Source organism: Salinisphaera sp. RV14 (assembly GCF_052044135.1).
Lineage (GTDB): Bacteria > Pseudomonadota > Gammaproteobacteria > Nevskiales > Salinisphaeraceae > Salinisphaera.
In genome coordinates this window covers 171,245-227,132 of record NZ_JBQDYF010000002.1, presented here as the reverse complement: position 1 = coordinate 227,132, position 55,888 = coordinate 171,245, and the positions used below count along the sequence as shown (strand labels likewise).

The window sequence follows — 55,888 nt, the reverse complement described above, 5'->3', positions numbered from 1 at the left end:
TACCGAAGAATATACCGTGCAGCGCGACATGGCCGGCTTGCGTGAGCTGGCGCGCCATTTCGGCCGCGTCGACCGAGATCGCCCCCACTTCACGCGGTTGCGAGCGCGCCACATCGAACTGGACCGCCAGCCCGGCGTCGTCCGGCGCGATCTGCAGGGCAACGTATTCATCGCCGCTGGCACTGGGCCGCCGCATTGCACGATAAACCTGGCCGGCCAGCGGCCCGTCGAAATGCGCGGGGGCAGCGCGATAACCGGGAGAGACCTTCTGGAAATGGGGCCCGCAGGTCGCGCCGTGGCAGGAAAACAACGGCTCGAACCCGGCCTGGGTCAGTCGCTGCGCCAGCGTGGCCGCCAGCGCCTTGGCCGAGCCCGCGCCGGGCACGACGAACGTCCGCCGCATGGCCGTACCGTCGACGGTACGCACGGCGGAAATGTTGCCGGGGATGCCGCCGAGCTGAACGATTCGACCCACGATCAACGGATAGGTTTTTTTCGAACGGGTCGAGGCCAGTGTCCTGGCGCTGGCGGGCATGGACACCGGCAGATCGAGCACCGGTTGGCTGGCCGCCGCATTGCATGGCGGGCCCGCGACAACAGCGAGGACCGACAACACAACAGCCAGTCCGACGATGCCGCGCCAACGCCGGCCCCGATATGTTCGCGATCGCTCCATGGCTTATCACTATAAGACCTGGCACCCCGGAAACAAAGCGCATGGCGGCAAGCCGGCCCGTGGCCGTTTCGCAGGGATACGATCGTAGCGCCCGCCAACCCGATTCCCGCCGATCGCTTCGCGATAGAAAAAGCCGGCCCGCAGGCCGGCTGTCTCTTCGCGGAATCTACAGTTCTAACTTACGCGCTCGATGACGGTCGCAATGCCCTGCCCCATGCCGATGCACATGGTTGCCAGGCCCAGCGTGCCGCCCTTGTCCTCCAGGATGTGGGCGAGCGCGCCGGTAATGCGCGCGCCGGACGTGCCCAGTGGATGGCCGAGCGCAATCGCGCCGCCACGCACATTGATCACGTCCTGGCGATCGGCGATGCCCAGCTCGTTGAGCACCGCCAGGCTCTGGGCGGCGAACGCTTCGTTGAGCTCGATATAATCGATATCGGCCAGGCTCACGCCCGCACGCTTGAGCGCCTTCTGCGTCGCCGGCACCGGGCCACGGCCCATCACCGACGGGTCGCAACCGGCCACCGCCATGCCGCGGATCCGCGCCATCGGCGTCATGCCGAGCGACTTCGCCTTGGCAGCCGACATGACCAGTACCGCGGCCGCGCCGTCGGAGATCGCCGAGGAGTTGCCGGCGGTGACCGTGCCCCCGCGGGGATTGAACGCCGGGCGCAGTGAAGCCAGCGCCTCCAGATTGGCATCCGCCCGCACGACTTCGTCGGCGTCGCACATCTTGAGATGGCCGTTCTCGTTCACCCCGCGCACGGGCACGATCTCGTCGGCGAACTCGCCGTCGACGTTGGCCCGATACGCCCGCTGGTGGCTTCGCAGCGCGAATTCGTCCTGCGCCTTGCGTTCGATCCGGTGGATGTTGGCCAGCATCTCGGCGGTCAGGCCCATCATGGCGGCCGGCCTGGCGACATACTTCGACAGCTGCGGCGCGATATCCACGTTGTAGTCCATGGGCACGTGCCCCATGTGCTCGACGCCGCCGCAGAGGTAGACGCCATCGATGCCGGCCGCGATGGCACCGACCGCGGTATGGATCGACTGCATGGATGAACCGCACAACCGGTTCACGGTCTGGCCGGCGACGGCATGTGGCAGGCCGGCCAGCAGCGCGGCGTTGCGGCCGATGTTCAGGCCCTGTTCCCTGGTCTGCTGAACACAGCCCCAGATGACGTCCTCGATCTCGTTCGGGTCGAGGTTGTTGCGCCGGACCAGCGCTTTCATCAGTTCGGCCGAGAGTTCTTCGGCGCGGGTGTCGCGAAACATGCCGCCCTTCGAGCGGCCCATCGCAGTGCGCACCGCGTCGACGATCACGACTTCGTTGCTGCCATTGGCTTGCATGATGATGTTCTCCAGATAGGGATTGGCTGACGTGGCTGCGTCTCGCGCGCTACGACATCCGGTAATAGGTTTCGTTGTTTGCCGCCATTTCGCGCATGCGCTCGGTCGGCTGGTAGAGCTTGCCCAGCCGCGCGTACCGGTCGGCCTTGTCGCACACCGCGGCCAGGCCCTGGGCATCGGCGTATTTGAGTGCGCCGCCGCGGAACGGCGGGAAGCCGAGCCCCATGATCAATCCCATGTCGACTTCGTTCGGCGTCTCGGCGATGCCTTCTTCCAGCGCCCGGGCGGCCTCGATGATCATCGGGATCATCATCCGGTCGACGATCTCGTCGGGCTCGAAATCCTGGTTGTCGCGCTGGATCGAGGCGATCAGCTCGTAGGCTTCCGGATCCTCGGATCGCTTCGGCTTGCCTTTCTTGTCTTTCTCATACTTGTAATAGCCGGAACCGGTCTTCTGGCCCAGGCGGTTGTTCTCGACCATCACGTCCAGCGACGACTTCTCCTCGGCCTTCATGCGATCCGGATAACCGGCGGCCAGCACTTCCTCGACGTGCTGCGAGGTGTCCATGCCGACCACGTCGGACAGATAGGCCGGGCCCATCGGCCAGCCGAACTTCTCCATCACCTTGTCGATCTTGGCGAAATCGGCGCCGTCGGCGATCAACTGCTGGAAGCCGAAGAAGTAGGGAAACAGAATACGGTTGACCAGAAAGCCCGGGCAGTCGTTGACCACGATCGGCGTCTTGCCGAGCTTGTGCGCCAGATTGACCACCGTGGCCACGGCTTCCTCGGAGGATGCCTTGCCCCGGATCACCTCGACCAGCGGCATGCGATGCACCGGGTTGAAGAAATGCATGCCGAGGAAATTCTCGGGCCGCTTCAGCCCCGTGGCCAGCTCGTCGATCGAGATGCTCGACGTGTTCGAGGCCAGGATCGTGTGGTCCGACACCTTTTCCTCGGTCTCGGCCAACACGCTCTTCTTGATCTTCGGGTTCTCGACCACGGCCTCGATCACTGCGTCGACGTGATCGAACTCGGCATAGGACAGCGTCGGCCGGATACGCGACATGCCCCGGGCCATCTCGCGGTTGTCCAGCTTGCCGCGCTCCACGCCCTTGGCGAAGTGCTTGGCCGCTTCTTCCAGGCCCTGGTCGATGGCGTCTTCCTTGATGTCCTTCATCAGGGTAGCGACACCCTTGTAGGCCGACTGGTAGGCAATACCGCCGCCCATGATGCCGGCGCCGAGCACGGCCGCCTGATTCACTTCGTGGGCGATCTTGCCGTACTTCTTGCCCTTCTTCTTGATCAGCTGATCGTTCAGGAACAGCTGGATCAGCGCGGCCGCCTCGGGGCTCTTGGCCACCTTGATAAAGCCTTCGCTTTCGACCCTGAGCGCCTCATCGCGGCTCATGTGCGCGGCCTGCGCCATGCGCTGGATCGCCTCGATCGGGGCGGGGTAGTTGCCCTGGGTCTGGCCCATGACATAGCCCTTCGAGGTCTCGAAGACCATCGCGGCTTCGGTCGGGTTGAGCTTGAGCGCGCCGGTCTTGTCCGCCTTGCGGGCCTGCCAGTCGAATTCACCTTCGATCGCCTTGGCCAGCAGGTCGCGCGCGGCGGCCTCCAGATCGTCGTCGGCCACCACGGCATCGACCATGCCGGCCGCCAGCGCCTTGTTCGCATCGCGGTTCTTGCCGTCGGCGATCCATTCGATCGCATTGTCGGCACCGATCAGGCGCGGCGCGCGCACGGTGCCGCCGAAGCCAGGGTAGATGCCCAGCCGCGTCTCCGGGAAACCGAGCTGGGCCGACTGGCCCATCACGCGATAATCCGTGGACAGACACATTTCCAGGCCACCGCCGAGTGCCAGGCCATTGATCGCGGTCACGCTCGGAAAATCCAGATCCTCGATCGTGTTGAAGACCGACACCGATTCCGCCATGCCGGCCCTGAGTTCGTCCTCGGGCTTCTGGAAACGCGCGCCGAACTCCATGATGTCGGCGCCGACAATGAACGCCGGCTTCGCGGACGTCACCAGCAACCCATTGATATTCGAGGCGCCCGCCAAGGCCTGGCCCGCCTCGCCGAGTTCGGCCATCGTGGCTTCGTCGAACTTGTTGACCGACTCGTCCCGGGCGTCGAAACACAGTACGGCGATCCCGTCATCGACTGTGACCGTGAGTTTGGATCCTTCATACAACATGGATTACACGCTCCAATAAACGAATGAAGACACCGGGCGGCAGCGCCCTGGGGTCTGGTTGTCGTGAAAACCTGGCTCAATACGCTAGCGTATTGTCAACCGTGCCACAACGGCATTCGCACTTTTAGTAACGCGTCTTACCGCCGCTGCGGTGGCGCGCGCCATGCGAGCGACCGCCGCTTTTTGACACTCATCGGCGAGCATGATTATCTAGCGCTTCATCCGCTGGATTATGGGCGTTTTTTACCATGGCGCGTTCGAAGAAGAATCCAATCACGCAGATCCGCAGCGACATCGATTCGCTGCGACGCAACTACACCGGGGCGCTGACGTCGGCCAACAAGGCGATCTACGACGGCATCGAGCAGCTCGCCGAACACGAGTTGTCCGCGATCAGGACGCACTACGAACAGGCGCTGACCAGCCTGCAGACACTCAAGCACGGCGGAGCGCCGCGCGATCTCGCGATGGCCCAGGTGCAGTTGCTGCAGGACACGATGGATCGCATCCTGTCGAACGCGCGTCAGAGTCTGTCGATTCTCGAGACCACGCGGCGCGAAGTCTCGACCCAGATTCGCGAGAATCTCAGCGGCACCGACACCCGGGCCGAGCAGATGAGCGAGGCCGCCCAGCAGGCGGCGGCGCGCGCGGCCGAAAAAGCGCGCACGGAGGCGAGCCGCTACGCACAACCCATAAAGGAAACAGTGGATCAGACGCTGGACCCGGCCAAAGCCAGCGTCCGCGCGGCGGCTGACAACATCGGCGACAGCGCGCCTGACGCAGCGGCAACCGCCGCCAGTGCGAGCGCCAGCAGCGCCACGGCCGGCCGCAGCACGGCCCGAAAACGCACCCGTTCGCCCCAGGGCAAGACCCGCAAGAGCGCGGCATCGTCCTCGACCCGCCAATCGACGACTGCGCGCGCCGGTACCTCGGCCAGCGGTACGCAATCGAGGACCAGGGCCGCCTCCGCGACCGGCAGCAAGACGAAGTCGGGGACGACCAAGTCGTCCACGTCGAAATCGTCGTCGTCCAAGGCTGCCTCGGGCAAGACGTCCAGCGCCAAGACGTCGACCCGCAAGAGTTCGCCCAAGAAGACGAGCGCCAAGCGCGCCAGCGCGGGCACGTCCGCCAGCGGTGCCAAGAAGACCACCAAGCGCGCCGGCAGCAGCGCCAAGACCACGGGCACGAAAAAAAGCACGTCGAGCACCCAATCGGAGGGGAAGCGCGCGAAGTCCGCGAGCCGCAAGACCTCGGCCACGAAGCGTTCCACGCCCGCGTCCAAGAAGACCCCGTCGCCGAGTAGCAACGGTTCGTCGAATGACGCATCCGGCTCCAGCAGCGGCAGCGGATCGGAATCCTCCAGCACCTGATCCGCCGGCTCGAGTGCTGATGGGGCCGCTCACCAGGAGCGGCCTTTTTATTGGATGCTCGCTGCGTCCCACGGTGCGCTGAATTCACGCCATGCTCGATCTCAACGACAGTTCCCAGCTCCTTCGGCTGCTCGCCGAGCCGACCCGGCTGCGCCTGTTGCTGCTGCTCGGGCACGAGCCGCTGAGCGTGGCCGAATTGACGGCGGTCACGCAGCTTACGCAGAGCCGGATTTCGAGCCATCTGGCCCGGCTGCGCGAGGCCGGCCTGGTGGTTGATGGCGGCCTGGGCGGCGGCAATCGTTACACCGTCGATGCCACACGCTGGCCGCGCGATCTGCGCCCGCTCTGGGGCCTGCTGTCCGAGCGCATCGACGACGCCCAGCTGGCCCAGGACCGCGAGCGCGCCACCGAGATCGTGCGTCGCCGCACCAACCGCGGCAGCTGGGCCGAATCGGTGGCCGGCCGCATGGAACGCCAGTATTCACCCGGCCGGACCTGGGAAGCGGTCAGCCGCTCGATGATCGAGCTGCTTGACCTGGGCGACGTCCTGGATGTGGGCTCCGGGGACGGCGTGCTGGCCGAACTGCTCAGCCCCCGCGCGCGACACTTCACCTGTCTCGACCTGAGTGCGGCCGTGATCGACGCCGCGCGCCACCGGCTGGCCGAGCAGCCCAATGTGGGTTTCGAGATCGGCGACATGCATGCCCTGCCCTGGGCGGACGGCGTATTCGATCAGGTGTTTATGCTGCACGCCTTGAGCTATAGTGCGCGTCCCGCGACAGCGCTCGGGGAAGGGGCCCGCGTGCTGCGCCCCGGCGGGCGGCTGGTGGTCGCCACCATCGCGCAACACGAACACGAGGCCACGGTGGCCGCCTACGATCACGTCAATCTCGGCTTCACCCCGGCCCAGATCCGGGCCTGGCTCGAGCAGGCAGGCCTGACGGTTCGTGACTGCGCGGCGCGCAGTCGAGAACGCCAGCCGCCGTATTTTCGCCTGATTACCGCCAGTGCCGACAAGTCATGAGTGCATCCCGTACCCGCCGCCGCCATCTTCGCCTGATCATGGGTCTGGTCTGGGTGGTCGTACTGGCCGGTCTCATCGTCTGGGTCTGGCAACAGGGCCTGACCGTACGCGAGATCATGCGGTTGATCTACGATTACGTGGTGAACAACCCGGTCGCGCCGGTAGTCTACATCCTCATCTATGCGCTGCGGCCCCTGACCTTCTTTCCCGCCATGTGGCTGACCATCGCCGGGGGCAGTCTGTTCGGCTTCATTCCGGGGCTGATCTTCGGCCTGCTCGGCGAAAACGCGTCCGCGCAGACCGCCTATCTGCTGGCCCGGTTCTTCCGCCGGGATGTGGACGGGGACGAGCACTCGGACCGCAACCCACGCATCGCCGCTTTCCGGCGCCTGCTCGTCGAACAGGCGTTTCCCACCGTGCTCGTGCTGCGCGCGTCGTTTCTGCCCTTCGATCTGGTCAACTATGCATGCGGGCTGCTGCGGGTGCCGTGGCTGTCGTACACCGCCGGCAGCGTGCTCGGCATGCTGCCGCCGATGGTTACCTTCGTATCGTTCGGTGCCACCGTGAACCTGCCCAAGCTGCTCAAGCGCAAAAGTTTCTCGCCCGAGCAGTTGATCGACAGTACCCAGCTGATGATTTCGGCCGGGCTGGTGGTGGTTAGCGCGATTATCGCGTTTATCGCCTATCGCCGCCGCAAGGCCCTGGCCGCAAAGGCTGCACGGGACACGAATTGACCCCCCGCATGGGCTTTTGTAACGTCTTTTATCGTTATCGTATCGAGGGATAGCCGTGCGTCATCTGCTCGGCCTGGCTGCCGGCCTGGTCATTCTCTGGCTCCTGCTTTCCGGGCACTATGCGCCGCTCACGCTGGCGCTCGGCGCGGCGTCCTGTGTCTTCACCGTCGCCCTCTGCCGGCGATTGCGGCTGATCGACGCCGAATCGGTGCCACTCGACCTGTTGCCGCGGCTGCCCGGCTACGCGGCCTGGCTCGGGGTCCAGATCCTGCGTTCGAACCTCGATGTCGCCCGGCGTCTACTGATCGGCCGCCGTGCGATCTCGCCGGCGACGGTGGTCATCGACACGCACCCCCTGGCCCCACTCGGTCAGGCGATCCTCGCCAATTCCATCACCCTGACGCCGGGCACGGTTACCGTGGGCCTGGAAAACGGCGAGGCGATCGTGCATGCCCTGACCCGGGAGGGCGCCGCGGAGATCGAGGCCGGCACCATGGCCGGTCGGGTCGCCCGGCTGGAAGGCGGGCCAGACTAGTGTCCGACCGCGCCGATACCCTTTACGATTGCAGCGCCTGCCGGGCGCGAACCGACGTCACCCGACACTGATGTTCATCGCCGGACTTGCAGGCGTGGCCGTGACCATGGTCCTGGTATTGATACGTGTACTGGCCGGGCCGACCGTCTATGACCGCATCCTGGCCATCAATCTGTTCGGTACCAAGACCGTGCTGCTGATCGCGATACTGGGCTTTTTCACCGGGCGCCCGGAGTTTCTCGATCTGGCACTGACCTACGCCCTGATCAATTTCATCGGCACCGTGGCCGTACTCAAGTTCATGCAGTACGGCGATCTCGGCTGGGCCGGCGACAAGACGGATCAATCCGATGTGTAAACGGTTCGCCCCAACGGCGCAAGGGCTGACATGCTGAACGGAATCGCCGATATCGCGAGCTGGGTATTGATTGTGGCCGGTTCGCTGGCCTGCGTGATCAGCGGTTTCGGCATGCTGCGCATGCCCGATCTGTTCACCCGGATCCATGCCGCCTCGGTGGCGGATACCGGCGGCATGCTGCTGGTATTGACCGGCTTGATGGTACAGGCCGGCCTCGGGCTGACCACCGCCAAGCTGGTGCTGATTGTCTTTTTCCTGTTGATCACCAGCCCGACGGCGACCCATGCCCTGGCCCGCGCCGCGCGCCACGACGGCGTCCGGGCGGACTGCGACAGGGAAGATGCCGGATGACCACTGAGATCCTGCTCAATTACGGGCTGCTGGTGTTTCTGGTGACGGTGGCCCTGGCGCTGGCGGCCATGCGGCATCTGTTCCCGGTGGCCATGCTGACCGGGCTCTACAGCCTGTTGTCGGCCAGCCTGTTCACGCTGCTCGACGCGCCCGACGTCGCCCTCACCGAGGCGGCCGTGGGCGCGGGTGTGACCACGGTGCTGTTTCTGGCCACCTTCGGCCTGACCCGGGCGCGCGAGAAGCCGGTCAAGGCCTCGCGCCAGATCATTGGCCTGGTGGTGACCCTCACCACCGGCGCCACGCTGGTCTATGCCAGCCTCGACATGCCCCACTTCGGCGCCGCCGACACGCCGGTACAGACGCATCCGCTGCGGCATAAGTACCTGGTGGCCGAACAGCACGAGATCGACGTGCCGAACACGGTCACGGCGGTGCTCGGCAGCTACCGCGGCTACGACACCCTCGGCGAAACCGCCGTGGTATTCACCGCCGGCCTCGGGGTGCTGCTCCTGCTCGGCCGCAGCCGGCGCGCCCCCCGTTCGGACAAGGCGTAGTCATGCGCGAGCACACCGTGCTGCGCGTGGTCGCGCGGCTCATCATCCCGCCGATCATGATCTTTGCGCTCTACGTGCAGTTCCACGGCGACTACAGCCCGGGCGGCGGGTTCCAGGCGGGGGTGATCTTCGCCAGCGCCATCATCCTCTACGGCCTGATCTTCGGCGTGGAGGCCGCGCGCGCTGCCATCCCGCCGGCCGCACTGCGCATCGGCGCGTCTCTGGGCGTATTGATCTACGGCGGCACGGGGGTGGCCACCATGCTGGCCGGCGGCAACTTCCTGGACTACGATCAACTCGCCCACGATCCCGTGCACGGCCAGCACTACGGGTTGCTGATCGTGGAATTCGGCGTCGGGCTGACCGTCGCCAGCATCATGATCGCGATCTTCTACGTATTCGCCGGGCGTGGCCGGGTACGGGAGTCCGACGAATGACCGCGTTTTTCACCGACACCGTGCCCGGGTTGTTCAACTACTGGGTCGTCATCGCCTTGATGATGATCGGCTTCTATACCGTCATCGCACACGACAACCTGGTCAAAAAGCTGATCGGGCTCAATGTGTTTCAGACCTCGGTGTTCATCCTGTACATCAGCATGGGCAAGATTCACGGCGCCACCGCCCCCATTCTCCTCGACGCTCCCCGGGGCGACCATGCGGTCTATGCCCACCCGCTGCCGCAGGTGCTGATCCTCACTGCGATCGTGGTGGGCGTATCCACCACCGCGCTCGGGCTGGCGCTGATCGTACGCATCCACGAGGCCTACGGATCGATCGAGGAAGACGATGTCCTGGCCGCCGATTTTGCCACCCAGGACATCGAGCAGGCCGAGGAAGCGGCGCGATCCCGCGCCGCCCGGGCCGCCGAACCCCATGCCCCGACCGGTCGCGACGACGGCGCCGAACCCGAGGAACGCCGGCCGCAATGATCGACCCTCTTCTATCCCAGCTGCCGATCCTGGTCGTGGTCGTGCCGCTGCTCGCGGTGCCCGTGGTCGTGCTCGCGCACCGCGCCGGCGCCGCCTGGATGCTCTATCTGGTGGCGACCTGGCTGGTCTTCGCCATGGCCTGCGCCCTGTTCGTACGGGTGCGCGCCGACGGGCCGATCGATTACGCCATCGGCGGCTGGGCGCCGCCCTTCGGGATCGAACTGGTGGTCGATGCCTTCAATGCGGTGGTACTGCTGCTGGTGGCGGGCATGGCCGCGGCCAGCGCGGTCTATGCCCGTTCCAGCCTCGCCCGCGAGATCGAGCGCGAGCGCCTGTATCTCGTCTATGCGTTGCTGCTCGCCTGTCTGGCCGGGCTGATCGGCATCACGGTCACGGGCGATGCCTTCAACCTGTTCGTGTTTCTCGAGATTTCCTCGTTGTCGTCCTATGCGCTGATCGCCATGGGCGCCCGGCGGCGCGCGTTGCTGTCGGCGTTCCAGTATCTGATCATGGGCACGGTGGGCGGCACGTTCCTGCTGATCGGCATTGGACTCGCCTACATGATGACCGGCACCCTGAACATGGCCGATCTCGCCCAGCGCCTGCCGGCCGTTTACGACACGCGCACCGCCCAGGCGTCGCTGGCATTCATCGTGGTCGGTCTGAGCCTGAAGGCCGCGCTGTTTCCGGCCCATATCTGGCTGCCCAACGCCTATACCTATGCCCCGTCTCCGGTGACGGCGTTCATTGCCGCCACCAGTACCAAGGTGGCGGTATATGCCCTGATGCGGTTCGTGTTCACCGTGTTCGGCGCGGGCTACGCCTTCGGCCAGCTGCCGTTGAACCAGGTGCTGCTCGGGCTGTCCGCGATCGCGATGATCGCGGCGTCGGTGGCCGCCATATTCCAGACCGACGTCAAGCGGTTGCTGGCCTGGTCGAGCATCGCGCAGATGGGCTACATCGTGACCGGGTTCGCGCTGGCCAGTGCCGCCGGGTTGTCGGCATCGCTGGTGCATATCGTCAACCACGGGCTGATCAAGGGTGCGCTGTTCATGGCGGTGGGGGCGATGGCCTGGCGTACACGCACGACGTCGATCAATGATCTGGCCGGCCTGGGCCCGGCGATGCCGCTGACCTCGGCCGCTTTCGTGGTCGGCGGGCTGAGCCTGATCGGGGTGCCGGCCACCGCCGGTTTCATCAGCAAGTGGGCCCTGCTCTCCGCGCTGATCGCCGCGGGCCACTACGGGCTCGCCGCTCTGGTACTGGCGGCGTCGCTGCTGGCCGTGATCTATATCGGCAAGGTGGTCGAGGCGCTGTATTTCCGGCCCCGCGATGCGCACGCACCGCCACTCGAGCGCGGCGAGGCGCCGATCGCCATGCAGATCGCGACCTGGAGCCTGATCGCGCTCAATATCGCGATCGGGCTGCACGCGACGCCGGAACTCGACGCCACACGGCGCGCCGCCGCCGCACTGCTGGGCGGTGGCGCATGAGCGGGCTCTGGCTGGCTGCACTCGTCGCCTGGCCGGCGTTCATGGCGCTGGCGGTGGCCGCCGCCGGGCGCTGGCCGAATCTGCGCGAAGGGGTGAGTATCGCCACCGGGGTGGCGCTGCTGATCGGCGCCATCTGCCTGATCGGGCCGATCGGCGCCGGCCAGCGGCCGAGCGTCACCCTGTTCTCGATTCTGCCGGGGCTGGATTTCACCTTCACGCTGGAGCCGCTCGGCCTGGTCTTCGCGCTGGTCGCGGCCACGCTCTGGCCGTTGACCACGTTCTACGCGGCCGGCTACATGCGCGGCAATCGCGAGGCGCACCAGACGCGTTTCTTCGTCTGTTTCGCGCTGGCGATCTCGGCGGCGATCGGCATCGCCTTCGCGGGCAACCTGCTCACGTTATTCGTGTTCTACGAGATGATGACGCTGGTCACCTATCCGCTGGTCACCCACCACGGGGATGCCGAGTCGCGTGTCGGCGGGCGGATCTATCTCGGCATTCTGCTGACCACGTCGATCGGCCTGTTCCTGCCGGCGATCGTGATCACCTACCTGCTCGCCGGCACGCTGGATTTCACGCACGGCGGCATTCTCGCCGACACCGGCCTCGGTCCGAAGGGCGCGATGGCACTGTATGCGCTGTTCGTATTCGGTATCGGCAAGGCCGCGGTCATGCCGGTGCATCGCTGGCTGCCCTCGGCGATGGTGGCGCCGACACCGGTTTCGGCCCTGTTGCACGCGGTGGCCGTGGTCAAGGCGGGCGTGTTCACCGTGCTCAAGATCACGGTCTATATCTTTGGCCTGGACTATGCGCTCAAGACCAGCGCGACCGAGCCGTTCCTGTGGCTGGCGTCGATCACCATCATCCTGGCCTCGGTGATCGCGATCTACTGCGACAATCTCAAGAAGCGGCTGGCCTACTCCACCATCGGCCAGCTGTCGTACATCGTGCTGGGCAGCGCGCTGGCGACCAAGCTCGGCGCGGTCAGCGGCTCGTTGCATATCATCACCCATGCCTTCGGCAAGATCACTCTGTTCTTCTGCGCCGGCGCGATCTACACCGCCGCGCATCGCAAATACGTCAGCCAGTTGAACGGGCTGGGGCGCGCCATGCCGCTGACCTTCACCGCGTTCACCATCGCGGCGCTGTCGTTGATCGGCCTGCCGCCGATGGGGGGCGCCTGGAGCAAGTGGTTTCTGATGAGCGGTTCCGCCGGCATCGAGGAATATGCGTTTCTGGGCGTGCTGGCCCTGTCCTCACTGCTCAACATCATCTACCTGCTCGATATCCCGGCGCGCGCCTTCTTCCTGCGCGGCGACAACATCCCCGAGACCATCACCGAAGCGCCGGCCGCCTGCGTCATTCCGCTTTGCCTGACGGCGGCCGGCTGCATCGTGTTGTTCTTTGCCGCCCACCCGATCATCGATTTCGTCGACACGGCACTCGGAGCCGGCGCATGAACAAACGAAATCCCCGGCCCGGTCTGTTCGAGCGAGCGGCGGTAATCAACGCGATCATCGGCGTGCTGGCCCTGTCCTGCCTGACGTTGCTGATCGCGGAATGGTTCTACGCCAAGCATCCGCATTTCGGCTTCGACGGCTGGTTCGGCTTCTATCCGCTGGTCGGCTTCGCCGCCTATTGCTTCATTGTGCTCTCGGCCCGGGCCCTGCGCCCGCTGCTGCGCCGGGGCGAGAACTACTACGGCGAAGCCGATCCGGACGAAGCCGATCTCGAGGACAGCATCGGCCGGGAGCACGACCATGACTGAATGGCTGGGCCACGCCATCGCCAGCCCGGCCCTTCTGCTGATGGCCGCCGGGCTGGTGCTGGCGGCCACACCGCGCCTGTTCCAGAGCATATGGCTGCTCGCGGTGCCGGCGCTCGCCCTGGTGCTGCTGTGGGCGTTGCCGGCGGGGGCACACGGTCAGATTTCGCTGTTCGGCTTCGATCTGACCCTGCTGCGTGTCGACGGCCTGTCGCGCCTCTGGGCGACGATCTTCATCATCGGCTCGTTTCTGACCGGGCTCTATGCCCTGCACGTCGACGATCGGGTGCAGCATGTCGCCTCGCTGGTGTATGCCGGCGCCGCCGTGGGCGCGGTACTGGCGGGCGACCTGGTCACGCTGTTCATTTTCTGGGAAGCCACGGCGATCTCGTCTGTCTTTCTGATCTGGGCACGACGCAGCGTGCGCGCCCATATCGTCGGCCTGCGCTACCTGGTCATCCAGGTGGTGTCCGGCCTGCTGTTGATGGTCGGCACGATCATCCACTATCGCCAGACCGGATCGACCGCCTTCGATCATCTCGGGCTCGACGTGGCCGGCGGCTGGCTGATCTTTCTCGCCTTCGGTATCAAGGCGGCCTTTCCGCTGCTGCACAACTGGGTGCAAGACGCCTATCCCGAGTCGACGCCGACCGGCACGGTCGTGTTGTCGATCTATACCACCAAGCTAGCGATCTACGCGCTCGCGCGCGGCTATGCCGGCACCGAGATGCTGATCACGATCGGCGCCGTGATGACGATCTTCCCGATCTTCTTCGCCGTGATCGAAAACGATCTGCGCCGGGTGCTGGCCTACAGTCTCAACAACCAGCTCGGTTTCATGGTGGTGGGCATCGGCATCGGTACGCCCCTGGCGCTCGACGGGACAGCCGCGCATGCCTTCGCGCATATCCTCTACAAGGGCCTGCTGTTCATGAGCATGGGCGCGGTGCTCTACCGTGTGGGCACGGTCAAGGCCAGCGAACTCGGCGGCCTGTACAAATCCATGCCCTGGACCGCCGCGTTCTGCATCGTCGGCTCGATGTCGATCTCGGCGTTTCCGTTGTTCTCCGGCTTCGTCACCAAATCCATGATCCTCAGCGCGGCCGCCGCGCAGCACCACTGGATCGCCTGGAGCGCCCTGCTGGTCGCCTCGGCCGGCGTGCTCGACCATTCGGGCATCAAGGTGCCGTTCTTCTCGTTCTTTGCCCACGACGCCGGTTATCGCGTCAAGGAAGCGCCGTTCAACATGCTGGCGGCGATGGCGATCACGGCGGCCCTGTGCATCGGCATCGGCGTCTATCCGGCCCCGTTGTACGCGATCCTGCCGTTCGACGTGGATTATTCGCCGTACACGACGGCGCATGTCGTCAACCAGTTACAGTTGCTGCTGTTTGCGGCCCTGGCCTTCGTCGTGCTGTTCCGGGGTGGCCTGTACCCGCCCGAGGTCCGCGGGCTGAACATCGATACCGACTGGCTCTACCGGCGCGCGCTGCCGGTCACCGTATCGGCGACCCGGTTCGCGCTGATGCGGCTGCGCGATCAGGCCGGCCGAATCGGCACCGCCGGGATCGGCGGCGCGCGCCAACGCCTGCAACAGGCGTTCGGCGCCCGCGGCGTGATGGCCCGCACCTGGACAACCGGCGTCATGCTGCTCTGGGTGACCGCCCTGCTGGCGCTCTATCTGCTGCTGTACTACGCGTAGGGCCTGCGCCCGCGCGTGCAGCCGTGCGACGGGCCGACGGCGTGCCGGGTCAGCTGTCGAACGTGCGCCACAGGCACTGATCTCCGCTGGCCCTGGCCAGCATGTCGAGATATTTCTCGTGGGCGGCGTGCTCGTCGTCGCTGGCACGCTGCACGCGCGGGCGGCGGCCCGCATCGAGATACGTCGCCAGGCCGGCGCTGGCGATCTGCTGGCCTTCGCTGTCGTCCTCGGCGGCAAGCGCGATATCGATCTGGCCGCCGGTCATGCGCAGATACACATCCGCCAGCAATTGGGCGTCCAGCAGCGCGCCGTGCAGCTCGCGGTTCGAGTTATCGATCTCGAATCGCTTGCACAGCGCATCCAGACTGTTGCGCTGGCCGGGGAACATCTGGCGTGCCTCGACCAGCGTGTCGATGATCGGGCTGACCTCTTCCAGCTTCCGGTGCTGCGGATCGAAATCCGACAGTTCCTTGTTCAGGAAGGCGAGATCGAACGGCGCATTGTGGATGATCAGTTCCGCATCGGCCAGATACGCGGCCAGGCGGTCGCCGATCTCGGCGAAACGGGGCTTGTCGGCCAGAAATTCCAGCGTGATACCGTGCACGTCGATCGCGCCCTGGTCGATCTCGCGATCCGGGTGTAGATAGATGTGCAGGTCGTTACCGGTCAGCCGCCGGCTGACCATTTCCACGCAACCGATCTCGATGATGCGATGCCCGGCCTGCGGATCCATCCCGGTCGTTTCCGTATCGAGCACAATCTGTCGCATCGTTTTCTCCCGCTGCTGTTGTTGGCACTAGGGGCGCGAAGCCATGGACCGGACCGCCGATCCACCCGAGAGCGCGGATCAACATAGCCCTCGGGCATGATCGGCTTCGGCGAGACCGGCGCCAGCCGGCGCTCATCCGCGATCGCTCGCGAACGGGATGAACACGACCCGATGCCGGATCAGCCGGATACGGCCATTTCATCGATACCGCGATTGGCCAGCGCATCCGCTGCCTCGTTGCCGGGATCGCCCGCGTGGCCCTTGACCCAGTGCCATTCGATCTCGTGACGCTGGCAGGCTTCGTCGAGCGCACGCCAGAGTTCGGCGTTCTTGACCGGCTTCCGGGCCGCTGTCTTCCAGCCGTTGTTTTTCCAGTTGCGCATCCATTGGGTAATGCCCTGGCGCACATAGTTGGAATCGGTATACAGCTCGACGCGACACGGGCGCGACAAGGCGTTGAGGGCCTCGATCGCGGCCATGAGCTCCATGCGATTGTTGGTCGTTCTCGGTTCGCCGCCGCACAGCTCGCGGTTGCGCTCGCCGTAGGACAACAACGCGCCCCAGCCACCGGGCCCCGGATTGCCGCGACAGGCTCCGTCCGTATAGATGGTCACAGTCTTGGTCATGAACGCGATGGTAGCCCAGCAGCCGGGCCGGGCGCCAAGTCGCGTTCACGCTGGCGCGCCAACAGGCGCCGGCCGGACGGCGGGATGCGTCGCATGGCACGCCGACGCGCCACGATCGCATAAGCCGGCGCCGCCCAGGCCAGCGGCGCCAGCCAGCGCGAATCCGCGCCCGCCTGCCACCGGCGGCCGAGCCAGGGAAACGCCGGCCCGTAGCGCCAGCAGTCCGTGGGCTCGAAGTCCAGCAGACGCAGCCAATCCGCCAGGCGCGCGGCACGCGGCGGAATCGAGCGCGGCAGGAAACGGGTGTGAGCGCGGCGAAGCCCCTGGGTCTGGGCCCAGGGCGAAAGCGGGTTGAACACCAGGCAGACCAGCTGGCCGCGCGGACTCAGAACGCGCACGCACTCCCGAATCAGCGCCGGCGGCTCCGCGCACAATTCGAGCCCGTGAACCAGAATCAGGGCATCGACACTGCCGCTGGCCCAGGGTAGATTCTGGCCATCGATGCGTATATCGACATCCGGACCGGGGGCGACATCCGCCCGCCACAGGCGCAGCGTTCCCACGCGCTCGCAGGCTTCCGGCGCGATGGTGGGGGCGCCGATCTGGATGCAACGATAACCCGTGAGGCCGGGCAGCACGTCGGCCAGTAACGCCGTCTCCTGCTCGCGCCACGGCTCGGCGACGGGCGATTCGAACCAGGCCCGCGCGGCCCGCGCATCATCGGCGACGAATCGAAACAATTGATTTTGCCTCAGGCCGTTGGCAACATTCGGCGATGCTTGAAGTCAACGCTGTACCCGCGCTGTCGGACAATTATATCTGGATCATCGCGGCCGGCGATAGCCGGACCGTGGCCGTGGTCGATCCCGGCGCGGCCCAACCGGTGGCCGATCATCTCGCGACATATGGGCTCGAAGTGGGCGCGTATCTGATCACGCATCACCACGGCGATCACGTCGGCGGCCTGGCGCGGCTGCTGGCCGCGCATCCGGCGCCGGTCTACGGGCCGGCCGGGGAAGCCGACAAGATCGGGCACATCGACCACCGGGTCAGCGGCGGCGATCGTTTCACGCTGGATTTTCTCGGCGCGACATTCGAGGTCATTGACGTGCCTGGCCATACGCTCGGTCACATCGCGTACGTGAGCCAGGATATATTACTGGCGGGCGACGCCCTGTTTCGCGCCGGCTGCGGTCGTGTGTTCGAGGGCACACACGAGCAGATGCAGCGCTCGCTGGCGCGCCTGAAGGCGCTGCCGGACAATACGCGCGTCTACGGGGGCCACGAATACACGCAGAAGAACCTGGCCTTTGCGCAGACGGTCGAGCCGGACAACCCGGCGATCGCGGCCGCGATCGCGGCGGTCGACGCGCTCAGGGCCGAGGGCCGGCCCAGCCTGCCGGGGTCGCTGGCCGAGGAAAAGCGAATCAACCCCTTCCTGCGCTGGGATGACGAAGGTGTCCGGGCGGCGGCAAGCCAGCATGCCGGGCGGCGGCTTGAGGCAGCGGGGGACATTTTTGGGGCTTTGCGCGACTGGAAAGATGCGATCTGATAACTCTTGTGCGCGGCTCGGGCCGCGCTTGCGACCCAACATGGTTCGACCGATACTGGGCTGCCTGTTCATGGCCGGCATCGTCAGTGGCTGCGCGACGACGCCGCATGGCGATGCCGGCACGAACCCGGCCCAGGCGGGCGACCAGCCTTCCACGGTGCCTGCCGCGGCCGCCGGGACGTTGAAAAAAACCGCCGATCAAGGTCATGACAACGACAAGACCACGACCTATGAAGCCCCGGTCGCACGCAAGAATTACGTGCCACACAAATGGCCGGCGCCCAGCCAGGACCTGTGGTCGAATATCCGCACCGGCTTCAAGCTCGACCCCAACGACCAGCGTCGGTCGGTGCGCGTGTGGACACAGTATTATGCGACCCACACCAGCCACCTGAGCCACGCGCTGCGGCGCGCGAAGCCGTTTCTGTGGCATGTGGTGCACCAGGTCGAAAAACGCGGCATGCCGACCGAGATCGCCCTGCTGCCGATCGTGGAGAGCGGCTACAACCCGTCGGCCAAGTCCTATGTCGGCGCCAGCGGCCTGTGGCAGTTCATGCCGGGAACCGCTGATCACATGAGCCTGCCGCGCGACTGGTGGTACGACGGCCGCGACGACCCGATTGCCTCGACCGAGGCCGCGTTGAATTACCTGCAATCGCTGCATCAGCGTTACGACGGCGACTGGCTGCTGGCGCTGGCGGCATACAATGCCGGGCCGGGCCGCGTGGACGACGCCATTGCCGAGGCGCGGGCGCACAACAAGCCCACCGACTACTGGGATCTGGATCTGCCGGATGAAACCACCCAGTACGTGCCGCAACTGCTCGCCCTGCGCCGGATCATGATGACGCCAGCGCGCTTTGGCGTGAACTGGCCCACCCTGGCCAACGCGCCGCGCACCCGCGTGGTGAAGCTGCCCGGCCAGACCTCGATGAAAGTCGCCGCGCACATGCTCGGTATTTCCGAGAAAAAACTGCGCCGGCTCAATCCCGGCATGCGGCGCTGGGCCAGCGAACCGGGCGGCCACGATAAACTGCTCGTGCCGGCGGCCAAGGCCTCGGCGTTTCGTAGCAAGCTCGCCCGCATCAACCCGAGCCACCTGATCGATCATCGTACCCACGTGGTCCGGCGCGGGGACTCGCTGAGCCGGCTGGCGCAGACCTACGGCGTCAGCGTGGCCGCACTGCGCCAGGCCAACAATCTGCACAGCAATCGCATCCGTATCGGCCAGTCGCTGACCGTGCCGCACCCCGGCTCGCATGAGTCGGCGCCGCCGGCCGAACCGACCCAGACCTACGTGGTGCAGTCCGGTGATACGCTCTGGCACATCGCCCGCCGCTACAGCGTCAGCGTGGCGAGCCTCAAGCGCGCCAACGGCGCCTCCGTGGCGACCCTGCGACCGGGGCAGAAGATCCGCATCCCCGGCTCGGCCAAGCCGCCGGCACCGAGCACGGTCGTGGTCCACTCGGGTGACTCGCTGTGGTCGATCGCCCAGGCCAACAATGTAACGGTCAAGCAGCTGCGCCGCTGGAACCGCATGGACAAGGGCACGCCGCTCCAACCGGGCTCCACCATCGCGGTGGATGGCCCCGCCCCGCTGCCGAGTTACTACGAGGTGGAACCGGGCGACTCGCTGTGGTCGATCGCGAATCGCTTCTCGATGCAGGTCAACACGCTGCGCAGCCTCAACGACATGAATTCGGGCGCGACCATTCAGCCCGGCGAACGGCTGCGTCTGCAGCCCGAGGTATCCGGCTGATATCCCGGCCCGGTACGATAGCCATACAACACGAATCCAGGAGAAGGCATGGGGTTTCTTGACGGCAAAAAAGCCTTGATCACGGGCTTGGCCAGCGAACGATCGATCGCCTACGGCATCGCCAGCGCGATGCGCGAACAGGGCGCGGAGCTGGTGCTGACCTATCAGGGCGACAAACTCAAGCCGCGTGTGGAAAAGATGGGCGAGGCGCTGGGCGCCGTGGCCGTGCTGCCCCTCGATGTCGCCGAGGATGCGCAGATCGAGGCGCTGTTCACCGCGCTCGGCAACCATTGGGACCGCCTGGACATCCTCGTCCATGCCATCGGCTTCGCGCCGCGCGAAGCGCTGTCCGGCGGCTATCTGGACAGCATTTCGCGGGATGCCTCGCGTATCGCGCACGACATCAGCGCCTACAGCTTCGCGGCACTGGCCAAGGCGGCCCGCCCGATGCTGTCGGACAAGGCCTCGCTGATCACCCTGACGTATCTCGGCAGCGACCGCGTCATGCCGGGCTACAACGTGATGGGCCCGGCCAAGGCCAGCCTGGAGTCCAACATGCGCTTCATCGCCGCCGATCTGGGCCCGCGGGGCATACGGGTCAACGCCATTTCCGCCGGGCCGATCAAGACCCTGGCGGCCTCGGGCATCAGTGGCTTCCGCACGATGCTGAATTACGCGCGCGACAGCGCCGCACTCAAGCGCAACGTCACCCAGGAAGAAATCGGTAACGCCGCGGCCTTCCTCGGCTCCGATCTCGCCTCGGGCATTACCGGCGAGGTCATTTACGTGGACGCCGGCTACCGCGTCATGGGCATGAGCCGGCTCGACGAGCAATAGCCTGGCGCGACGACATCGCCCGACTCGAAAAGGCCGCATCACGAGGATGCGGCCTTTTTTCGTTACGGGACCGGAAGGCGTTTGCTGCTGATCCCGCGACGCGCCGACCGCGACACCAGCGCGGCCGCGCTGGCGCGCGTCAGTTCATCGCGCTCTTGTGAATCTCGACGTCCGCACGCTTGCGCAGATAATGATCGAGCGCGCTGTATTCGAGACTGGCGTTATAGCCGCTCTGCTGCTGCGCAATCTGCTTGCGCTGGGGACCACCGCCGCCCGGCTTGGAACCGCCGCTTTCCACGCGGCTCGCCAGGACGGCGACCAGCGCCGCCTGGCCGCTTTCGGTGGACACGACCCGGTACTGCGCGCTGCCGGATTTGTTGTCGAACGAAATATCGAAAGCGGCACTGAGTACCGACGGATCGAGCTTATTGTCATGCCGCCCGACGAAACCAGGCTGCGTCAGCTTGGCCCCCTGGGTGTCCTTCGCAATCTGCGCCAACGACTTGCCCTGCCGTGCCTGCGCCATCGCCTGCTGAGCCGCCTTCTCCGCCCGCCGCTGGCTCTCCTGCGCCACGAGACGCTGGCGGATCTTGTCGCGAACCTCGGCCAACGGCTTGCGTTGCGCGCCCTGATGGTCGGCCACCCGCAGCACGACATGCCGCTGCTGGCCCAGGTCGATCACCTTGCTGTTGAGGTGATCCTTGAGCACGGCATCCGAAAACGCCGCCTTGCGCACAGCGGCATACTGACCCAGCCCGGACCCACCATTGTGGCGAGTGATCCAGCCCGTGTGCCGAACCGTGAGACCGAGCTTGTCGGATATCGTCTTCAGCCCGTTGGGGGCCTGATAGGCGAGGTCGTCCAGCGTATCCGACTTCTTGCGGAACGCCTTGGCCCGCGCCTTGCGGGTCGCCATCGCCTTCAGACGCGCCTGCACCGCCGGATTATTGAAGTCCGGCGTCTTGGCCGGCGTGATCGACGTGGCCCGCAGCACGTACCACGCCTGGTCACCACGGACCGGGCCCGACAACGCGCCCTGCTTTAGGCCGAACAACGCCGCGCCCACGGCGTCGGGCAAGGCCGACTTCGTCTGCGTATCGATCTGCTGGAAACGGGCGCCATCGGTCGCTGCGGCGATCTGTTTCAGCGACTGTCCCTTTTTCGCCGCCGCGATCACCGCCTGCACCGTCTGACGGGCCTTGGCGTCATCCTTGCCGATCGGGATACGGATCTCGTCCGCACTGCGCTTGGCCGGCGTGCCGAGCTCGTTCTTGTGTGCCTGATAAAGCTGCTTCAGCGTCGCCTGATCCGGTTTCGGCGGCGACAGCTTGTCCGCATCCAGCGAAACATAGGCCAACTTGACCCGTGGCGGGCGCATGAACTGTTTCGGGTGCTTGTCGTAATACGACTGGATCGCCTTGTCGTCGACGGTCACCTGATCGCTATAGGCCGAAGAATCGACCGTGAGCACTTGCACTTTACGCTGCTCGTTCGCCCGTCGGTAAGCGACATCGACTTCCGCTGGCGCGGCAAACGCGCTGGCAGCCACGATCTCGCGCACCTGATCGCCCACCATGCTCTGACGCAGCCTCGCTTCGTACTGGGCCGGCGGTACGCCGGCCTGTGAGAGCAACGCCTTGTAGCGCTGGGCCGAGAACTTCCCGTTCTCCTGGAACTGCGGATTGCTCCGGATCTCCGCCAGCAGATTGGCATCGGTCACGCGATAACCCCTGGCTTTCGCGTAATGCGTCATGACCGCCTGGTCGATCATGTTGTCGAGCACGTTCTGGCGCACCTGGTCGCGCGGAAACATGCTGGAATCGAAATGGTTGCCCATCATCTGGCGCAATCGCTGATAGCGCTGGTTGACGGCCTGCCGCAACTGCGAATGCGTGATTTTGGCGCCGTCGGCGCTGGCCACTACCGGATCAGCCGACGGTGTGAAGTAGGAGCCGATGCCCCAGACCCCGAACACAACCGCGATCACGGCTACGACAATATATGCCAAGGGCCCACTGGCCCCATCTCGAATCTTCTGCAGCATAGGTAATTCGGCTCGTCGGACGGATACGATGACCGGCTCGCGCCGGCAATCCCGGCATTGTGCCTACTGCGAGGGATTTGCGCATCCGCGCGCCGTTGCGCTCGACTTCGTTCGCCATGGCCAGCACACGCGAGGCCATACCCTTCCAGTAGCGGCCCGTGCCGGGCGCAAAAAAAAGGCGCTCCGTAAGAGCGCCTTTCGAGGTCTGATCGGCATGGCCGAGTGGCAGACTTATGGCGGAGCGGACGGGACTCGAACCCGCGACCTCCGGCGTGACAGGCCGGCATTCTAACCAGCTGAACTACCGCTCCATTGACTTATTGTCTGGTGGGTGCTGACGGATTCGAACCGCCGACATTCGCCTTGTAAGGGCGACGCTCTACCAACTGAGCTAAGCACCCTTCCAAGGTGTCGAGGACATCCTCATCACCCTGCGAAGACGCGCTAGTTTACAGCATCCTTAAGAGCTTTACCAGCCTTAAATCCAGGCGTTTTACCCGCCGGGATCTGGATCGACTGACCGGTCTTGGGATTACGGCCCTGGCGAGCGGCACGCTCGCGCACGGAGAAGACACCAAAGCCTACCAGCGAGACCTTGTCGCCTTTTTTCAGAGCGTCGGTGACCGAGTCGATCATGGCGTCGACGGCGCGCGAAGCATCGGCCTTGGAAAGATCCGCGTCCGCGGCGACGGCATCGACGAGTTCAGTTTTATTCATAACTAAGCATCCCCTTAAGGAGTGAGAGAGTTTCGACCGGTCCATCCATCGAACCCGCCGTTCACGCTGGCCCAGCCGCGCGTTCACTGCAAGTGCTTCGGGCATGGCCACGGTCGCGGCGCTGCCCGACCGCAAGCGGGCTTTATACCAAGGCCCCGATTCCAGCGTCAATAAAGGGTTAGCGCGGGAATCGGGGCGCAAGCATACGGCCTGGTTCAATGCGGGCGCACTTCGCCCCCATCCGACTTGCGCTGGCCCTCCGCTGGCGCCTCGTCGGCAGCCAGTGGCTGCGGCTGACGCGTAAGCGCGATTTCCAGCACTTCATCGATCGTGCGAACCGGCCGGATGTCCAGACGGTTCTTGATGTTGGCAGGGATCTCGGCGAGATCCTTCGTGTTTTCGTGCGGAATGACCACGATCTTGATGCCACCGCGATGCGCCGCAAGCAGCTTCTCCTTGAGCCCGCCGATCGGCAGTACGTCGCCGCGCAGCGTGATTTCGCCGGTCATGGCGACGTCCGCACGCACCGGAATCCGGGCCAGCGCGGAGATCATCGCGGTGCACATCCCGATCCCCGCCGAGGGGCCATCCTTGGGCGTGGCGCCCTCGGGGACATGCACGTGAAGGTCCGCCTTCTGCATGAAATCGCGCTCGATTCCGAGCGTTCCCGCGCGCGAGCGGATCACCGTGAGCGCGGCCTGGATCGACTCCTGCATCACGTCGCCGAGCGATCCGGTATGCGTGGCCTTGCCCTTGCCGGGCACCGCCGCCGACTCGATGGTCAGCAGTTCGCCGCCGACCTCGGTCCAGGCCAGCCCGGTGACCTGACCGACGCTGTCGTGCTCCTCGGCCCGCCCGTAACGGAACTTCGGCACGCCCAGGTACTTGTCGAGATTGCGCCTGGAGACCTGTACGTGATCGCGCGATTTCTCGCTGATCAACTCCTTGACCACCTTGCGACAGATCTTGGAGATATCGCGCTCGAGATTACGCACCCCGGCCTCGCGCGTGTAGCGCCGGATGATCTCGGTAATGGCATTATCCGAAACAGCCAGCTCGGACGCCTCCAGCCCGTTCTCCTTCATCGCCTTGGGCAACAGATAGCGCTCACCGATATTGAGCTTCTCATCCTCGGTGTAGCCCGAAAGCCGGATGACTTCCATCCGATCCAGCAGCGGCTCCGGGATGTTCATGGTGTTGGCGGTGCACACGAACATCACCTGCGACAGGTCGTAGTCGACTTCGAGATAATGGTCGCCGAAGGTGTTGTTCTGCTCCGGGTCGAGCACTTCGAGCAGGGCCGAGGCCGGGTCACCGCGGAAGTCGTTGGCCATCTTGTCCACTTCGTCAAGCAGGAACAACGGGTTACGCACCCCGACCTTGGCCATGTTCTGAATAATCTTGCCCGGAAGCGAGCCAATATAGGTTCGCCGATGACCACGGATCTCGGCCTCGTCGCGCACGCCACCCAGGCTCATGCGCACGAACTCGCGATTCGTGGCCCGGGCAATGGAGCGGCCGAGCGAAGTCTTGCCGACGCCGGGCGGGCCGACCAGACACAGAATCGGGCCCTTGATCTTCTTCACCCGGCTCTGCACCGCCAGGTTCTCGATGATGCGCTCCTTGATGCGTTCCAGGCCGTAGTGGTCGGCGTCGAGCGTCTCCTGTGCCTTGGTCAGGTCGATCTTGGTACGGCTGCGCTTTTTCCACGGGATGTCGACCATCCAGTCGAGGTAATTGCGCACTACCGTCGCCTCAGCCGACATGGGCGACATGCTCTTGAGCTTGTTGAACTCGTTGTTGACCTTCTTCTTGACTTCCTTGGGGAAGCCGGCCTTTTCGATCTTCTCTTCCAGTTCGTCCAGATCGTTGGGCGCTTCGTCGATCTCGCCCAGCTCTTTCTGGATGGCCTTCATCTGCTCGTTGAGATAGTACTCGCGCTGCGACTTCTCCATCTGCTGCTTCACGCGGCCGCGGATCTTCTTCTCGATCTGCAGTACCTCGATCTCGGCATCGGTCTTGGCCACCACATGCTCGAGACGCTGCCGCGGGTCGGCGATCTCCAGCACGTCCTGGCGCTCGTCGAGCTTGAGATTGAGATGCGCGGCGATGGTATCGGCCAGCCGGCCGGCCGAGTCCATGCTCGACAGCGACGGCAGCAGCTCGGCCGGCACTTTCTTGTTGAGCTTGGTGTAGGACTCGAAGGTCGCGACCGCGGAACGCATGAGCGCGTCCAGCTCGGCCGATTCCTCCTCCTCATCATCGATAGCGGTATGGCTCGCGACCAGGCTGCCACCGGCCGCGTGCAGATCGGACAGACGCGCGCGATTGCCGCCTTCGACCAGCACCTTGACCGTGCCATCGGGCAGCTTGAGCAATTGCAGGATGGAGGCCAGCGTACCGACCTCGTAGATGTCGTCCGCGCCCGGATCATCGATATCCGCGGCCTTCTGGGCGACGAGCAGAATCTTCTTGTCCTCGGCCATGGCCGCTTCAAGCGCGGTGATGGACTTCTCCCGGCCCACGAACAGCGGAATCGCCATATGCGGGAACACGACCACGTCGCGCAGGGGAAGAACGGGTACCAAGGCGTTGTCAGCCATGCGGGCCCTCGCTGATATAAAGCGGCCGGCGAGGGGAGGCCGGCCACTGTGAATTTGCATTGATGGTGTGGCCGGCCCGCGCGTTTTCAATCGCCCGGGCCGGCGGCACGTTTCAATGTCTAGCTGCTAGGCACCGGCACGCTCGGCCTCGGCGTTTTCGTAGACGATGTAGGGCTGGGCATCGCCATTGACCACGGCGTCGTCGACGACAACCTTCGACACATTTTCCATCGCCGGCAGTTCGTACATCACGTCGAGCAGTATCGACTCGAGAATCGTACGCAGGCCGCGCGCGCCGGTCTTGCGCTCCATCGCCCGATGCGCGATCGCCTTGAGCGCGTCCTCACGCAGCTCCAGCTCGCAGTTCTCCATCTCGAACAGCTTGGCGTACTGCTTGGTGAGCGCATTCTTGGGCTCGCGCAGGATCGAGATGAGCGCCGTCTCGTCCAGCTCCTCGAGCGTGGCGACCACCGGCAGACGACCGACGAACTCCGGAATCAGGCCGTACTTGACCAGATCTTCGGGCTCGACCGTCTTCAGCATCGCACCCAGGCTTCGCTTGTCGGCCTGCCCCTTGACCTCGGCCGAGAAGCCGATGCCCGAGCGCCCTTCGCGCTGCTGGATGGTCTGGTCCAGGCCGGCGAAGGCCCCGCCACAGATGAACAGAATGCCCGAGGTGTCGACCTGCAGGAATTCCTGCTGCGGATGCTTGCGCCCGCCCTGCGGCGGAATCGAGGCGGTGGTGCCCTCGATCAGCTTCAGCAGCGCCTGCTGCACGCCCTCGCCGGAGACGTCGCGCGTGATCGACGGGTTCTCCGACTTGCGCGAAATCTTGTCGATCTCGTCGATATAGACAATGCCGCGTTGGGCCTTGTCCACGTCGTAGTCGCACTTCTGCAGCAGCTTCTGGATGATGTTCTCGACATCCTCGCCCACGTAACCCGCCTCGGTCAGCGTGGTGGCGTCGGCAATCGCGAATGGCACATCCAGCATGCGCGCCAGCGTCTCGGCCAGCAGTGTCTTGCCGCAGCCGGTCGGGCCGATCATCAGAATATTCGATTTCTGCAGCTCGACCTCGTCCTCGGCCGCCTCGGCATTCAACCGCTTGTAGTGGTTGTACACCGCCACGGCAAGAATCTTCTTGGCCGATTCCTGGCCGATGACATAGTCATCGAGCACGCGCCGGATTTCCTGGGGGCTCGGCAGGCCTTTCTTGGCCGGCTTGCTCGCCAGTTCCTCGCGCATGATGTCGTTGCACAGATCCACGCATTCATCGCAGATGAACACGGAGGGGCCGGCAATCAGCTTGCGAACCTCGTGTTCGCTCTTGCCGCAGAACGAGCAATGCAGCGTCCGGCCGGAGTTCTCCTTGGCGCCGCTTTCGTTGTTGCCGTTGTCTGCCATGGGTCGTGACCTCGTTGAGGTGAGCCTGTCGAGTTGCCTTACATATGACATACCCGACAAATATTTGTCACGTTACCGAGCGCCGCTGTTGACGAACGGCGCTCGGCATCTAACGTGGGATGGCTTAGCCGGACTTCTCGGCCAAGGCCGCACGCGAGGTGAGCACGTCGTCGATGACGCCGTATTCCACCGCTTCGCTGGCGCTCATGAAGAAATCGCGCTCGGTATCGCGCTGGATCTTGTCCAGTGGTTGGCCGGTGTGATCGGCCAGAATCTGGTTCAGCCGCTCGCGGGCATGCATGATCTCGCGGGCATGGATCTCGATATCCGATTGCTGGCCCTGAAAACCGCCGGAGGGCTGATGCATCATCACCCGCGAATGCGGCAGCGAGTAGCGCTTGCCCGCCGCACCCGCAGCCATCAGCACCGCGCCCATGCTCGCGGCCTGGCCGAGGCACATCGTGGCCACGTCGGGCTTGATGAACTGCATCGTGTCGTAGATCGACAGACCCGCGGTCACCGCCCCGCCCGGCGAGTTGATGTACAGCTGGATGTCCTTGTCCGGGTTGTCCGACTCAAGGAACAACAGCTGCGCGACGATCAGATTGGCCATGTGATCGTCGACTGGGCCGACACAGAAGATCACCCGCTCCTTGAGCAGGCGCGAGTAGATATCGAAAGACCGCTCGCCACGAGCCGTCTGTTCGATGACCATCGGAATCAGACCCAGGCTCTGGGTCTGCATGCTGTCATGTTCTGCCATAACGATTCGCTTTCCTTGCGTTGGCAGACAGGGCCGGGAATCAGCCCTGCTGCCGATTGGCATTGAGAAGCTCGTCGAGCTCCGTGTCCTTTTCGGTGATGGTGGCATGGGCCAGCAGATCATCGACCACCTGCTGCTCCATGACCATCGCCTGCAGACCCTGCATCAGTTGCGGGTTCTGCTGATAGTAGTTCTTCACCGCCTCGGCCTGGTCACCGTAACCGGCCGCGATCTCGTCCATCTTCTCGGCGACCTTGTCCTGGTCCAGCTCGAGTTCCTTCTCCGAGATCACTTCGGCAATCAGCAGGCCGAGCGCGACGCGCTTGGTCGCCTGTTCACGCAGTGCGTCGTCGGGCAGCAGTTGCTTGGCCTGCTCCTCGTTGCCCTGCATCTCCTCGGGCATGCGTTGCATCGCTTCCTTGCGCATGCGATCGATTTCCTGGGCCACCATCGACTCGGGCACATCGATCGGGTTCGCCTCGTGCAGCGCATCCATGGTCTGGGTCTTCACGCTGGTATCGATGGCGTGCTTGACCTCCTGCTCCAGCGACTCGCGAATCTTGTCGCGCAGCGCCTCCACGGTGCCTTCCTCGATGCCCATCTGCTTGATGAACGCTTCGTCCACTTCCGCGGGTTTGGCTTCCTTGACGGCCTTGACGGTCACGTCGAAGGTCGCGGTCTTGCCCGCCAGATCCTCGGCGCCGTAGTCCTCCGGGAAGGCCACGTCGACCTGGAATTCCTCGCCCGGCTTGCGGCCGACCATCGCACGCTCCATGTCGGGCAGGAACTGTTCCTCGCCCAGCGTGATCTCGATATCGTTGCCGGTGCCGCCTTCGAAGGCTTCACCATCGATGCGGCCGACGTAATCGACCACGACCTGATCGCCATCGGCCGATTCGCGCTCGACCTCTTCCCAGCTCTTGTTCTGGTCCCGAATGCGCTCGAGCGTCTTGTCGACCTCGGCATCGGTCACTTCAGTAACCGGCTTTTCGACCGTGATCGAATCCAGGCCCTTGAGCTCGATCTCGGGATAGACCTCGATATTGGCCGTAAACGACAGCGGGCCATCTTCCTCGAAGGCATCCAGCTCGATCTCCGGCTGGCCCGCCGGGTTGAGCTCGGACTTCTCGACCGCTTCCGGATAGGTGCTCTGGATCAGCTCGCTGACCGCTTCCTGGCGTGCCTGGGCACCGTAGCGCTGATACAGCACCTTCACAGGCGCCTTGCCCGGACGAAACCCCGGGATCCGCGCATGCTGGCCCACCCGCTTGACCTTCTCATCCACCGCGGTGTTCACGCGGTCGGCCGGGATCTGGACCTTCAGACGCCGTTTCAGGCCACCGGGGTTTTCTACGGAGACGTCCATCAACTACCTCGAATCGATTCTGTTTTGAGCGTATGAACGGGCAGTGCGCCGACACGCACCGCCCGGTTGACCGGCCAGTATAGCAACCCGGCCCAAACCGGGCTTGCCCGGTCCGGTTTTTTTATTCAGTGGCGCGCCGGCGGCGCCATGAATTCAGGGCCGACCGGGTCAGTGACGTGTGTGTCGACGATTCGGCCGATCTCTTCGCGCGCGTCCCGGTCCAGATGCCATCCTGGCACATTGACCACGGCATCCATTTGATCCGGCGTACGCGCGCCCCACAGGGCGAACGCATGGTCGTATTGATCGAGCACCCAGCGGATCGCCAGATCCAGCACCCGCTTGTTGTAGTGCTCCTGCGCGAACTTGTCGAGCGCAGCCACCGCGGCCAGGTACTGATCGAAGCGCGGCTGCTGGAATTTTGGATCGCTGTTGCGCAGATCGTCGCCCGGGAACTCGCGATCCGCGTGCATCCGGCCCGATAACAGACCGCGGCAGAGCGCACCGTAAGCCAGCAAGCGCGTATCGTGCTCGCGCACCCAGGGCAGTACGTCCTGGTCGATCTGGCGCTCGAACAGGTTGTACGGGTTCTGCGCCACATCGATCGGCGCGACCTCCGAGAACGCGTCCATCTGCTCGGGCGAGAAATTCGACACGCCGATCGCGCGAATCTTGCCGGCCGCCTTGACCTCTGCCAGCGCCTCCGCGGTTTCACGCGGGTCGACCCGCGGATCCGGCCAGTGCACCTGCAACAGGTCGATCACGTCCGTTCGCAAGCGACGCAGGGAATCGTCCACTTCCTTGAAGATGCGCTGCTTGGTCGCATTGCGCTGCACGCCGCCATCATCGTCCCATTCCAGCGCGCATTTCGTGGCAATCACGACCTGATCGCGAATCCTGCCTTTATCAACGGCCTTGCCGACGATCTCTTCGGACCGACCGAAGCCATACACCGGCGCGGTATCGATGAGCGTCACGCCCCGGTCGGGCGCGCTCTGAATCGTACGAATGGACTCGGCCTCGTCCGTGCCGCCCCATTTCCAGCCGCCGATCGCCCAGGTGCCCAGACCGATCCGCGATGCCGACAACCCTTCGCTGTTGATCTCGCGTGTTTCCAACACTCATCTCCTCAATAGCGTAACGATCAGGAGATGGGATCGGTCGCGCCGCATTCAAGCGCACACAACCCTCTCGGCCAGGAGCGAGCCCCAAAAAAAACGCCGGCAAGAAAACTCGCCGGCGTTTTTCAGGAATTGGTGGGCCGTGTAAGACTCGAACTTACAACCAATTGATTAAGAGTCAACTGCTCTACCATTGAGCTAACGGCCCATATCGCATCAGACAGTGGGGTGGACGATGGGACTCGAACCCACGACGACTGGAATCACAATCCAGGGCTCTACCAACTGAGCTACGCCCACCATCGCCTGATATCGCGATGACAGCGCATCCTCATCGCGAGTTGCGTATTCTAGCGGCGTTGTCCTGTTTGTACAACGCTTGTGTCGCTCGCCTGGCAACGCAGCTTGCACGGGCTGCATGCAACGGCAACAGCCTCTAGTGCCGATGCCGGGCGACTGGCACAATGGGCGCCGCCTTCGCGCTGTTTCGCGCCCGTAGCTCAGGGGATAGAGCAACGGCCTTCTAAGCCGTTGGTCGCTGGTTCGAATCCAGCCGGGCGCGCCATTGCCAGGGCTCGTCGAAGGCGGGCCCTGGCAATGGCCTATCCAACCAGTATTCGAACCAGCGACAGATGAACAAGCGTGGTTCGACGGATGCGCAGCGCGCATCCGAACGGGGCGGTTTCAACCGCACCGGCCCGAAGGGTGAGCCGGCACAGCCGGCGAATAATCCAGCCGGGCGCGTCAGTTTTACCGTTCAAATTAAAAGACCAAAGCCGGGTCACGGCCGCTAGCGCCCTCACGCGACACCTCGCCCCCAGCGAGTGAAAACGGGTTACAGCGGGCGCTCGAATAGTTTCAGGCAACCGCCGGCCCTTCGGGTCGCGCGAGGCGGCATGGGCCGCCCCGCGGTTGGCGAGCTGGTAACTACTATTGCTTGAAGTGGGCCCGCAGCGCCGCCGCGGCGGGTTTGCCGTCGGCCGTTTTCACCCCGTCCAGCCAGCCGGCAACTTCGTTCAGATGCGAGCCGATCCAGCGGTCGGCGACCTGCTGGTGATCCTGATTCTTGTAGCTCGACTCATAGACCCACTGGCTCTGCGTGTCCGAGTCGACCTGGAACTGCCGGAAGAAACGCGTCAGGTTCGGATCGCGCTTGACGAATTCGGAGCTGGCCAGCGTCAGCACCTGGCTGTGGCCGCCATGCGGGCCCCAGAGGCTTTTCGGATCCTTGAGAATCTGCATGTCCAGCGCGACTGTCATCCAGTGCGGCTGCCAGCCACAGAACACGATCGGCTTGTGGTGGTCGATGGCCCGCTTGGCCTCGGCGAGCATGGCGGCGGTGCTGCTATGGGCCATATGCCAGTCGCCCAGACCGTAGGTATTATTCTTGATGGCTTTTTCGACGATATTATTGGCGCCGCTACCGGGCTCGATGCAGTGCACGGTGGAATTGAATTTATCGGCGTACTGAGCGAGCTGACGATCGCTGGTCAGCCCCTGCTTGACCATGAATTTCGGCACCGCGAAACCCGAAGTGGCACCGGTGAGGTTTTCGCCGAGCTTCACGATCTTGCCCTTCTTGACATAGGGCATGAAGCTGGAAGCCTGCCCTGGCGACCAGGCCGACAGATTCACGTCCACCCGCCCCTGCGACAGACTGAGATAGACGATCGGCGCGCTGGCCTTGACGAACTTCACGTCGTAGCCGAGCGGCTTGAGTATCTCGCCGACCACCTGGCTCTTGATCGTCACCCCCGGCCACGGCGGCATACCAATTCTGACCGTCTCGCCCGATCCCGACTGTGCGGCCAGCGCCAGCGGCGAACAGGCCAGCATCGCGGCCGTAACCAGCAATAGCCCCGCGATACCGCGATTCATGAATCGTTTATTCATCGTCGACTCCTTTTCTCGTTTTTTGATACGAACAGTTCACGGCCGGTCATCCGCCTTCCAGACCAACCGGAGCTCGTTGCAAGTCAGAACCTATCCAACCATAGCCGACCGACGCGGCGCGCGTTCGCGCCGGCCCGGCTTCGGCGACGCGGGCGGATCGAACGGGTACGCGCGATAAGCACGGCCGGCAAGTTCGGCCACGTCTGCTGACCCAGCCCATGCCCGACGCGTTCAGGCTTCGGTGACCGGCGTGCGTTCCAGCCCCTGGAATTCGACGAAGGCCTGCATCCGCTCCCACAGCCGGTCGCCGTAGACATAGTCGCCGTCGCCGGCCGCATCTGGGGCTGCAATATGTGCGTCGACCGCCGGCTCGAAGAAGAACGGGATCGAATGTCGCGAACGGCTGCCGCCGACGATACGGTGCTCGGTGGCCTGGATGCGCCCGCCCGACCAGTCGGCCAGCAATCGTCCGAAGTTGACCACCAGCGCATTCTCGCGCGGCGGCACGTTCTCCCAGGCGCCGTCCGGCGTGCGCACCTGCAGCCCGCCGACCCGGTCCTGCCAGAGCAATGTAATGAAACCGTTGTCGCAGTGCGGCACGCCGACCAGCCAGCGCCGCGTATCGCCGTGGCCATCGACCGCGGGCATCGCATCCAGCGTCTCGGCCGGACGTTCGGGATAATGGATCAGCCGCAGCGTCGAGTTGCCGTGATCGAATGGCCGCAGCAGCCTGTCGCGGTCGATGGCCAGGCCTTCGGCCAGCGCGCCGGCAATCACGCCGCCCAGGGTTTCCATGGCACGGTAGTAAGTCGCCACATCGCCCGCCCAGCCGGGCAGCGCCGATTCCGATGGCCGCGGCGTCGGCTCGCGCAGCGGGTCGCCGCTTTGCGTATCGGCGCGCTCGGGGTGGGCGATGTCCGGACCGAGGTCAATGCCTTCCTTCCAGGTTGGGTCTTCGTCCTGGGGCGGAAAGTAGCCACGGTAGACATTGCGGTTGGCGGCCACGAACTTGTGCCGGGCGAGCTGCTGCTTGTGGGTTTCGTCCAGCTCGAAGAAGCGCAGCAGCCGGGCGTGGATGTCGTCGGCGAGATGCAACTGGGCCGGCGCGATACCGACGGTCATGAAGCCGGAATCGCAGGCCGCGTCGACGATGGCGGCGATCGTCCCGCCCCGCCCGGACTGGTCGGCCAGCAGCGGCGTCAGATCGATATGGGGGATCAGGGTCTGGCTCATGGGGTTCGCATCGGGCTTGTGCCGCGACCCGCTGTAGCCGGGACGCAGCGATGGATGGAGCGCGCGCTTCAGCGATCCAGCAGGCGCGCATCGAAGGGGTAGTCGGACAGCAGTTCGACCTCGCCATCGTCGCGGATATAGAGCTGTTCTTCGAGTTTGACGCCCTCGCCGCCATCCTCGTGGCCGATAAAGCTTTCCACGCACAGGGTCATGCCGGGCTGCATCACGCCGTCGTAGCCCTTGTCATCGATATCCTCGCGATGAACGATGTAGGGATATTCGCCGGTCATGCCCACGCCATGGGCGAGCGCGAAGTAGCGGCGAGCCTTGTAGGCCGGCGGGATCTGCCAGGCTCGCTCGGCATATTCCTTGAACGATACGCCGGGCGCGATGCCGGCCATGTTGGTCTGGATCTGATCGTAGGCCATGCGATACAGATCCCGTTGCGCGGCCGTGGCCGGCTGGTCGCCGCAGAGGAAGGTGCGCGAGAAATCCGCGTAGTAGCCGTAGCGACCGACCACGTCGGTATCCAGCGCCACCAGCTCGCCGGCCTGCATCACCCGGTCCGAGCATTCCTGGAACCAGGGGTTGGTGCGCGGCCCGGAATTCATCAGCCGGGTTTCGACGTAGTCGGCGTCGGTGGCGATGATGTGCTGGTGCAGATTCGACCAGACCTCGTTCTCGGTCGCCCCCGGCCGGATCGCGGCTTCGAGCTTGCGCACGCCGGTCTCGACCGCGCGCAGCGAGCTGCGGATCATCTTGATCTCGTTGGGCACCTTGATCGCCCGTGCCCGCTCCAGCGGCACCTGGGCGTCACAGATCCGCCAACCGCGCTCGACCAGGGCGAAGGCCGCATGCGAGGTCGCGCTCTCGATGGCGACAAAATCGCCGTCGCTTCCGCCGCAGTCGCGCACCAGGCGGTCGATCTCGTCGGCCCAGGCCTGGGTGGTCTGCTTGAGGTGGTCGTCGCAGAAATAGTACGAGATCGCGGTGGCCGGCCGGATCTCGTCGACCGTCGGCAGATGGGCGGCCAAATGCTCACAGCCGGAGAACTCGAACAGCACGACCGGCCCTTCCGCGGGCACGAAGGCATAGCGCGCCGGGTTGCGGGCCGAATAGATCTGCATATTGCGCGAGCCGGTGGCGTAGCGCACATGGGTCGGGTCGAACAGTACCGCCGCCACGATGTCCCGCGCCTTGAGCTGGGCCCGGGTCGCGGCCAGCCGGTCGCGCAGGATCTGCTCGATCTCGGCAGTCTTGGGCTCGCATAGCGCCGGGTCATGGGTCGGCGGCAGAATATCGTCGTACTGTAGAGCCGTCGTGGTCATATCGTCTCGTCGTTTAGGGCCATGGCGGGCCGGTATATTGATGCTGCGGGCGGTCGCTCAGTCCAGCAGCCCGTCGGCGCGTTCGACGCGCTCGCGTTCGGCCTGGATATGCGCTTCGGAGACGCGCCCGTAGAGCTGGCGGGTGCGCTCGAGCCGACCGACCACACCCGGCTGCTGCGAATAAGCAAAGATGGCGGTATGCCGCTCGCGCTCGCCGCCGACCTCGGTCACGCGATGCAGCGAATAACGGCCCTTGAACAATTGCAGATCGCCCGGCTCCAGGCGCAGCGTCTTGGGCGTGTCGGTATCCTCGCCGCGGATCACCGCGCCCACGCGGCCATAGTTCTCGCCGGCCGACGAGCGGATATTCGGGCAGTACTGGAACTCGCCGCCGATGTCCGGCTTTTCGGTCATCATGGTGACGATGTATTCATTGGTGTCGTAATGCCACGGCTGGCAGGTGCCCGGCGGCAACACGTTCTGCACCAGCCCGGCGAAGGGGTCGGCATACTCGAAGACTTCCGCCTCGCCGATACAGGCCGCGACCAGCCGCTTCATGGCCGGCGAGACATAAAGCTGCTGGATGACCATATCCGCCGGAATCATGTCGCGGGTCACGAAGCCGCTGGTGCGATCCATGAAGATGCGCCGCGGATCGCTCTCGTCCAGGCTCGGATCGTCGCGGGTGAACCAGGCATTGACCCGGGCACTGGAATAGAAGGTCTTTTGCGCCAGCTGACGGCCCTCGGCACGTGCCCGTGCCAGCGCATCGGCGCGCATGAAGCCACGCAACACCGCGCAACCGTCGGCGTCCAGATCGGCGCGCACGCGCTCGATTACCTCCTGCATGCGCGGGCCGGCGAAATCCTCGAGCGGATAGCGCTCGGTATCCACCAGATCGCTCAGATCGGTCCGTTCGGCATCGGCCAGGACCACGGCTGCTTCGCTCATGCTTTCCTCTCTCGATCATGCGCTGTAAATCCGTCGGCCGGCGCCGCCGCAATGACCCGGCGTGCCGACCTGACTTATGCTGAGAGCCATCGATCGATTTGAGAAACGAGTTATTCCAATGGAATCCATCGGTGAGCCTCATGGATCGCCGGCAGCGGTGCTCGACAGCGACCTGCTCGCCGCCTTCGTGGCGGTTGCCGAAACCGGCGGCTTCACCTCGGCCGGTCAGTACCTGCACAAGACGCAGTCCACGGTCAGCCTGCGAATCCGCACGCTCGAGACCCGACTCAACACGCAGCTGCTGCACCGCACCAGCCGCCAGCTGGCCCTGACCGCCGACGGCCAGACTTTTCTGGTCTACGCCCGGCGCCTGTTGCAACTCCAGCGCGAGGCCGTCAGTGCGGTCGGGCCGTCCGCCCAGCCGACCACGCTCCGTTTCGGCCTGCCCGAGGACTACGCGGAAACCTGGCTGCCGCAGGTGCTGCGCACTTTCGCAGCCTCGCATCCAGCGGTCCGCCCGCATATTCATTGCCGCATGTCGACCGAACTCATCGAACAACTCGAGGCCGGCGCGCTGGATCTCGTGCTCACGGTGCGGCACTCGGCGGCCAGCACCGCCCGACGCGTGGGCACCGAAACCCTGGTCTGGGCCGCCCACCGGGATTTCGAACTCGTTCCCGACCAGCCGGTACCGCTGGCGCTGTTCCCCGAGCAATGCGCCTACCGCCGCCGGGCGCTGGAAGCCCTCACGCGTATCGGCCGAACATGGCAGATCGACTATACGAGCCAGAGCCCGACCGGCCTGCGTGTGGCGGTCGATCTGGGCCACGCGGTGACGATCACCGGCCGGCGCACCCTGCCGCCGGGCTGGCACACACTGGGTGAAGAGGCCGGCCTGCCGCAATTACCGGAGGCGGTACTGGAGATCCATCGTTCCCCGAGCGTCCAGCATCCGGCCTTCGATGCGTTTACGGCCCTGGTCGAACAGACCCTCGACGCAGCGGCGGCCGAGCCGGGCGCTACCGGTTGATCGCGAGTCGAGCCTCAGTGGAAGAAAACCGTCCTCGAATGAACGCCAATAAACGAAAATAATTCGCTTATGTCGGCCGTATCGACTTCCTCGGCATCGAGCCGCTGCGCGACATGCGGGATGCCGAGCACGAGCGACACCCCGGCGATGGCCACGATCACCCGTTCGATGAACAACAACTCATTCGTGATGGCGAAACCCGAGGCGATGGACACCGCGCCGCACACCGCCTGCATCGCGGCAAAGGCGCGCGGTGCGCCGAAGCCGTCCAACGGCACGCCGGGCTCGAAACGGCCGCCGTCGAAGAAACGGTCCGGACCCATGCTGATGCGCTCGCCGAGCGCGGCATCCGACCCGCAGCGCTCGTGTTTGCTTTCGGTTTTGCAGTCGCCCCGCCGGTATGGCGCCCCGGATTCGACGCACAGCGCGCGATAAATGTCCGGGCGGCAAGACCGCGCAGGCCGGCACGTCGGCGTCGGGGCCCAGGCCGATCGCCACGTTGTCGTATATCGCCGCCCAGACCCCCTGGCGCTCCAACCGGACGTCCAGTGCTTGCTGCGCGAAAACCCAGCTCTTTCGACGCCACCAACGGCGCACAGTCGGGCACAACCGCTTGACGCACCACCGCGGCGGCCCGTAAGCCGATCAGCTGGCCGTTGGCGCCGGCCGGTCGGATCGCTATACCGGGTCAGGGGCCGCCGGAACAGTGCGCGCGGCCAGCGCCTGCGACACTACTTGCCGAGATGGTGCTGTTTCACCCAGTCTTCGGCGACAGTTTCCGGATCGTCGTGCTTCACGCTCACGCGTTGGTTCATACGCTGGAGGTCTTCGGTGGTCAGCTGCGCCGATACGGCATTCAGCGCCTTGCGGATCGTCGGCGTGAGTATCGCCTTGCGGGCGACCGGCAGGATGTTCTGCGCGGGCACGAGGTTCTTGTTGTCCTTGAGCAGGACCCAGCCGCGATCCGAAATCACGCCCTGGGTGGTGAACATGCGTGCCACGTCGATCGCACCGCTGGCCAGTGCGCTCTGGGTGAGCGGTCCGCCGGCATCCAGCGCGCGGAAGTTCTTGAACTGCACGCCGTAGACCTGCTTCAGGCCCGGTACGCCGACATAACGCGTCTTGGCCTCGGGCGGGCCGCCGAACGTGAGCTGGCCGGCCACCGGCTTGAGGTCGCCAATCGTCTTGAGATGATATTTGCGGGCGGTGGCCGGCGTGACGACCAGGCCGTCCTTGTCCTGTGCCGACGAGGCCTTCAGGGCGACGATGCCCTTGGGCAGGTTCTGTCGCAGCGCCTTGAGTACCGCGGCCTGCTTGTGCGCCTCGGACTTGCCGTTGGTGAGAAAGCCCAACAGCGCGCCCGAATATTCCGGCAAAACATCCAGCTCACCGGATTTCAGCGCCGGGAACACGACCTCGCGCGAGCCCAGATTGAGCCGTTTTTTCACCGTCACGCCGCGCGCTTCGAGTACGTCGGTATAGATATTGGCGAGAACCAGCTGCTCGGTGAAGTTGGTCGAGCCCACGACCACCGGTTTGCTGGCCGCCGAAGCCTCACCGGCGATGAACCCGGTCGCCAGCGCACAGGCCAGCAGGAGTGACAGTTTCTTCATGCGTTGTTTTTCCATTCGTGTGAATGCCCCCGATCGATCATGACAGATGCGTGACGCCATGCCACACCCTCAGCGCACCAGCCCCGGCGACTGCACCAGTTTCTGCAGACCGGCCAGACTGGCCTCGGTCAGCACGGCGAGCATCGCCACCACGATCGCGCCGCCGACCACCTGGGCGAGTTGTTGTTGGGCCAGACCGTCGATGAGATAACGCCCGAGGCCCCCGAGGCCGACATACGCCGCGAGCGTGGCGGTGGACATGACCTGTACGGCCGAGGTTCGAACGCCGGCCATGATCAACGGCAGCGCGATCGGCAGTTCGACCTGCCACAGGCGTTGCCAACGGGTCAGGCCCAGCGCGGCCGCCGATTGCCGCACCGCCGGATCGACCGACTGCATGCCGACATAGCTGTTGGTGACCATCGGCGGAATGGCGAGCGCGACCAGCGCCACGAGCACCGGGATCACACCGAAGCCTACCAGCAGGAACATCAGAATGATCAACCCGAACGACGGAATCGCGCGGCCGATATTGGCGATGTTGATCGCGATGAGCCCGCCCCGGCCGTAGTGGCCGAGCCCGATGCCGACCGGCAGCGCGAGCGCCGCGGCGATCACGGTCGAGACCGCGACATAATAAATGTGCTGGCCGATCCGATGCGGCAGGCCGTCCACGCCCTGCCAGTGCGCCGGGTCGACAAACCAGTGCCAGACCTGGCCGACGATATTCGCGCTGCCGCCTTCCAGGCCCAGCGCCGACGCCGAGCCCACCACCAGACAGGACAGCGCCGCCACCAGCGTGAGACGCCATACCACGCCCGCGCCGCTCATGCGCGCCGCCCTCGGTTCCAGGGCGTGATCAGCCACAACAGCCCGGCGAGCGACAGATCGACCGCCACCGCCAGCGCGATCGAGAGCACGAAGCCCACCAGCAGCGGCGTCGTGAAATGCAGGGTGAAACCGGAGATGAACAGCCGGCCGAGCCCGCCCTGCCCGATCAGCGCGGTCACCGTGACCAGGCCGATGGTGGTGATGGCCGCGATGCGCAGCCCGGCCATGATCACCGGCAGCGCGATCGGCAGTTCGACGGTCAGCAACTGACGCGTGCGCGAATACCCCAGCGCCCTGGCGGCCTCGCGCACGTCGAAGGGCACACCCCGCAGACCCTCCACGATATTGCGGAACAGGATCAGCAGCGTATAGATCGTCAATCCGATCAGCGATGTCGCCATCGACAGCCCGGTGAACGGAATCAGCAGGATGAACAACGCCAGCGAGGGCACGGTGAACAATATCCCGGTCACCGCCAGTGACGGGCCGTACATGCGGGGCCAGCGGATCGCGGCCAGCGCCAGCGGAAAGGCGATGGCGAACCCGAACAAGAGCGCCAGGCCGGTCAGCTCCACGTGCTGGATGAGCTGGGCCAGGATGTCGTCGGCGTGGCGGCCGATCCAGTCCCAGCGGATCAACACAGCGCCCGGTTCAGGCTGGACTGGTCGAGCAGGCCGTCGAAGCGGCCGGCGCCGTCGAGGCGCGCCACCACACCGAGCGGCGCGAGCACCAGCGCGCCGAGCGCGGCGCGCAGCGTCTCGTTGGCGGCCACGGTTGCATCGAAACGCTCGGCGGGGCGCGTGGTATCGGCGCGATAGGCCGCGACCCGGTGCCAGCCGGCGACGCGCCGTTCGTCGTCGAGCACCAGCACCCAGTCGGTACCCGCCTGCCGGCTCGCCCGGACTGCGGTCTCGGCATCGGCGCCGCGCGCAATGATCGGCGCCTCGATCGGCGTGGCACGGCTCGCACTGATCAACGACAACCGCTTGAGCTGGGGCTCGGCACCGAGAAAATCCACCACGAAGTCGCTTTGCGGCGACGCGAGCAGCGCATCCGGGGTGGCGAACTGGGCCAGGTGCCCGCCCTCGCCGAACACCGCGATACGATCGCCCAGGCGAATGGCTTCGTCGATGTCGTGGGTGACGAAGACAATGGTCTTGCCGAGGCGTTCCTGCAGCGCCAGGAATTCGTCCTGCAGTCGCTTGCGCACGATCGGGTCCACCGCGGCGAACGGCTCGTCCATGAGCATGATCGGCGGATCGGCCGCCAGCGCCCGGGCCACGCCCACGCGCTGCTGCTGCCCGCCGGAGAGCTGGTGCGGATAGCGCGCGGCCATGTCGGCGTCCAGCCCGACCGTGTCGATCAGTTCGTCCACGCGCGCGGCGATGCGTTTCTTGTCCCACCCGAGCAGCCGCGGCACGGTGGCGATGTTGTCGCCGATCGTGCGGTGCGGGAACAGCCCGGAATGCTGCATCACATAACCCATGCCACGACGCAGGTCGGTCAGGCTGCGCGAGCGGACATCCTGGCCGTCGACCGCGATGGCACCCGCGCTGGCTTCATCGAGCCGGTTGATCATGCGCAGCGAGGTGGTCTTGCCACAGCCCGACGGGCCGACCAGCACGGTGAGCTCGCCGGTGGCCATGGTCAGGTCAAGCGAATCGACCGCGACCGTGCCATCCGGAAATCGTTTGGTGACAGAAGAGAATTCGATCAAGAGGCGATCCGGACAAAAGCAGACAGTCGAAATTGGAATCGAGGCGCGCGCGGTGCAGCCGCTATCGACATACGCGGTTTCATAGTCATAAGGATGCAATCAATCGTCGCCGATTCCGGCCAGGCGTTCCAGTGCGCGGCGATCCAGGCAGCGATAAGCGAATGCCGGCCGGCCGATCTGGCCGTAGGCGAAGGTCTCGTCGAGGATGTCGCAGGACACCAGATACCGCAGATACTTGCGTACCGATACCCGGGACATGCCGGTGCGTTCGGTCACCGCCTCGGTGGCGAAACTCTCGGGGCCGACCACCAGCAGCGCGGCCGCGATCTGGGCCAGCGTTCGCGCGGTCAGCCCCTTGGGCAGCTCGTCGGCACGCAGGCTCGGGCGCGAGCGGGTCCGGAACAACGCATCCAGCGCGCGTTGATCGACCGGCCCGGCCAGATCCTTGAGCGCGTGACGGCGCCGGCGCGTGGCATCGATCGCGTCGGCGAACCGCTCGAAGGTGAAGGGTTTGATGAGATAATCCGTCACGCCCAGACGCCGGGCCGCGCGTACGGTTTGTGGTTCGCTGGCGGCGGTGATGAGCACGATATCCACCTCGGGCCGGTGCGCGTAGAGCCATCCCGCCACCTCCAGTCCGCTGCGGCGACCGAGGTATACATCGAGCAGCACCAGATCGATCGTTTCCCGTTCCAGCACGGCCAGGGCGCTGACCACATCGCTGCAGCGGCTGATCAGGCGCATGCCCGCCACGCGCGCCAGATAGGCGGCGTTGAGCTGGCCGACCATCGGGTCATCCTCGACAATCAGCACGTTCATGCCGCCCCCCGGTATGGGCAAGTGATCTCGACCAGTGTGCCGCGATCGGGTTCGGAATAGATCGCGAGCGAGCCGTCGAGCGCCGCCAGCCGGGTTTCCACCAGATGCAGCCCGAGGCCGCGTTGTGCCCCCTTGGACGACACTCCGGCCTCGCGGGCGCGATCGAGCAGTTCGGCGGCCATGCCGTGGCCGTTGTCCTGCACGGCCACGGCCAGCGTATCGGCCTCCAGCGCCAGGGTGAGCGCCACCACCGGCGCCGCGCACCCGGCCGTCGCCTCGAAGGCATTGTCGAGCACGTTGCCGATAATCGTCACCAGGCCGTGCAGATCGTAATCGGCCGCGGCGGGCGGAATGACCGAGTCGACCGCGATGCGCAGATCAATCGCCTGTTCGCGGGCTTCGCTCTGCTTGCCGACCAGGAAACCGGCCAGAATCGGCTCGGCCACCCGCTCGACCAGCGACTCGGTGGCCGCCTCGCGCAAGTCCACCAACTCGCGTACGTAACCGGACAGCGTGGCCGTATCGCCGGCCTGGGTGAGCCCCAGGATCACGTGCAGCTTGTTCTTGAAATCGTGCGTGGTCGCCCGCAGCGCCCGGGCATAGCGGCGCACCCCGGTCAACTCCTCGCCGAGACGCTGCAATTCACGGCTGTCGCGGAAGGTGACCACACTGCCGGCCGCGGATGTCGTGCCCATGGGCCGCAGGCTGCCCAGAAAACGCCGGCCGCCAATCTCCAGATCGAGATCGACGTTCTGGCCCCGCCGCCCGGCGTTGCGCCGCGGCTCGTCCATCATATCGCCCACCGCCGGGCCACGCGCCGCCGCGGCCTCCAGCAGCCGCCGTGCCGCCGGATTGACCAGCCGTACCCGGCCGGTTGCGTCGCGCACGATCACGCCTTCGTGCATGGCATCAAGCACGGCGCGATGCTCGGCCACCAGGTGCGCGATATCGTCGGGCTCCATGCCCATCAACCGGCGTTTGATGGTCGCCGCAAGCCAGGCCGCGCCCCCGCCGCCGAGCGCGAGCACCAAACCGAGCCAGGCCAGCAACCGCGAGCGCGAATCGCCGCGCAGCGGCGCCAGGCGCGATTGCGTCACGCCGACCGACACCGCGCCGACCACCCGGCCCGCGGCGCTAAGCACCGGGGCGAATCCGCGCACGCTCTGGCCCAGCGTGCCCTCGGCCACCGACACATAATGCCGCCCGGTCAGCGCCGGGCCTTCGTCGCCACCGCGAAAATGATGCCCGATGCGCGCCGGGTCGGGATGCGTCAACCGCTGCGCCCGGGTATCCATGACGACGATGAAATCGACGCCAAGCCGCCTGCGCAGTCTTTCAATGCGCTGCTGAATGGCCGCGTTCGGATCGTAGTCATGCGGCGCCGACAACGCGTTCACCACCATCGGCATGTCGGCCACCGTCATCGCGACGTTCTCGACGCGCTGGCCCTGCACGCGCTCCACCGTGCGCGTCAGCTGGCTGCTGAACAGACACCAGGCCAGCACCAGCGACGACAGAATCATCGCGAATGCGAGACAGGCCGTCAGCGCCGCGAGGCTGATACCCCGCCGCCTGCCCGGCTGCGCCGGGGTCGCGACGTTCGACGAAGGTGTCATTTCCGCCGGTCCTTTCCTGCGCCCACCGACGGCGGCTCGCTTTCTAAAGTTTCAAAACGATTGTTCAAGTTGCGAAACCCTCCCCCTGCGCCGGTCTTCTCCTAATCTGGCTTCGCAGCCGATCCCGCGGACGGCGCGCCACACGGCGCGATCCCGGGCACGCCCACCCTAAACGAGGAGACAATAATGAGCGATACCACAGTCACCGGGGCGGCGCGAACCGCTCCGCGCCTTCGGAACACCCTTGCCGAATCCCGAATCTTCGGGCTCACGCCGCCCATCTTCGCGTTGTTTTTCGCGATCATGATCGCGGCGATGGCCACCGATGTCCTGCCGCAGAGCATGATCGGCGCGTTCATCGTGATCATGCTGTTCGGCGAACTGTTCGGCCACATCGGCGACCGGCTGCCCATCGTACGCAGCTATCTCGGCGGCGGTGCGATTCTGGCGATATTCTCGGCCGCCACGCTGGTGTATCTGCACTGGCTGCCCGCGGATGTGGCGGACAACGTCGCCACGTTCATGAAAAACGGCGGCTTTCTCAACTTCTACATCGCCGCGTTGATCACCGGCAGCATTCTCGGCATGGACTCGCATATTCTGGTCAAGGTGGGCGTACGTTTCGCCCTGCCCCTGATCAGCGCCGTGGTCTTCGCCGCGCTGTTCGCCGTGATCGCGGGCTGGTGCCTGGGCTTTTCCATGCAGGACGCCGTCGTCGTCATCACCCTGCCGATCATGGGCGGCGGCATGGGAGCCGGCGCGGTGCCCATGAGCCAGATCTACGAGCAACTGCTGGGCCAGCCGGCCAGCTACTACATATCGATTCTGGTACCGGCGCTGGCGCTCGGCAACGTCTTCGCGATCATCATCGCCGGCTTGCTCAACGGGCTCGGCAACCGCTTTCCCGGCCTCACCGGCAGCGGCCAGATGATGCCGGGCGTGCATATCAGCGAGGCCCAGAGCCAACCCAGCCTCGATAAACTGGGCGTCGGTCTGGTGGCAGCACTCAGCTTCTATGTCGCCGGCCAGATCCTGGGCCACTTCATCCCGCTACACCCCTACGCCCTGATGATCATCCTGGTGGCGTCGGTCAAGGTCGGCGGGCTCATGCCCGAGCCCCTCAACGACTCGGCCGCCCAGTGGTTCCAGTTCGTCGCCCGCAACTGGACCTTCGCGCTGCTGTTCGGCATCGGCATCGCCTATACCGATCTCGGCCAGGTCATCGACGCCATCTCGATCACCTACGTCCTGATCGTATTCGCCGTGGTCGCCGGGGCTGCGGTGGGCGCCGGTCTGGTCGGACGATTGATGGGTTTCTACCCGATCGAGTCGGCCATCACCGCCGGACTGTGCATGGCCAACATGGGTGGCACCGGCGACGTCGCCGTACTCTCGGCCGCCAACCGCATGCAGCTGATGCCGTTCGCACAGATTTCCTCGCGCCTGGGCGGCGCGTTGATCCTGTTGCTCACCAGCCTGATCGTGCCGTTGCTGTTCGGCGGACGGTAAGGCAAATCCGGCGCCCATGCCAGGAGGGCTTACCGTTGCGACCGGCTCGGATCATGAGCGCGGCTGGTCAAGGTCCGCCGTATCTGCATGCGCCAGACGCCCAGTGCCACCCCGCCCGTTGCCAGGCCCCAGAACGGCGCACCGATCCCGGCGATATGGATACCGGAGGCGGTGACCAGGAAGGTCAGCGCCGCCGCGTCGCGGTCACGCGCCTCCTGCATCGCCGCCGCCAGCGAACCAGCCATGGCCGGCAACAGCGCGAGCCCCGCCAGAATCGCGACCAACGATGCCGGTAACGCCTGTAGCCCGGTGGCGATGGAGCCGCCGAACACGCCGGCCAGTGCATATGCCAGCCCCGCGGCCACCGTCGCCAGATAGCGTCGCGCCGGGTCTTCATGTGCGTCGTCGGTCAAACAGATTCCGGCGGTGATCGCGGCCAGGCAGAGCACGAACCCGCCAACCGGCGCCAGCAGCAGCGTCATCGCGCCGGTGACAACCAGAATCACCGAGACGGGCGGCCGGTAGCCGGCGTTTTCGAGCATCGCCACGCCCGGCGCGTTCTGCGATGCCATAGTGACCACGAACAGCGGCACGCCGATACCGAGCCATGACGATAGCGAAAACACCGGGGCTACGAAGGTGGGTGTCGCGATCACACCGTGAAACCCGGTGATCGCAAGATGACCATCGAGATAAGCCGCCGTGACACCCGCCACCAGCATCGCCAACACCGCATAGCGTGGCGCCATACGCCGGCACAGCAGCCAGGCGGAAAGCGCGGCCGCCATGATCCAGCCATCGTTGCTGCCGGTGGTGAACGCGCCGAGCCCGAATTCCAGCAATACACCGGCCAGCATCGCCGAGGCCAGTGAACGCGGCACGCGCGCCATCAGCCGCGCGAACACACCGGTCACGCCGCATATGAGCGTCAACGCCCCGCAGAACATGAACGCTGCGATCGCTTCGCCGAGCGAATGCCCGTGCAGCCCGACCACCAGCAACGCCGCGCCGGGCGTCGACCAGGCCGTGAGAATCGGCTGGCGATACCACAACGACAAGCCGAGCGTGCTCGCCGCCATGCTCCAGCCCAGCACCGTCATCCAGCTGCCGACGACCGCCGCGGAGGCGCCGGCGGCTTCGAACGCCTGCACCACGATGATTGCCGCCCCGGTATAGCCGACCAGCACGGCCACAACGCCAGCGGTCGTCGGCGGCAGCACCCTCGATATGGAAAAACCCTCGTTCATGTTCGATCATCGCGGCCGGATTTCGTGCGTTATAACGCACGATCACATATCGAATCCAGCACGAATCGCACTTAGTATCATGCGGCGACATCCCGAGACGCCCGTGCCATGACCGCTCCCCCACCTGTCGCGCCATCGATCGGCAGCCGCCTTCGAGAATTACGCCGCCGTTCCGGCCTCAGCCTCGACGGTGCCGCCGCACGCACCGGTATCAGCAAGGCCATGCTCGGCCAGATCGAACGCGCGGAATCCAGCCCGACGATCGCCACGCTCTGGAAGATCGCCACCGGCCTGGACGTCTCGTTATCCTTCTTTCTGTCCAGCACCCCCGATGCCGGCACCGACCGGCACCATCGGCCGAGCCCCGACGGCTGGCATGAAGACAGCGCGGGCATGCGCACCCGAGCGCTGCTGCCCTACGACGCGGCACTTGGCTTTGAAATGTTCGAGGTCGAGTTCTCAGCTGGAGCGTCCAGCGTTTCCAGTCCACACACGGCCGGCACCATCGAGGATGTCGTCATGCTGGACGGCGGATTGGAAGTGGAAGTCGACGGCCAAAAACATGAACTCGCCGCCGGCGACGTGCTGCAATTCGCGGCCGACCGGCTGCATCGTTACCACAACCCCGGGGCCGGCCCGGCGCGGGCGCATGATCTGATTCATTATCCGCGCTGATATACGGCGCCGTGCCCTGAACAAGGCGCATTCGCGCTTCTTCAGCGAGCCACGTCCAATACTCGGCAATAAAATCCACCCATGATCGATCCACCATGGGTGCGCGGATCGCGTAGCACTCGAGCCAGATCGACAACCAACGCGCCGCCCGTAGCCGCGCGGCGCTGTACGATCCGGATTAGGCGGTCGTCCGGATTACCGGGTTTCAGTCGGTCGAGCCGCCAGTTCCTGGGCCTCGACCTGAACAACCCGGCGGGCTTACACACCCAGCCAACAAGAGCTACGTCATCTGGTCGCCGGTCGCGGGCGTTAACTGCGGCGTGTTCGTCGTCACCGGCCTGGGCGCAGACAAGTCCGAGTTCTTTCACGATGGCACGGCCAGACAGACAGATCGACTTCCAACTCACGCTGCAGCACGTGGACGACGACCGCAAAGCCACGCTTAGCACTCTGCAGCCGGCCGCCATGCCCGGTCGCGCAGCCGGTGGCTGTTGTGGCTGAATTACGCCGCGACGGCCGACAAGCGCAGCCCGAGCGCGTGCGTGACCTTCATGATCGTGTCGAAGCTGGGGTTGCCGGAAGCCGAGAGCGCCCGATACAAGCTCTCCCGCGACAAGCCCGTGTCCCGTGCCACACCCGCCATGCTCTGTGCCCGTGCAATATCGCCCAACGCCTTGGCGATGAAGCCTACATCGCCCTCGGACTCCTCAATGCAGGCATTCAAATAGGCCGCCATCTCGTCGCGCGTGCGCAGATGCTCGGCCACATCGTAATCGTACAACTCTACTTTGTTACTCATGTCCGCCTCCATGCCGACGCATTAAATCGATCCTGACATCCATTGCGCCTTCTCGATATCTTGCCTTTGGGTCGATTTGTCACCACCACACAAGAGAATGATGAGCACCTCCGCCCGAACCGTGTAATACACTCGATATCCCGGCCCCACGGTGAGCTTCAGCTCCCTGACACCGCCTTTCAAATGGCGATGCCGGCCCGGATTGCCCTCGGCCAAACGCTCGATTCGAGCCTGAATGCGAGCCCGACCGGCCCTGTCCTTCAGTCCGTCGAGCCAGCTTCGGAATTCGGGCGTCGCCTTAATCTCCATGGGTCAAATGTAGCCCGTGGGCTACATTCTTTCAATAGCTGTACCGCGGTCCCGCACTGTGTCTATTGAAACCCACGCTCGCACCGCCGACGCGTCGGACACCCACTTGGGCAATCGCTACGGTAATCTCCCCATTTTCCACGCGCCTGGACGGCTGGGCAGCCGTATCTTCACCATTCCATGTCGCCTGGATATTGCGGCAACCCATCAGCGATCACATACCACGGCTGTTTGGATTTCACATAGAGATGAAATTCCGGCTGTAGCCCACTCGCCTCATCGAGGCTGCACGCTTTGACGCATACAAAGCGGGGCTCGTCATCGAACACCGTCAGAATCGGGCTCGCGCAGGTCGCGCATGAAAAGCGCCGTACCGGCCGACCGGAATCGCCGGTAACGACGTATTCCTTCATATGCCCTGTACACGAAACCGAATCGGCCGGCACATAAATCTCGGCCGCGAACGGTCCGCCGGTTTCTTTCTGGCAATCTGTGCAGTGGCAATAGAAGGTGTGGACCGGTGCTTGAGTAATGCGGTAGTGCACACTGCCGCAGAGGCATCGGCCGCTGGCATGGGGCTTGGTCATGGCGCTTCGATCTATTCGTCTGTCCGAGTTGTGAACGTAGCATTCGCCCCGGCGGAGCCGCTTATTTCGAGGCTGAGGGTGGCATCCACCGAGTAGCTCGGCGCGCCATGCTCGGAACGAGACCTGCCCGATTTACACACTCGCCAATTGCAGCCGCACAACCGCAGACTGGCGCCAATTCATTGCTTTCCGGCCTGTCGTCGCTCTCGTAAACGTTTGACCTTGGCTTGCTGGCCACACTCGGCCATGCTGCACCAGCGCCGTTTGCCATTACGCGAGTAATCAAGAAATAGCCATTGACACGGGTCGTTGGCACAAACCTTCAGTCGATTCATCTTATCTTCGTTGCACAGCAGATCGAGCGCGTTCGTCGCGATCTCCCACAATGGAACTCTGACAAAGTCGTCAGTGGCTTGCCAACGCAGGCGTGCACACCGATGGCCATCCGGGATGTCCAATACTCGATGCTGAATCGCTTCGCGTACCAGGTTATCGAGGTGCGCAATTGCAGCCTCCTGCAATGTGGGCCGCCCAAGTATCGACAAAAAAAGTGAACGCAGTCGATCGCGTAGCGCGATGGCCTCGTCGAACGCTTCACTCGCCCGAGCGGCATTACGCTGCATTTCCACCCACAGCCGCGCACGGATATCAGAAGAAAGCAATCCCGCACGACAGCATATGTCGACGACCTGTTGATAGTCGGTGAGATAATCCAGTTCGGATTCAGCTCCCGGATCGTCCACGGTGTTAACGAAATCCAGTACCGGATCCTCACCGACCAGAGGAAGGTCTTCGACGCCCATAATGCCCTGACATGATCGTTGAATGCGCAGTTTCCCGATTACGCGGTCTACGTACAAGAATTCCGGGGCGTAACCATCGGTCAAGCTTTGGCAAGCTTACGCTCCAGACCACCGCCGCACCCGACATGAGCCAGAAACTGGCCGGCTCATGCAGACATGCTATCGCCAGCGCCATGGAAACCGGCCATTCCAGGCGAACCACCCAGGCCACGCTTACCGTTTCGAGTAAAGGCAACGCACGCAACAACAATAGTGTGGCAAGCGCATAGGTCGCTCCGAGAACGGACGCATCGCACCACCCCGCGTAATGCTTCGGAAGCATATCGTGGCCCAGCGTCAATCCCAGCATAAGCGACACAGCCAGCGCCGAGATAGCCATACAAAACAAAAGCGGCTTGGCATGGGCCGTCGACAAGCTGTATCGATGAAACCGGCAGCCTATCCATAACGTCCGCGCAGCAACGACACTAACAATCGCCCATAGCAAGCCGTCGATGCGCGGCTCGTTTACCAACTGCGACCAAGCCAGCGCGATTGCCGTAATCGCTACCAATACGCGCAAAGACCACCTCCAGTCGCGCGGTGACAATGCATCGCTTTGTATCCAGAACGGCAATAAGCCATAAATCAGCATGACCAGGCCGACGGGGGCTTTCGCAACGGCTGCGAAAATGCCGTAGCTCTGCAATACAAATATCGGGCCCATGAACAAGCCCGGGATCAAGGTCGACCCCAGCAGGCCAGCCCGAGCGGGCCGGTCCCGGATAAGTCCGAAACCGAGTAACACGAGCAACGCCACACTGCGGGCAACCACCATACCCAGCGGGCTTGCGCCGTCACGAAAAGCCAGCACGGCCATCACCGGATTGGCGGCGTAGGCACAGACCGCGATCGCTACCAGACAACAACCCCAAAATAACGGATGTGGGTGCCGCGTTCGCCTGCCGCGCAAAAGCAACGGCTCACCGCTGGCCAGCATACGGCTTACCCCGACCATCCCGAGACCGATCGTATCCGGGCTCTGATCGCTATGCTCACCACGCCCGGCCCCTGATCGTTTTCCGACAAACACTCTGCCTTCCCTGTCTTTAGCAGACATACGCCTGATTCCTGTATTTATATGTATACCGGAATCATGCTATGAGTGCTACACGATCGATGGCGGACAACCGCTCTATATAAAGCAGGGGATTCGCTCTCCGAACAAATACAGACCGCCCAGCGCCTGTTTTGTGCATTGGTTGAACCGAGCTGTTCTCACTCAAGAGGCTGTTCGTCGGCGTGATCAGGAACACCGACAAGCGAGCTTTGGTTCGGCCAGCAACGAGGGATTGCCGACGCCGCGGTCGAACCGAGCGTCTTATCAAATCCGCGACGCCGGCCATAAAAAACCCGCGCGAGGCGGGCTCTTGTTTGGCTGAGGAAAAGGGATTGCTCGCGGCTCCGCCACTCGGCCCTCCGGGTCCAGCCGGGCAAGCTCGACTGTCTTCGCGCGCTGCGCGCTCGTCGAACCGAGGGGTTCGAACCAGATACTCATCCCCAGCAAAACCCCAAAGACCGCCTTCGATCAATTAATACGGGTAATACGGGACCGCTGTAGCTCGGATTATTCGCGGCTTCGCCGCTCACCCCTTCGGGGCCGCCGTCGCTTCGCTCCAGCGTTCTCGCGGCCTACGGCCGCTCGTCGAACCGAGGGGCTCGAACCAGATACTCATCCCCAGCCAGACCAAAAAAAAGCCCGCCGGAAGGCGGGCTTTTGGTCTGGCTGGGGATGAGGGATTCGAACCCCCACTGACGGAGTCAGAGTCCGTAGTCCTACCATTAGACGAATCCCCAGTAACCTGGAGTGGCTGGCTGCGTATTGTAACGCAGCCAGCCGGCAGCCGTCGCTAGCGCTTGGAGTACTGCGGCGACTTGCGGGCCTTGTGCAGGCCGACCTTCTTACGCTCGACCTTGCGGGCGTCGCGGGTCAGATAACCGGCCGCGCGCAGCGCGGGGCGCATGCCTTCGTCGTAGTCGACCAGGGCGCGCGCCAGACCGTGGCGGATGGCGCCGGCCTGACCATTCGGGCCGCCGCCGTTGACGGTAACGGTGATGTCGAAGCGGTCGGTCGACTCGGTGGCTTCCAGCGCCTGGCGCACGATCATGCGCGAGGTCGGCCGGCCGAAGTATTCGTCCAGCGTCTTCTTGTTGACCGTGATCTGACCGGAGCCCGGCTTGATGAACACGCGGGCGGAAGCGGTCTTGCGGCGGCCGGTGCCGTACGACTGTTCGGTTGCCATGTCTTAAATCTCCAGCGTCTGCGGCTGCTGTGCGGTGTGCGGGTGGTCGGCGCTCGGATAGACACGCAGCTTGCGGAACATCTGGCGGCCGAGCGGCCCCTTCGGCAGCATGCCCTTGACGGCGTGCTCAATGACCCGCTCGGGATGGCTGGCCATCTGCTTGCCGAGCGTGATCTCCTTCAGGTTGCCGACATACCCGGTGAACCGGTAGTACTTCTTCTGCTCGGCTTTCTTGCCCGTCGTCTTCACATTCGAGGCGTTGATCACCACGATGTGGTCGCCGACATCCATGTGCGGCGTATATTCGGGCTTGTGCTTGCCGCGCAGGCGAAAAGCGATCTCGGAGGCCAGTCGACCGAGCGTCTTGTCGGTCGCGTCCACGACGTACCAGTCGCCGGGCACCTCATCTTTCTTCGCGGAAAACGTCTTCATTGCAACTCTTATACCGTAGGAGGTCGCAAGCCGTAGCGGGAGACCAGCGACCCGGGCTGCGAAAGCGCGCAATTCTATATCTGTCTCGGGGTTTTTGCAATGCCCTTTGACGCGGAACTCGAATCGCCGCCGTCGGCTTCAGTCCAGCGCGCGGACGATGTGATCGACCGACTGGCGCTGGGACCTGGGGCGCCGCTGGGCATAACCGTACCAGACCAGCCCGACGCAGTATTCCCCCGATTGCGCGCCAAGCAGTTCGAGGAATGCGGCTTCGCGCGTGACCGCCCCGCTCGCCCACTTGGTGCCGACGCCCGCGCTGTGCAGGTAGAGCATGAGATTCTCGACCGCGCAGGCACAGGCGGCGTAGTCCTCGCGCGCGGTGATCGGGTCGTCACTGGGACAACAGTTGACGGCCAGCCAGCCGGGCATGCTCTGCCACCGCTCGCGCTTGGCTTCGGCCACGTCCGGGCCGCGGCTGGCCGCCAGTAGGCGGCTGTTGAGCTCGATGATACCGGCCTTGGTGCGCTCGCCGATGAGATAGAAGCGCCAGGGTTCGGTGCGGTGATGATTCGGCGCCCAGCGCGCAAGCTCGATCGCCTCGTAAATCAGTGCGGCCTCGGGCACCTGGCCCGGCTTGAACCGGTCGATCGTGCGCCGGCCGCGGATAAGCGCGGCGGCATCCGCCGGCGAGACCGGGCTGTCTGTCAGTGTTGCGCGATCCGCCATGGCCTCAGTTACCCTTGGCACGGCTCGAGCCGAGCTTGTCGTTGGCCTGGGCGATGCGATCGAGAATACGGTTCGCGAGATTCTTCTGCATTTCATTCAGCAATTGGTCGCGCTCGCCCTCGGACGACAACCGCTGGGTGTCCGACACGCTGTAGTCGCGCGTGGCCGATAGCGTTTCGCCCGACAGCTGCTTGGCGCCATGGACGCTGTAATTGAAGACCACCCGGGTCGTGAGCGCGTACTCCGCCGCATACCCGTCGACCGGGCTCACCGAGACGATACGCTGGCTGTTGCCGACGCTCACGATGTCGATTTGGGCCGGGGCATCGGCGTCGCCGAGCAGATGCTGGCGGCGCAAACGCTGTTTGAGCGCGGTCACGACCGGCGGATCCCCCACCTGATAGGCATTGCTGTATGACACGCGCATCGACGAGATGCCTTTGGGCAACGGCGAAGCGCCCTGCATGTGGAAGCCGCAGCCCGCAAGCGAAAGCAGCGCCAGCATGACGCTCGCCCGGGCGGCGCGAGCGCGAATGGTGGCGGATAAGCAAACGTGACCCATTATTCGTGCTCTCTGCTTGGGCGATCCATCGCGGCTCAGACCACCAGATTGACCAGCTTGCCGGGCACGACGATGGTTTTCTTCAGGTCCCTGCCCTCGATATGACGCACCACGTTGGGCTCGGCCAGCGCGGTCTCGGCCACTGTATCGCGATCGGCATCGGCCGGCACTTCGATACGGGCGCGGACCTTGCCGTTGACCTGCACCACCAGCGTGAGCGTATCGCGCACCAGCGCGGCCTCGTCGGCGACCGGCCAGGCCGCGTCCAGCAGCAGCCCGTCACGGCCGAGCGCGCGCCAGAGCACATCGCATACGTGCGGCGTGATGGGCGCGAGCATGCGCACGATCGCCTCCAGGGCTTCCTGGCGCACGGCCTGCAGCTCGGGCTCGGGCGCGTCGTCGACCCGGCCCAGCGCGTTGGCCAGTTCCATGATCGCCGCGATCGCCGTATTGAAGGTATAGCGCCGGCCGACGTCGTCGCCCACCTTGGCGATGGTCTCGTGCAGTTTGCGGCGCAACTCGCCGGCCTCACCCGTCGCCGCGGTGGCTGGCGCCACCACGCCAGCCTCGACATGCGCGGCCACCAGCCGCCACAGCCGGTGCAGGAAGCGATGCGCGCCTTCCACCCCGGCATCCGACCATTCCAGCGACTGGTCCGGCGGGGCCGCGAACATGGAAAACAAACGCATGGTATCGGCGCCGTAGGTTTCGATCAGCGCCTGGGGATCGACCGTGTTGCCCTTGGACTTTGACATCTTGGCGCCGTCTTTCAGCACCATGCCCTGGGTGAGCAGCGCCTTGAACGGCTCGTCGGCCTTCGCCAGCCCGACGTCACGCATCAGCTTCTGGAAGAAACGCGCGTACAGCAGATGCAGGATCGCGTGCTCGATGCCGCCGATGTATTGATCGACCGGCATCCAGTAATGCGCCCGGTCGTCGATCATCGCATCGGCGTCCGGGCAGGTGAAGCGGGCGAAATACCAGGACGATTCCATGAAGGTGTCGAAGGTATCGGTCTCGCGCCTGGCATCCTTGCCGCATTTCGGACACGTGGTGTTCACGAATTCCGGCATGTTCGGCAGCGGTGAACCGGCGCCTTCGGGCGTGACATCCTCGGGCAGCACCACCGGCAGATCTGCTTCCGGCACCGGCACCGCGCCGCAGTCGTCGCAATGAATGATCGGGATCGGCGCGCCCCAGTAGCGCTGACGCGACAGACCCCAGTCTCGCAGTCGATACTGGGTCTTGCGCCGCGCTGCGCCGCGTGCTTCCAGCCGGTCCGCGATGTCGTTGAACGCCGTCTCGAAATCCTTGCCGTTATCCTCGCCCGAGTTGACCAGCCCGCCCTTGTCAACGAAGGCGGCCGCGGTCACGTCCCCCGGCGCCCCGGATTCGTCGGCGATCACCGACACGATCGGCAGGTCATAGGCGCGGGCGAATTCCCAGTCGCGCTGGTCGTGGGCCGGCACGCTCATGACCGCGCCGGTGCCGTAACCCATCAACACAAAATTGGCGGCGAAGATCGGCAGTTTCTCGCCCGACAGCGGGTGAATAGCCTCGACCGGCAGCCGATAGCCTTTCTTGTCGCGTGTTTCCAGCCCGGCCTCGGCGGTACCGCCGGCCCGGCATTCCTCGACGAAGGCCGCCAGTTCGGCATCGGTATCGGCGGCGGCCGCGACCAGCGGGTGGTCGGCGGCGAGCGCCATGTAGGTCGCGCCGTGCAGCGTATCGGGGCGCGTGGTGTAAACGGTCAGCGGTTCGTCCTGGCCGGCAACCGAGAAATCGATCTCCAGGCCGGTCGAGCGGCCGATCCAGTTGGCCTGCATGGTCTTGACCGCGTCCGGCCAGCCGTCGAGCTTGTCCAGGTCGTCCAGCAGTTCGTCGGCATAATCGGTGATGCGCGCGAACCACTGCGGGATCGCGCGCTGCTCGACGATCGCGCCCGAGCGCCAGCCGCGCCCGTCCACCACCTGCTCATTGGCGAGCACGGTCTGGTCGACCGGGTCCCAGTTGACCACCGATTCGCGGCGATAGACCAGGCCCTGCTCGAACAGCTTAGTGAACAGCCACTGCTCCCAGCGATAATAGGACGGGTCGCAGGTGGCGATCTCGCGCGACCAGTCGTAGGCGAAACCGAGCTGCTTGAGCTGCTCGCGCATGGCGGCGATGTTGTCGCGCGTCCATTTCGCCGGCGGCACGCCGTTCTTGATCGCCGCGTTCTCCGCCGGCAGACCGAAGGCATCCCAGCCCATCGGCTGCAGCACGTTCTTGCCGCACATGCGGTGGTAACGCGCGATCACGTCGCCGATGGTGTAATTGCGC

At 64.8% G+C, this 55,888-nt stretch carries 54 protein-coding genes and 6 tRNA genes (2 of these 60 cut by a window edge); 20 read left to right on the top strand and 40 right to left on the bottom strand.

The window, feature by feature from the left end; translation table 11 throughout:
• The 3 genes from ACS8Y6_RS03960 to fadB all read right to left on the bottom strand — a co-directional run.
• Positions 1-676 carry the 5' portion of an OmpA family protein gene (locus ACS8Y6_RS03960; RefSeq protein ID WP_440855003.1) on the bottom strand. 305 nt of this gene lie to the left of the window's left edge, so only the first 676 of its 981 coding nucleotides appear in the window; the start codon lies at positions 674-676; its stop codon lies beyond the left edge, outside the window.
• A 174-nt stretch (positions 677-850) separates the two neighbouring features.
• Positions 851-2,026, bottom strand: a complete 1,176-nt coding sequence (gene fadA, locus ACS8Y6_RS03955) for an acetyl-CoA C-acyltransferase FadA (RefSeq protein ID WP_440849351.1) — start codon at positions 2,024-2,026, stop codon at positions 851-853.
• A gap of 49 nt (positions 2,027-2,075) precedes the next feature.
• Positions 2,076-4,226, bottom strand: coding sequence for a fatty acid oxidation complex subunit alpha FadB (gene fadB / locus ACS8Y6_RS03950; RefSeq protein WP_440855002.1), 2,151 nt, complete (start codon positions 4,224-4,226; stop codon positions 2,076-2,078).
• A gap of 248 nt (positions 4,227-4,474) precedes the next feature.
• On the opposite strand from fadB, the gene ACS8Y6_RS03945 reads away from it, so the two are divergent.
• The 13 genes from ACS8Y6_RS03945 (at position 4,475) to ACS8Y6_RS03885 (ending at position 15,043) form a co-directional block, all read left to right on the top strand.
• Positions 4,475-5,596 carry a phasin family protein gene (locus tag ACS8Y6_RS03945; protein ID WP_440849353.1) on the top strand — a complete coding sequence of 374 codons (1,122 nt, stop codon included), beginning with the start codon at positions 4,475-4,477 and terminating at the stop codon, positions 5,594-5,596.
• 91 nt (positions 5,597-5,687) lie between these two features.
• Positions 5,688-6,620 (top strand): metalloregulator ArsR/SmtB family transcription factor, encoded by a 933-nt coding sequence (locus ACS8Y6_RS03940; protein WP_440849354.1) that lies wholly within the window; start codon positions 5,688-5,690, stop codon positions 6,618-6,620.
• On the top strand, positions 6,617-7,354 hold the full coding sequence (locus tag ACS8Y6_RS03935) for a TVP38/TMEM64 family protein (RefSeq protein ID WP_440849355.1): 738 nt from the start codon (positions 6,617-6,619) through the stop codon (positions 7,352-7,354). Before ACS8Y6_RS03940 ends, ACS8Y6_RS03935 begins: the two co-directional genes overlap by 4 nt.
• Before the next feature lie 55 nt (positions 7,355-7,409).
• Complete coding sequence (locus tag ACS8Y6_RS03930) at positions 7,410-7,889, top strand: Na+/H+ antiporter subunit E (protein ID WP_440849356.1); 480 nt, start codon at positions 7,410-7,412, stop codon at positions 7,887-7,889.
• Between the two features lie 70 nt (positions 7,890-7,959).
• Entirely contained in the window at positions 7,960-8,247 is a 288-nt protein-coding gene (locus tag ACS8Y6_RS03925; protein ID WP_440849357.1) for a monovalent cation/H+ antiporter complex subunit F, read from the top strand.
• Positions 8,248-8,277: 30 nt separating this feature from the next.
• Positions 8,278-8,598 carry a monovalent cation/H(+) antiporter subunit G gene (gene mnhG / locus ACS8Y6_RS03920; protein WP_440849358.1) on the top strand — a complete coding sequence of 107 codons (321 nt, stop codon included), beginning with the start codon at positions 8,278-8,280 and terminating at the stop codon, positions 8,596-8,598.
• Positions 8,595-9,152 (top strand): DUF4040 domain-containing protein, encoded by a 558-nt coding sequence (locus ACS8Y6_RS03915; protein WP_440849359.1) that lies wholly within the window; start codon positions 8,595-8,597, stop codon positions 9,150-9,152. The genes mnhG and ACS8Y6_RS03915 overlap by 4 nt, the downstream gene beginning before the upstream one ends.
• Positions 9,153-9,154: 2 nt before the next feature.
• A complete protein-coding gene (locus ACS8Y6_RS03910) occupies positions 9,155-9,589 on the top strand; it encodes a Na(+)/H(+) antiporter subunit B (RefSeq protein ID WP_440855001.1) in 435 nt (144 codons plus the stop codon).
• A complete protein-coding gene (locus tag ACS8Y6_RS03905) occupies positions 9,586-10,083 on the top strand; it encodes a cation:proton antiporter subunit C (RefSeq protein WP_440849361.1) in 498 nt (165 codons plus the stop codon). Before ACS8Y6_RS03910 ends, ACS8Y6_RS03905 begins: the two co-directional genes overlap by 4 nt.
• Entirely contained in the window at positions 10,080-11,576 is a 1,497-nt protein-coding gene (locus tag ACS8Y6_RS03900; RefSeq protein WP_440855000.1) for a monovalent cation/H+ antiporter subunit D family protein, read from the top strand. The genes ACS8Y6_RS03905 and ACS8Y6_RS03900 overlap by 4 nt, the downstream gene beginning before the upstream one ends.
• On the top strand, positions 11,573-13,036 hold the full coding sequence (locus ACS8Y6_RS03895) for a proton-conducting transporter transmembrane domain-containing protein (RefSeq protein WP_440849363.1): 1,464 nt from the start codon (positions 11,573-11,575) through the stop codon (positions 13,034-13,036). Before ACS8Y6_RS03900 ends, ACS8Y6_RS03895 begins: the two co-directional genes overlap by 4 nt.
• Complete coding sequence (locus tag ACS8Y6_RS03890; protein ID WP_440849364.1) at positions 13,033-13,344, top strand: hypothetical protein; 312 nt, start codon at positions 13,033-13,035, stop codon at positions 13,342-13,344. Before ACS8Y6_RS03895 ends, ACS8Y6_RS03890 begins: the two co-directional genes overlap by 4 nt.
• Complete coding sequence (locus ACS8Y6_RS03885; RefSeq protein WP_440854999.1) at positions 13,337-15,043, top strand: Na(+)/H(+) antiporter subunit D; 1,707 nt, start codon at positions 13,337-13,339, stop codon at positions 15,041-15,043. Before ACS8Y6_RS03890 ends, ACS8Y6_RS03885 begins: the two co-directional genes overlap by 8 nt.
• A gap of 49 nt (positions 15,044-15,092) precedes the next feature.
• On the opposite strand, the gene dnaQ is transcribed toward ACS8Y6_RS03885, so the two are convergent.
• The 3 genes from dnaQ to ACS8Y6_RS03870 form a co-directional block, all read right to left on the bottom strand.
• The gene (dnaQ, locus tag ACS8Y6_RS03880; protein WP_440849366.1) at positions 15,093-15,812 is read right to left on the bottom strand and encodes a DNA polymerase III subunit epsilon; all 720 of its coding nucleotides are present in this window, start codon (positions 15,810-15,812) and stop codon (positions 15,093-15,095) included.
• A gap of 179 nt (positions 15,813-15,991) precedes the next feature.
• Positions 15,992-16,438, bottom strand: coding sequence for a ribonuclease HI (gene rnhA, locus ACS8Y6_RS03875; RefSeq protein ID WP_440849367.1), 447 nt, complete (start codon positions 16,436-16,438; stop codon positions 15,992-15,994).
• Positions 16,435-17,178 carry a class I SAM-dependent methyltransferase gene (locus ACS8Y6_RS03870; protein WP_440849368.1) on the bottom strand — a complete coding sequence of 248 codons (744 nt, stop codon included), beginning with the start codon at positions 17,176-17,178 and terminating at the stop codon, positions 16,435-16,437. Before ACS8Y6_RS03870 ends, rnhA begins: the two co-directional genes overlap by 4 nt.
• A gap of 35 nt (positions 17,179-17,213) precedes the next feature.
• Between ACS8Y6_RS03870 and gloB the strand changes: the two genes are divergently transcribed.
• From gloB to ACS8Y6_RS03855, 3 genes are read left to right on the top strand one after another with little or no spacing between them, the layout of a single operon-like run.
• Positions 17,214-17,990, top strand: a complete 777-nt coding sequence (gene gloB / locus ACS8Y6_RS03865) for a hydroxyacylglutathione hydrolase (protein WP_440849369.1) — start codon at positions 17,214-17,216, stop codon at positions 17,988-17,990.
• Positions 17,991-18,030: 40 nt separating this feature from the next.
• Positions 18,031-19,749, top strand: coding sequence for a LysM peptidoglycan-binding domain-containing protein (locus ACS8Y6_RS03860; RefSeq protein WP_440854998.1), 1,719 nt, complete (start codon positions 18,031-18,033; stop codon positions 19,747-19,749).
• Between the two features lie 48 nt (positions 19,750-19,797).
• Positions 19,798-20,586: an enoyl-ACP reductase FabI gene (locus ACS8Y6_RS03855; RefSeq protein WP_440849371.1), complete on the top strand. Its 789-nt coding sequence runs from the start codon at positions 19,798-19,800 to the stop codon at positions 20,584-20,586.
• A gap of 139 nt (positions 20,587-20,725) precedes the next feature.
• Here the strand turns inward: ACS8Y6_RS03855 and ACS8Y6_RS03850 are convergent, their stop codons facing one another.
• The 11 genes from ACS8Y6_RS03850 to ACS8Y6_RS03800 form a co-directional block, all read right to left on the bottom strand.
• On the bottom strand, positions 20,726-22,630 hold the full coding sequence (locus tag ACS8Y6_RS03850) for a SurA N-terminal domain-containing protein (protein WP_440854997.1): 1,905 nt from the start codon (positions 22,628-22,630) through the stop codon (positions 20,726-20,728).
• A gap of 234 nt (positions 22,631-22,864) precedes the next feature.
• Positions 22,865-22,941: transfer RNA gene (locus ACS8Y6_RS03845), tRNA-Asp, on the bottom strand.
• Positions 22,942-22,955: 14 nt separating this feature from the next.
• Positions 22,956-23,031 (bottom strand) — tRNA-Val (locus ACS8Y6_RS03840).
• A gap of 43 nt (positions 23,032-23,074) precedes the next feature.
• Positions 23,075-23,347, bottom strand: a complete 273-nt coding sequence (locus ACS8Y6_RS03835) for an HU family DNA-binding protein (RefSeq protein WP_037335328.1) — start codon at positions 23,345-23,347, stop codon at positions 23,075-23,077.
• A gap of 215 nt (positions 23,348-23,562) precedes the next feature.
• Positions 23,563-25,950: an endopeptidase La gene (lon, locus tag ACS8Y6_RS03830; protein ID WP_440849373.1), complete on the bottom strand. Its 2,388-nt coding sequence runs from the start codon at positions 25,948-25,950 to the stop codon at positions 23,563-23,565.
• Between the two features lie 126 nt (positions 25,951-26,076).
• Positions 26,077-27,354, bottom strand: coding sequence for an ATP-dependent Clp protease ATP-binding subunit ClpX (clpX, locus tag ACS8Y6_RS03825; RefSeq protein WP_440849374.1), 1,278 nt, complete (start codon positions 27,352-27,354; stop codon positions 26,077-26,079).
• A 124-nt stretch (positions 27,355-27,478) separates the two neighbouring features.
• Positions 27,479-28,117, bottom strand: a complete 639-nt coding sequence (gene clpP, locus ACS8Y6_RS03820; protein WP_440849375.1) for an ATP-dependent Clp endopeptidase proteolytic subunit ClpP — start codon at positions 28,115-28,117, stop codon at positions 27,479-27,481.
• Between the two features lie 40 nt (positions 28,118-28,157).
• Positions 28,158-29,483, bottom strand: coding sequence for a trigger factor (tig, locus tag ACS8Y6_RS03815; RefSeq protein WP_440854996.1), 1,326 nt, complete (start codon positions 29,481-29,483; stop codon positions 28,158-28,160).
• Between the two features lie 125 nt (positions 29,484-29,608).
• Complete coding sequence (locus tag ACS8Y6_RS03810; protein WP_440849377.1) at positions 29,609-30,601, bottom strand: aldo/keto reductase; 993 nt, start codon at positions 30,599-30,601, stop codon at positions 29,609-29,611.
• 136 nt (positions 30,602-30,737) lie between these two features.
• Positions 30,738-30,812: transfer RNA gene (locus ACS8Y6_RS03805), tRNA-Lys, on the bottom strand.
• 16 nt (positions 30,813-30,828) lie between these two features.
• A tRNA-His gene (locus tag ACS8Y6_RS03800) sits at positions 30,829-30,904 on the bottom strand.
• 189 nt (positions 30,905-31,093) lie between these two features.
• Between ACS8Y6_RS03800 and ACS8Y6_RS03795 the strand changes: the two genes are divergently transcribed.
• A tRNA-Arg gene (locus tag ACS8Y6_RS03795) sits at positions 31,094-31,169 on the top strand.
• Between the two features lie 365 nt (positions 31,170-31,534).
• Here ACS8Y6_RS03795 and ACS8Y6_RS03790 read toward each other — a convergent pair.
• The 4 genes from ACS8Y6_RS03790 to ACS8Y6_RS03775 all read right to left on the bottom strand — a co-directional run bounded on the left by ACS8Y6_RS03790 (position 31,535) and on the right by ACS8Y6_RS03775 (position 36,009).
• Positions 31,535-32,497: a glycine betaine ABC transporter substrate-binding protein gene (locus ACS8Y6_RS03790; protein WP_440849378.1), complete on the bottom strand. Its 963-nt coding sequence runs from the start codon at positions 32,495-32,497 to the stop codon at positions 31,535-31,537.
• Positions 32,498-32,728: 231 nt separating this feature from the next.
• Entirely contained in the window at positions 32,729-33,730 is a 1,002-nt protein-coding gene (locus tag ACS8Y6_RS03785) for a 2OG-Fe(II) oxygenase family protein (protein WP_440849379.1), read from the bottom strand.
• 68 nt (positions 33,731-33,798) lie between these two features.
• Positions 33,799-35,058: a M24 family metallopeptidase gene (locus ACS8Y6_RS03780; RefSeq protein ID WP_440849380.1), complete on the bottom strand. Its 1,260-nt coding sequence runs from the start codon at positions 35,056-35,058 to the stop codon at positions 33,799-33,801.
• A 57-nt stretch (positions 35,059-35,115) separates the two neighbouring features.
• A complete protein-coding gene (locus tag ACS8Y6_RS03775) occupies positions 35,116-36,009 on the bottom strand; it encodes a HalD/BesD family halogenase (protein ID WP_440849381.1) in 894 nt (297 codons plus the stop codon).
• 118 nt (positions 36,010-36,127) lie between these two features.
• On the opposite strand from ACS8Y6_RS03775, the gene ACS8Y6_RS03770 reads away from it, so the two are divergent.
• Positions 36,128-37,039, top strand: coding sequence for a LysR family transcriptional regulator (locus ACS8Y6_RS03770; protein ID WP_440854995.1), 912 nt, complete (start codon positions 36,128-36,130; stop codon positions 37,037-37,039).
• 14 nt (positions 37,040-37,053) lie between these two features.
• On the opposite strand, the gene ACS8Y6_RS03765 is transcribed toward ACS8Y6_RS03770, so the two are convergent.
• From ACS8Y6_RS03765 to ACS8Y6_RS03735, 7 genes are all read right to left on the bottom strand, one after another.
• Positions 37,054-37,362 (bottom strand): hypothetical protein, encoded by a 309-nt coding sequence (locus ACS8Y6_RS03765; RefSeq protein ID WP_440849383.1) that lies wholly within the window; start codon positions 37,360-37,362, stop codon positions 37,054-37,056.
• Between the two features lie 408 nt (positions 37,363-37,770).
• On the bottom strand, positions 37,771-38,652 hold the full coding sequence (locus tag ACS8Y6_RS03760) for an ABC transporter substrate-binding protein (protein ID WP_440854994.1): 882 nt from the start codon (positions 38,650-38,652) through the stop codon (positions 37,771-37,773).
• Between the two features lie 69 nt (positions 38,653-38,721).
• On the bottom strand, positions 38,722-39,519 hold the full coding sequence (locus ACS8Y6_RS03755; RefSeq protein ID WP_440854993.1) for an ABC transporter permease: 798 nt from the start codon (positions 39,517-39,519) through the stop codon (positions 38,722-38,724).
• Positions 39,480-40,124, bottom strand: coding sequence for an ABC transporter permease (locus ACS8Y6_RS03750; RefSeq protein ID WP_440854992.1), 645 nt, complete (start codon positions 40,122-40,124; stop codon positions 39,480-39,482). The genes ACS8Y6_RS03755 and ACS8Y6_RS03750 overlap by 40 nt, the downstream gene beginning before the upstream one ends.
• Positions 40,118-41,200, bottom strand: a complete 1,083-nt coding sequence (locus ACS8Y6_RS03745; protein ID WP_440854991.1) for an ABC transporter ATP-binding protein — start codon at positions 41,198-41,200, stop codon at positions 40,118-40,120. The genes ACS8Y6_RS03750 and ACS8Y6_RS03745 overlap by 7 nt, the downstream gene beginning before the upstream one ends.
• Positions 41,201-41,299: 99 nt before the next feature.
• Positions 41,300-42,019 (bottom strand): response regulator, encoded by a 720-nt coding sequence (locus tag ACS8Y6_RS03740; RefSeq protein ID WP_440854990.1) that lies wholly within the window; start codon positions 42,017-42,019, stop codon positions 41,300-41,302.
• Positions 42,016-43,635, bottom strand: coding sequence for an ATP-binding protein (locus tag ACS8Y6_RS03735; RefSeq protein ID WP_440854989.1), 1,620 nt, complete (start codon positions 43,633-43,635; stop codon positions 42,016-42,018). Before ACS8Y6_RS03735 ends, ACS8Y6_RS03740 begins: the two co-directional genes overlap by 4 nt.
• Positions 43,636-43,821: 186 nt before the next feature.
• On the opposite strand from ACS8Y6_RS03735, the gene ACS8Y6_RS03730 reads away from it, so the two are divergent.
• Complete coding sequence (locus tag ACS8Y6_RS03730) at positions 43,822-45,144, top strand: 2-hydroxycarboxylate transporter family protein (RefSeq protein ID WP_440849389.1); 1,323 nt, start codon at positions 43,822-43,824, stop codon at positions 45,142-45,144.
• Positions 45,145-45,173: 29 nt separating this feature from the next.
• Here the strand turns inward: ACS8Y6_RS03730 and ACS8Y6_RS03725 are convergent, their stop codons facing one another.
• Positions 45,174-46,391 carry a benzoate/H(+) symporter BenE family transporter gene (locus ACS8Y6_RS03725; protein ID WP_440854988.1) on the bottom strand — a complete coding sequence of 406 codons (1,218 nt, stop codon included), beginning with the start codon at positions 46,389-46,391 and terminating at the stop codon, positions 45,174-45,176.
• Positions 46,392-46,499: 108 nt separating this feature from the next.
• Here ACS8Y6_RS03725 and ACS8Y6_RS03720 point away from each other — a divergent pair, with 108 nt between their 5' ends.
• Complete coding sequence (locus ACS8Y6_RS03720; protein WP_440854987.1) at positions 46,500-47,066, top strand: helix-turn-helix domain-containing protein; 567 nt, start codon at positions 46,500-46,502, stop codon at positions 47,064-47,066.
• Between the two features lie 502 nt (positions 47,067-47,568).
• On the opposite strand, the gene ACS8Y6_RS03715 is transcribed toward ACS8Y6_RS03720, so the two are convergent.
• The 11 genes from ACS8Y6_RS03715 to leuS form a co-directional block, all read right to left on the bottom strand.
• A complete protein-coding gene (locus ACS8Y6_RS03715; protein WP_440849392.1) occupies positions 47,569-47,865 on the bottom strand; it encodes an addiction module antidote protein in 297 nt (98 codons plus the stop codon).
• A gap of 21 nt (positions 47,866-47,886) precedes the next feature.
• Positions 47,887-48,174, bottom strand: coding sequence for a type II toxin-antitoxin system RelE/ParE family toxin (locus ACS8Y6_RS03710; protein WP_440849393.1), 288 nt, complete (start codon positions 48,172-48,174; stop codon positions 47,887-47,889).
• Between the two features lie 170 nt (positions 48,175-48,344).
• Complete coding sequence (locus ACS8Y6_RS03705; RefSeq protein WP_440849394.1) at positions 48,345-48,761, bottom strand: GFA family protein; 417 nt, start codon at positions 48,759-48,761, stop codon at positions 48,345-48,347.
• A gap of 179 nt (positions 48,762-48,940) precedes the next feature.
• Complete coding sequence (locus ACS8Y6_RS03700; protein WP_440854986.1) at positions 48,941-49,564, bottom strand: CGNR zinc finger domain-containing protein; 624 nt, start codon at positions 49,562-49,564, stop codon at positions 48,941-48,943.
• The gene (locus tag ACS8Y6_RS03695; protein ID WP_440854985.1) at positions 49,533-50,663 is read right to left on the bottom strand and encodes a hypothetical protein; all 1,131 of its coding nucleotides are present in this window, start codon (positions 50,661-50,663) and stop codon (positions 49,533-49,535) included. The genes ACS8Y6_RS03700 and ACS8Y6_RS03695 overlap by 32 nt, the downstream gene beginning before the upstream one ends.
• Before the next feature lie 663 nt (positions 50,664-51,326).
• A tRNA-Gln gene (locus ACS8Y6_RS03690) sits at positions 51,327-51,400 on the bottom strand.
• Positions 51,401-51,453: 53 nt separating this feature from the next.
• Positions 51,454-51,846, bottom strand: a complete 393-nt coding sequence (gene rpsI / locus ACS8Y6_RS03685) for a 30S ribosomal protein S9 (RefSeq protein WP_440849397.1) — start codon at positions 51,844-51,846, stop codon at positions 51,454-51,456.
• 3 nt (positions 51,847-51,849) lie between these two features.
• Positions 51,850-52,278, bottom strand: a complete 429-nt coding sequence (rplM, locus tag ACS8Y6_RS03680; protein WP_109994030.1) for a 50S ribosomal protein L13 — start codon at positions 52,276-52,278, stop codon at positions 51,850-51,852.
• 138 nt (positions 52,279-52,416) lie between these two features.
• Complete coding sequence (locus ACS8Y6_RS03675) at positions 52,417-53,004, bottom strand: nitroreductase family protein (RefSeq protein ID WP_440849398.1); 588 nt, start codon at positions 53,002-53,004, stop codon at positions 52,417-52,419.
• A gap of 4 nt (positions 53,005-53,008) precedes the next feature.
• Entirely contained in the window at positions 53,009-53,509 is a 501-nt protein-coding gene (locus ACS8Y6_RS03670) for an LPS-assembly lipoprotein LptE (RefSeq protein ID WP_440849399.1), read from the bottom strand.
• Between the two features lie 92 nt (positions 53,510-53,601).
• Positions 53,602-55,888: the 3' portion of a leucine--tRNA ligase gene (leuS, locus tag ACS8Y6_RS03665; protein ID WP_440849400.1), read on the bottom strand. 155 nt of this gene lie beyond the right edge of the window; the window shows 2,287 of its 2,442 coding nt (coding positions 156-2,442); the start codon falls outside the window, past its right edge — the gene reads right to left on this strand; the stop codon is at positions 53,602-53,604.

What these genes read in the sequence shown, in the direction of transcription:
- fadA (WP_440849351.1), bottom strand. Translation starts at nt 2,026, where the DNA reads ATGCAAGCCAATGGCAGCAACGAAGTCGTGATCGTCGACGCGGTGCGC.
- fadB (WP_440855002.1), bottom strand. Translation starts at nt 4,226, where the DNA reads ATGTTGTATGAAGGATCCAAACTCACGGTCACAGTCGATGACGGGATC.
- ACS8Y6_RS03945 (WP_440849353.1), top strand. Translation starts at nt 4,475, where the DNA reads ATGGCGCGTTCGAAGAAGAATCCAATCACGCAGATCCGCAGCGACATC.
- ACS8Y6_RS03940 (WP_440849354.1), top strand. Translation starts at nt 5,688, where the DNA reads ATGCTCGATCTCAACGACAGTTCCCAGCTCCTTCGGCTGCTCGCCGAG.
- ACS8Y6_RS03935 (WP_440849355.1), top strand. Translation starts at nt 6,617, where the DNA reads ATGAGTGCATCCCGTACCCGCCGCCGCCATCTTCGCCTGATCATGGGT.
- ACS8Y6_RS03925 (WP_440849357.1), top strand. Translation starts at nt 7,960, where the DNA reads ATGTTCATCGCCGGACTTGCAGGCGTGGCCGTGACCATGGTCCTGGTA.
- mnhG (WP_440849358.1), top strand. Translation starts at nt 8,278, where the DNA reads ATGCTGAACGGAATCGCCGATATCGCGAGCTGGGTATTGATTGTGGCC.
- ACS8Y6_RS03915 (WP_440849359.1), top strand. Translation starts at nt 8,595, where the DNA reads ATGACCACTGAGATCCTGCTCAATTACGGGCTGCTGGTGTTTCTGGTG.
- ACS8Y6_RS03910 (WP_440855001.1), top strand. Translation starts at nt 9,155, where the DNA reads ATGCGCGAGCACACCGTGCTGCGCGTGGTCGCGCGGCTCATCATCCCG.
- ACS8Y6_RS03905 (WP_440849361.1), top strand. Translation starts at nt 9,586, where the DNA reads ATGACCGCGTTTTTCACCGACACCGTGCCCGGGTTGTTCAACTACTGG.
- ACS8Y6_RS03900 (WP_440855000.1), top strand. Translation starts at nt 10,080, where the DNA reads ATGATCGACCCTCTTCTATCCCAGCTGCCGATCCTGGTCGTGGTCGTG.
- ACS8Y6_RS03895 (WP_440849363.1), top strand. Translation starts at nt 11,573, where the DNA reads ATGAGCGGGCTCTGGCTGGCTGCACTCGTCGCCTGGCCGGCGTTCATG.
- ACS8Y6_RS03890 (WP_440849364.1), top strand. Translation starts at nt 13,033, where the DNA reads ATGAACAAACGAAATCCCCGGCCCGGTCTGTTCGAGCGAGCGGCGGTA.
- ACS8Y6_RS03885 (WP_440854999.1), top strand. Translation starts at nt 13,337, where the DNA reads ATGACTGAATGGCTGGGCCACGCCATCGCCAGCCCGGCCCTTCTGCTG.
- dnaQ (WP_440849366.1), bottom strand. Translation starts at nt 15,812, where the DNA reads ATGCGACAGATTGTGCTCGATACGGAAACGACCGGGATGGATCCGCAG.
- rnhA (WP_440849367.1), bottom strand. Translation starts at nt 16,438, where the DNA reads ATGACCAAGACTGTGACCATCTATACGGACGGAGCCTGTCGCGGCAAT.
- gloB (WP_440849369.1), top strand. Translation starts at nt 17,214, where the DNA reads ATGCTTGAAGTCAACGCTGTACCCGCGCTGTCGGACAATTATATCTGG.
- ACS8Y6_RS03860 (WP_440854998.1), top strand. Translation starts at nt 18,031, where the DNA reads ATGGTTCGACCGATACTGGGCTGCCTGTTCATGGCCGGCATCGTCAGT.
- ACS8Y6_RS03855 (WP_440849371.1), top strand. Translation starts at nt 19,798, where the DNA reads ATGGGGTTTCTTGACGGCAAAAAAGCCTTGATCACGGGCTTGGCCAGC.
- ACS8Y6_RS03850 (WP_440854997.1), bottom strand. Translation starts at nt 22,630, where the DNA reads ATGCTGCAGAAGATTCGAGATGGGGCCAGTGGGCCCTTGGCATATATT.
- ACS8Y6_RS03835 (WP_037335328.1), bottom strand. Translation starts at nt 23,347, where the DNA reads ATGAATAAAACTGAACTCGTCGATGCCGTCGCCGCGGACGCGGATCTT.
- lon (WP_440849373.1), bottom strand. Translation starts at nt 25,950, where the DNA reads ATGGCTGACAACGCCTTGGTACCCGTTCTTCCCCTGCGCGACGTGGTC.
- clpX (WP_440849374.1), bottom strand. Translation starts at nt 27,354, where the DNA reads ATGGCAGACAACGGCAACAACGAAAGCGGCGCCAAGGAGAACTCCGGC.
- clpP (WP_440849375.1), bottom strand. Translation starts at nt 28,117, where the DNA reads ATGGCAGAACATGACAGCATGCAGACCCAGAGCCTGGGTCTGATTCCG.
- tig (WP_440854996.1), bottom strand. Translation starts at nt 29,483, where the DNA reads ATGGACGTCTCCGTAGAAAACCCCGGTGGCCTGAAACGGCGTCTGAAG.
- ACS8Y6_RS03790 (WP_440849378.1), bottom strand. Translation starts at nt 32,497, where the DNA reads ATGAATAAACGATTCATGAATCGCGGTATCGCGGGGCTATTGCTGGTT.
- ACS8Y6_RS03785 (WP_440849379.1), bottom strand. Translation starts at nt 33,730, where the DNA reads ATGAGCCAGACCCTGATCCCCCATATCGATCTGACGCCGCTGCTGGCC.
- ACS8Y6_RS03780 (WP_440849380.1), bottom strand. Translation starts at nt 35,058, where the DNA reads ATGACCACGACGGCTCTACAGTACGACGATATTCTGCCGCCGACCCAT.
- ACS8Y6_RS03775 (WP_440849381.1), bottom strand. Translation starts at nt 36,009, where the DNA reads ATGAGCGAAGCAGCCGTGGTCCTGGCCGATGCCGAACGGACCGATCTG.
- ACS8Y6_RS03770 (WP_440854995.1), top strand. Translation starts at nt 36,128, where the DNA reads ATGGAATCCATCGGTGAGCCTCATGGATCGCCGGCAGCGGTGCTCGAC.
- ACS8Y6_RS03765 (WP_440849383.1), bottom strand. Translation starts at nt 37,362, where the DNA reads ATGGGTCCGGACCGTTTCTTCGACGGCGGCCGTTTCGAGCCCGGCGTG.
- ACS8Y6_RS03760 (WP_440854994.1), bottom strand. Translation starts at nt 38,652, where the DNA reads ATGAAGAAACTGTCACTCCTGCTGGCCTGTGCGCTGGCGACCGGGTTC.
- ACS8Y6_RS03740 (WP_440854990.1), bottom strand. Translation starts at nt 42,019, where the DNA reads ATGAACGTGCTGATTGTCGAGGATGACCCGATGGTCGGCCAGCTCAAC.
- ACS8Y6_RS03735 (WP_440854989.1), bottom strand. Translation starts at nt 43,635, where the DNA reads ATGACACCTTCGTCGAACGTCGCGACCCCGGCGCAGCCGGGCAGGCGG.
- ACS8Y6_RS03730 (WP_440849389.1), top strand. Translation starts at nt 43,822, where the DNA reads ATGAGCGATACCACAGTCACCGGGGCGGCGCGAACCGCTCCGCGCCTT.
- ACS8Y6_RS03725 (WP_440854988.1), bottom strand. Translation starts at nt 46,391, where the DNA reads ATGAACGAGGGTTTTTCCATATCGAGGGTGCTGCCGCCGACGACCGCT.
- ACS8Y6_RS03720 (WP_440854987.1), top strand. Translation starts at nt 46,500, where the DNA reads ATGACCGCTCCCCCACCTGTCGCGCCATCGATCGGCAGCCGCCTTCGA.
- ACS8Y6_RS03715 (WP_440849392.1), bottom strand. Translation starts at nt 47,865, where the DNA reads ATGAGTAACAAAGTAGAGTTGTACGATTACGATGTGGCCGAGCATCTG.
- ACS8Y6_RS03710 (WP_440849393.1), bottom strand. Translation starts at nt 48,174, where the DNA reads ATGGAGATTAAGGCGACGCCCGAATTCCGAAGCTGGCTCGACGGACTG.
- ACS8Y6_RS03705 (WP_440849394.1), bottom strand. Translation starts at nt 48,761, where the DNA reads ATGACCAAGCCCCATGCCAGCGGCCGATGCCTCTGCGGCAGTGTGCAC.
- ACS8Y6_RS03700 (WP_440854986.1), bottom strand. Translation starts at nt 49,564, where the DNA reads ATGGGCGTCGAAGACCTTCCTCTGGTCGGTGAGGATCCGGTACTGGAT.
- ACS8Y6_RS03695 (WP_440854985.1), bottom strand. Translation starts at nt 50,663, where the DNA reads ATGTCTGCTAAAGACAGGGAAGGCAGAGTGTTTGTCGGAAAACGATCA.
- rpsI (WP_440849397.1), bottom strand. Translation starts at nt 51,846, where the DNA reads ATGGCAACCGAACAGTCGTACGGCACCGGCCGCCGCAAGACCGCTTCC.
- rplM (WP_109994030.1), bottom strand. Translation starts at nt 52,278, where the DNA reads ATGAAGACGTTTTCCGCGAAGAAAGATGAGGTGCCCGGCGACTGGTAC.
- ACS8Y6_RS03675 (WP_440849398.1), bottom strand. Translation starts at nt 53,004, where the DNA reads ATGGCGGATCGCGCAACACTGACAGACAGCCCGGTCTCGCCGGCGGAT.
- ACS8Y6_RS03670 (WP_440849399.1), bottom strand. Translation starts at nt 53,509, where the DNA reads ATGCTGGCGCTGCTTTCGCTTGCGGGCTGCGGCTTCCACATGCAGGGC.